53 protein-coding genes (2 of these 53 running past the window's edge) are annotated in these 55,525 nt (G+C 69.1%); 42 read left to right on the forward strand and 11 right to left on the reverse strand.

The genetic code is table 11. The annotated features are described in order from the left end of the window. From R0232_RS04830 to R0232_RS04910, 17 genes are all read left to right on the forward strand, one after another. A protein-coding gene (locus R0232_RS04830; protein WP_431511394.1) for a fumarylacetoacetate hydrolase family protein crosses the window boundary here: on the forward strand, positions 1–780 show its 3' portion. The gene continues 69 nt to the left of window position 1, outside the view; 780 of the gene's 849 nt are visible here — the last part of the coding sequence; its start codon lies off the left edge, out of view; the stop codon is at positions 778–780. A gap of 142 nt (positions 781–922) precedes the next feature. Further along, positions 923–1,705: a GntR family transcriptional regulator gene (locus tag R0232_RS04835; protein WP_093354113.1), complete on the forward strand. Its 783-nt coding sequence runs from the start codon at positions 923–925 to the stop codon at positions 1,703–1,705. Positions 1,706–1,728: 23 nt separating this feature from the next. Next, positions 1,729–2,931, forward strand: a complete 1,203-nt coding sequence (locus R0232_RS04840; RefSeq protein ID WP_261215011.1) for an ABC transporter substrate-binding protein — start codon at positions 1,729–1,731, stop codon at positions 2,929–2,931. Between the two features lie 268 nt (positions 2,932–3,199). Next, positions 3,200–4,072 (forward strand): branched-chain amino acid ABC transporter permease, encoded by an 873-nt coding sequence (locus R0232_RS04845; RefSeq protein ID WP_203204273.1) that lies wholly within the window; start codon positions 3,200–3,202, stop codon positions 4,070–4,072. Beyond that, a complete protein-coding gene (locus tag R0232_RS04850; protein WP_431511395.1) occupies positions 4,069–5,046 on the forward strand; it encodes a branched-chain amino acid ABC transporter permease in 978 nt (325 codons plus the stop codon). The genes R0232_RS04845 and R0232_RS04850 overlap by 4 nt, the downstream gene beginning before the upstream one ends. Continuing rightward, positions 5,039–5,803, forward strand: coding sequence for an ABC transporter ATP-binding protein (locus R0232_RS04855; protein ID WP_431511396.1), 765 nt, complete (start codon positions 5,039–5,041; stop codon positions 5,801–5,803). The genes R0232_RS04850 and R0232_RS04855 overlap by 8 nt, the downstream gene beginning before the upstream one ends. Further along, positions 5,800–6,510, forward strand: coding sequence for an ABC transporter ATP-binding protein (locus tag R0232_RS04860; protein ID WP_093353985.1), 711 nt, complete (start codon positions 5,800–5,802; stop codon positions 6,508–6,510). The genes R0232_RS04855 and R0232_RS04860 overlap by 4 nt, the downstream gene beginning before the upstream one ends. Positions 6,511–6,548: 38 nt before the next feature. After that, entirely contained in the window at positions 6,549–7,505 is a 957-nt protein-coding gene (locus R0232_RS04865) for a tripartite tricarboxylate transporter substrate binding protein (protein ID WP_057590950.1), read from the forward strand. Further along, a complete protein-coding gene (locus R0232_RS04870; protein WP_431511397.1) occupies positions 7,502–8,776 on the forward strand; it encodes a 3-isopropylmalate dehydratase large subunit in 1,275 nt (424 codons plus the stop codon). The genes R0232_RS04865 and R0232_RS04870 overlap by 4 nt, the downstream gene beginning before the upstream one ends. Then, positions 8,773–9,294 (forward strand): 3-isopropylmalate dehydratase, encoded by a 522-nt coding sequence (locus tag R0232_RS04875; protein ID WP_431511398.1) that lies wholly within the window; start codon positions 8,773–8,775, stop codon positions 9,292–9,294. Before R0232_RS04870 ends, R0232_RS04875 begins: the two co-directional genes overlap by 4 nt. Next, complete coding sequence (locus tag R0232_RS04880) at positions 9,284–10,609, forward strand: MmgE/PrpD family protein (protein ID WP_431511399.1); 1,326 nt, start codon at positions 9,284–9,286, stop codon at positions 10,607–10,609. The genes R0232_RS04875 and R0232_RS04880 overlap by 11 nt, the downstream gene beginning before the upstream one ends. Positions 10,610–10,646: 37 nt before the next feature. Next, the gene (locus R0232_RS04885) at positions 10,647–11,615 is read left to right on the forward strand and encodes a Bug family tripartite tricarboxylate transporter substrate binding protein (protein ID WP_431511400.1); all 969 of its coding nucleotides are present in this window, start codon (positions 10,647–10,649) and stop codon (positions 11,613–11,615) included. 120 nt (positions 11,616–11,735) lie between these two features. Next, complete coding sequence (locus tag R0232_RS04890; RefSeq protein WP_431511401.1) at positions 11,736–13,430, forward strand: hydantoinase B/oxoprolinase family protein; 1,695 nt, start codon at positions 11,736–11,738, stop codon at positions 13,428–13,430. Next, positions 13,427–15,481, forward strand: a complete 2,055-nt coding sequence (locus R0232_RS04895) for a hydantoinase/oxoprolinase family protein (protein WP_431511402.1) — start codon at positions 13,427–13,429, stop codon at positions 15,479–15,481. Before R0232_RS04890 ends, R0232_RS04895 begins: the two co-directional genes overlap by 4 nt. Beyond that, positions 15,478–16,092 (forward strand): cysteine hydrolase family protein, encoded by a 615-nt coding sequence (locus R0232_RS04900; RefSeq protein ID WP_296776886.1) that lies wholly within the window; start codon positions 15,478–15,480, stop codon positions 16,090–16,092. Before R0232_RS04895 ends, R0232_RS04900 begins: the two co-directional genes overlap by 4 nt. Next, positions 16,089–17,504, forward strand: coding sequence for an FAD-dependent oxidoreductase (locus tag R0232_RS04905; RefSeq protein ID WP_431511403.1), 1,416 nt, complete (start codon positions 16,089–16,091; stop codon positions 17,502–17,504). The genes R0232_RS04900 and R0232_RS04905 overlap by 4 nt, the downstream gene beginning before the upstream one ends. Next, positions 17,501–18,364: an isocitrate lyase/PEP mutase family protein gene (locus R0232_RS04910; protein WP_093354010.1), complete on the forward strand. Its 864-nt coding sequence runs from the start codon at positions 17,501–17,503 to the stop codon at positions 18,362–18,364. The genes R0232_RS04905 and R0232_RS04910 overlap by 4 nt, the downstream gene beginning before the upstream one ends. Positions 18,365–18,367: 3 nt before the next feature. On the opposite strand, the gene R0232_RS04915 is transcribed toward R0232_RS04910, so the two are convergent. After that, positions 18,368–19,255 carry a LysR substrate-binding domain-containing protein gene (locus R0232_RS04915; RefSeq protein WP_431511404.1) on the reverse strand — a complete coding sequence of 296 codons (888 nt, stop codon included), beginning with the start codon at positions 19,253–19,255 and terminating at the stop codon, positions 18,368–18,370. A 137-nt stretch (positions 19,256–19,392) separates the two neighbouring features. Here R0232_RS04915 and R0232_RS04920 point away from each other — a divergent pair, with 137 nt between their 5' ends. Further along, on the forward strand, positions 19,393–20,151 hold the full coding sequence (locus R0232_RS04920; protein WP_296794388.1) for an SDR family oxidoreductase: 759 nt from the start codon (positions 19,393–19,395) through the stop codon (positions 20,149–20,151). 29 nt (positions 20,152–20,180) lie between these two features. Here the strand turns inward: R0232_RS04920 and R0232_RS04925 are convergent, their stop codons facing one another. The 3 genes from R0232_RS04925 to R0232_RS04935 form a co-directional block, all read right to left on the reverse strand. Continuing rightward, positions 20,181–22,565, reverse strand: coding sequence for a TonB-dependent siderophore receptor (locus tag R0232_RS04925; RefSeq protein WP_431511405.1), 2,385 nt, complete (start codon positions 22,563–22,565; stop codon positions 20,181–20,183). A gap of 129 nt (positions 22,566–22,694) precedes the next feature. Continuing rightward, the gene (locus R0232_RS04930; RefSeq protein ID WP_431511406.1) at positions 22,695–23,708 is read right to left on the reverse strand and encodes a FecR family protein; all 1,014 of its coding nucleotides are present in this window, start codon (positions 23,706–23,708) and stop codon (positions 22,695–22,697) included. A 70-nt stretch (positions 23,709–23,778) separates the two neighbouring features. After that, on the reverse strand, positions 23,779–24,291 hold the full coding sequence (locus tag R0232_RS04935; protein ID WP_431512860.1) for a sigma-70 family RNA polymerase sigma factor: 513 nt from the start codon (positions 24,289–24,291) through the stop codon (positions 23,779–23,781). 256 nt (positions 24,292–24,547) lie between these two features. On the opposite strand from R0232_RS04935, the gene R0232_RS04940 reads away from it, so the two are divergent. From R0232_RS04940 to R0232_RS04990, 11 genes are all read left to right on the forward strand, one after another. Continuing rightward, positions 24,548–25,240: a TetR/AcrR family transcriptional regulator gene (locus tag R0232_RS04940; protein WP_431511407.1), complete on the forward strand. Its 693-nt coding sequence runs from the start codon at positions 24,548–24,550 to the stop codon at positions 25,238–25,240. Positions 25,241–25,299: 59 nt separating this feature from the next. Next, complete coding sequence (locus R0232_RS04945; RefSeq protein ID WP_431511408.1) at positions 25,300–27,096, forward strand: acyl-CoA dehydrogenase C-terminal domain-containing protein; 1,797 nt, start codon at positions 25,300–25,302, stop codon at positions 27,094–27,096. 41 nt (positions 27,097–27,137) lie between these two features. Next, positions 27,138–27,572: a DUF2147 domain-containing protein gene (locus tag R0232_RS04950; protein WP_093354021.1), complete on the forward strand. Its 435-nt coding sequence runs from the start codon at positions 27,138–27,140 to the stop codon at positions 27,570–27,572. A 37-nt stretch (positions 27,573–27,609) separates the two neighbouring features. Next, on the forward strand, positions 27,610–30,009 hold the full coding sequence (locus tag R0232_RS04955; protein ID WP_431511409.1) for a 3-hydroxyacyl-CoA dehydrogenase/enoyl-CoA hydratase family protein: 2,400 nt from the start codon (positions 27,610–27,612) through the stop codon (positions 30,007–30,009). Positions 30,010–30,069: 60 nt separating this feature from the next. Next, positions 30,070–30,486: an endonuclease domain-containing protein gene (locus tag R0232_RS04960; RefSeq protein WP_208509315.1), complete on the forward strand. Its 417-nt coding sequence runs from the start codon at positions 30,070–30,072 to the stop codon at positions 30,484–30,486. Beyond that, entirely contained in the window at positions 30,483–31,679 is a 1,197-nt protein-coding gene (locus R0232_RS04965; protein ID WP_208509314.1) for an acetyl-CoA C-acyltransferase, read from the forward strand. Before R0232_RS04960 ends, R0232_RS04965 begins: the two co-directional genes overlap by 4 nt. Positions 31,680–31,736: 57 nt before the next feature. Further along, on the forward strand, positions 31,737–32,639 hold the full coding sequence (locus R0232_RS04970; RefSeq protein WP_431511410.1) for an alpha/beta hydrolase family protein: 903 nt from the start codon (positions 31,737–31,739) through the stop codon (positions 32,637–32,639). Positions 32,640–32,666: 27 nt separating this feature from the next. Continuing rightward, entirely contained in the window at positions 32,667–33,506 is an 840-nt protein-coding gene (locus R0232_RS04975; protein ID WP_431511411.1) for an acyl-CoA thioesterase, read from the forward strand. A 65-nt stretch (positions 33,507–33,571) separates the two neighbouring features. Continuing rightward, positions 33,572–34,165: a 2-hydroxychromene-2-carboxylate isomerase gene (locus R0232_RS04980; protein ID WP_431511412.1), complete on the forward strand. Its 594-nt coding sequence runs from the start codon at positions 33,572–33,574 to the stop codon at positions 34,163–34,165. Between the two features lie 37 nt (positions 34,166–34,202). Beyond that, positions 34,203–34,973, forward strand: coding sequence for an enoyl-CoA hydratase (locus R0232_RS04985; protein ID WP_431511413.1), 771 nt, complete (start codon positions 34,203–34,205; stop codon positions 34,971–34,973). A gap of 243 nt (positions 34,974–35,216) precedes the next feature. Beyond that, the gene (locus R0232_RS04990; protein WP_398497115.1) at positions 35,217–36,323 is read left to right on the forward strand and encodes an ABC transporter substrate-binding protein; all 1,107 of its coding nucleotides are present in this window, start codon (positions 35,217–35,219) and stop codon (positions 36,321–36,323) included. 15 nt (positions 36,324–36,338) lie between these two features. Here the strand turns inward: R0232_RS04990 and R0232_RS04995 are convergent, their stop codons facing one another. Continuing rightward, entirely contained in the window at positions 36,339–36,767 is a 429-nt protein-coding gene (locus R0232_RS04995) for an acyl-CoA thioesterase (protein ID WP_057590974.1), read from the reverse strand. Between the two features lie 41 nt (positions 36,768–36,808). Here R0232_RS04995 and R0232_RS05000 point away from each other — a divergent pair, with 41 nt between their 5' ends. Then, entirely contained in the window at positions 36,809–38,653 is a 1,845-nt protein-coding gene (locus R0232_RS05000) for an ABCB family ABC transporter ATP-binding protein/permease (RefSeq protein ID WP_431511414.1), read from the forward strand. 48 nt (positions 38,654–38,701) lie between these two features. Beyond that, positions 38,702–39,640 carry a 2-hydroxyacid dehydrogenase gene (locus R0232_RS05005; RefSeq protein WP_296776848.1) on the forward strand — a complete coding sequence of 313 codons (939 nt, stop codon included), beginning with the start codon at positions 38,702–38,704 and terminating at the stop codon, positions 39,638–39,640. Positions 39,641–39,763: 123 nt separating this feature from the next. Here the strand turns inward: R0232_RS05005 and R0232_RS05010 are convergent, their stop codons facing one another. Beyond that, positions 39,764–41,206: an amidase gene (locus tag R0232_RS05010; RefSeq protein WP_431511415.1), complete on the reverse strand. Its 1,443-nt coding sequence runs from the start codon at positions 41,204–41,206 to the stop codon at positions 39,764–39,766. A 131-nt stretch (positions 41,207–41,337) separates the two neighbouring features. On the opposite strand from R0232_RS05010, the gene R0232_RS05015 reads away from it, so the two are divergent. The 6 genes from R0232_RS05015 (at position 41,338) to R0232_RS05040 (ending at position 47,373) form a co-directional block, all read left to right on the forward strand. Beyond that, positions 41,338–42,324 (forward strand): LysR substrate-binding domain-containing protein, encoded by a 987-nt coding sequence (locus R0232_RS05015; RefSeq protein ID WP_093354046.1) that lies wholly within the window; start codon positions 41,338–41,340, stop codon positions 42,322–42,324. Between the two features lie 237 nt (positions 42,325–42,561). Further along, the gene (locus R0232_RS05020) at positions 42,562–44,016 is read left to right on the forward strand and encodes an aspartate ammonia-lyase (protein WP_093354048.1); all 1,455 of its coding nucleotides are present in this window, start codon (positions 42,562–42,564) and stop codon (positions 44,014–44,016) included. A gap of 168 nt (positions 44,017–44,184) precedes the next feature. Then, a complete protein-coding gene (locus R0232_RS05025) occupies positions 44,185–45,084 on the forward strand; it encodes an amino acid ABC transporter substrate-binding protein (RefSeq protein ID WP_093354050.1) in 900 nt (299 codons plus the stop codon). A 93-nt stretch (positions 45,085–45,177) separates the two neighbouring features. Continuing rightward, the gene (locus tag R0232_RS05030) at positions 45,178–45,906 is read left to right on the forward strand and encodes an amino acid ABC transporter permease (RefSeq protein ID WP_093354052.1); all 729 of its coding nucleotides are present in this window, start codon (positions 45,178–45,180) and stop codon (positions 45,904–45,906) included. A gap of 1 nt (position 45,907) precedes the next feature. Further along, positions 45,908–46,597 (forward strand): amino acid ABC transporter permease, encoded by a 690-nt coding sequence (locus R0232_RS05035; protein ID WP_057590982.1) that lies wholly within the window; start codon positions 45,908–45,910, stop codon positions 46,595–46,597. 38 nt (positions 46,598–46,635) lie between these two features. Continuing rightward, positions 46,636–47,373: an amino acid ABC transporter ATP-binding protein gene (locus tag R0232_RS05040; protein WP_093354121.1), complete on the forward strand. Its 738-nt coding sequence runs from the start codon at positions 46,636–46,638 to the stop codon at positions 47,371–47,373. Positions 47,374–47,498: 125 nt separating this feature from the next. On the opposite strand, the gene R0232_RS05045 is transcribed toward R0232_RS05040, so the two are convergent. Both R0232_RS05045 and R0232_RS05050 read right to left on the reverse strand, forming a co-directional pair. Continuing rightward, positions 47,499–49,340 (reverse strand): HAD-IIIC family phosphatase, encoded by a 1,842-nt coding sequence (locus R0232_RS05045; RefSeq protein ID WP_431511416.1) that lies wholly within the window; start codon positions 49,338–49,340, stop codon positions 47,499–47,501. A gap of 84 nt (positions 49,341–49,424) precedes the next feature. Further along, positions 49,425–50,489 (reverse strand): alpha/beta hydrolase family protein, encoded by a 1,065-nt coding sequence (locus tag R0232_RS05050; protein WP_431511417.1) that lies wholly within the window; start codon positions 50,487–50,489, stop codon positions 49,425–49,427. A gap of 236 nt (positions 50,490–50,725) precedes the next feature. On the opposite strand from R0232_RS05050, the gene R0232_RS05055 reads away from it, so the two are divergent. Then, a complete protein-coding gene (locus R0232_RS05055) occupies positions 50,726–51,088 on the forward strand; it encodes a surface-adhesin E family protein (protein WP_431511418.1) in 363 nt (120 codons plus the stop codon). Between the two features lie 45 nt (positions 51,089–51,133). Then, a complete protein-coding gene (locus tag R0232_RS05060) occupies positions 51,134–51,469 on the forward strand; it encodes a peptidyl-tRNA hydrolase (protein WP_431511419.1) in 336 nt (111 codons plus the stop codon). Here the strand turns inward: R0232_RS05060 and gstA are convergent. After that, complete coding sequence (gstA, locus tag R0232_RS05065; protein WP_431511420.1) at positions 51,462–52,094, reverse strand: glutathione transferase GstA; 633 nt, start codon at positions 52,092–52,094, stop codon at positions 51,462–51,464. The two genes, R0232_RS05060 and gstA, sit on opposite strands and share 8 nt — an antisense overlap. Before the next feature lie 141 nt (positions 52,095–52,235). Here gstA and R0232_RS05070 point away from each other — a divergent pair, with 141 nt between their 5' ends. Genes R0232_RS05070 through R0232_RS05080 form a run of 3 tightly spaced genes read left to right on the forward strand, consistent with a single transcriptional unit; the run spans position 52,236 to position 53,716 of the window. Beyond that, positions 52,236–52,559, forward strand: a complete 324-nt coding sequence (locus R0232_RS05070) for a winged helix-turn-helix transcriptional regulator (RefSeq protein ID WP_093354062.1) — start codon at positions 52,236–52,238, stop codon at positions 52,557–52,559. Further along, positions 52,532–53,278 (forward strand): hypothetical protein, encoded by a 747-nt coding sequence (locus tag R0232_RS05075; RefSeq protein ID WP_431511421.1) that lies wholly within the window; start codon positions 52,532–52,534, stop codon positions 53,276–53,278. The genes R0232_RS05070 and R0232_RS05075 overlap by 28 nt, the downstream gene beginning before the upstream one ends. A gap of 9 nt (positions 53,279–53,287) precedes the next feature. After that, complete coding sequence (locus R0232_RS05080; RefSeq protein WP_431511422.1) at positions 53,288–53,716, forward strand: hypothetical protein; 429 nt, start codon at positions 53,288–53,290, stop codon at positions 53,714–53,716. Positions 53,717–53,747: 31 nt separating this feature from the next. Here R0232_RS05080 and R0232_RS05085 read toward each other — a convergent pair whose 3' ends face one another. Both R0232_RS05085 and R0232_RS05090 read right to left on the reverse strand, forming a co-directional pair. Beyond that, entirely contained in the window at positions 53,748–54,725 is a 978-nt protein-coding gene (locus R0232_RS05085; protein WP_431511423.1) for a nucleoside hydrolase, read from the reverse strand. 59 nt (positions 54,726–54,784) lie between these two features. Further along, positions 54,785–55,525, reverse strand: the 3' portion of a protein-coding gene (locus tag R0232_RS05090; RefSeq protein WP_431511424.1) for a dienelactone hydrolase family protein. It continues 114 nt past the right edge of the window; 741 of the gene's 855 nt are visible here — the last part of the coding sequence; its start codon lies beyond the right edge, outside the window — the gene reads right to left on this strand; its stop codon occupies positions 54,785–54,787.

Genomic DNA, 55,525 nt, shown 5'->3' on the forward strand with positions numbered 1-55,525 from the left:
CGCGACCTGAGCGCCGTCGTCAAGGACATCGGTCCCGAGCAGCTCGGCGATGCCGCCATCGCCAAGCTGCGCAAGCTCAAGACCGACAAGCTGCCGCCGGTCAAGGGCAAGCCGCGCTACGGCAGCCCCGTGGCCCGCGTCGGCAAGTTCATCGCCATCGGCCTCAACTACGCCGACCATGCGGCCGAGTCCGGCCTGCCGGTGCCCAAGGAACCCGTGGTGTTCATGAAGGCCACGAGCTGCATCCAGGGCCCGAACGATCCCGTGATGCTGCCCAAGGGCTCGGTCAAGAGCGACTGGGAGGTCGAGCTCGGCGTGGTCATCGGCACGCGTGCGCGCTACGTCTCGCAGAGGAGCGCGCTCGACCACGTGGCCGGCTACTGCGTCATCAACGACGTCAGCGAACGCGAGTTCCAGATCGAACGCGGCGGCACCTGGGACAAGGGCAAGGGCTGCGACACCTTCGGCCCCATCGGCCCCTGGCTGGTGACGCGCGACGAGGTCGAGAACCCGCAGAAGCTCGCGATGTGGCTCGACCTCAACGGCCAGCGCGTGCAGACCGGCAGCACCAAGACCATGATCTTCAGCGTGGCGAAGATCGTGAGCTACGTGAGCCAGTTCATGACGCTGGAACCCGGCGACGTGATCACCACCGGCACCCCGCCCGGCGTGGGCATGGGCATGAAGCCGCCGCTGTTCCTCAAGAAGGGCGACGTGATGGCGCTCGGCATCGAGGGCCTGGGCGAACAGCGCCAGGAAGTGGTGCCCTTCAAGCTCTGAGCCAGGCGGCCGCGGCCGCCCGGCTCCCCTTTTTCTGGATTGACGAACGGCCCCCGCGGGGGCCGTTTTTCGTTTCCGCGCGCCTTTAAATGTCCCATTGACAGAACATTGAAACTGCAAAAACATCGCCTGCATGTCGCAGATGCCCTTGCCCAAGTACCACCAGATCTACCTGGTGCTGCGGGAGCAGTTGCATGAGGGCCGCTTCGCCGCCGACGGGCTGCCGGGCGAGCTCGCGCTCATGCAGCAGTTCGGCGTGGCGCGCGTCACGGTGCGGCGCGCGCTCGAGCAGCTCGCCGCCGAAGGGCTGATCTCGCGCACGCCGGGCCGCCGCACGCGGCCCATCGGCCCGGTCGCGGGCGAGGCACCGACCGCGCCGGCCAGCGAGCGCGCCAACCTGCGCGGCCTGCTCGAGAACCTCGTCACCATGGGCCTGCACACCTCGGTCAAGGTGCTCGAGGTCGCGACCATCACGGCCTCCTCGCAGGTGGCCGAGGCGCTGCAGCTGCAGCTCGGCGACCCGGTGCAGAAGGCGGTGCGCGTGCGTTCCACGCGCGAAGGCCCGCTCTCGCACATCACCACCTACGTGCCCGACACGATCGCGCGCCGCTTCGGCCGCCGCGAGCTCTCGAAGAAGCCGATCCTGGTGCTGCTCGAGGAGTCGGGCGTGAAGGTGGGCCGGGCCCACCAGACCATCTCCGCGCGCCTGGCCGACAACGTGCTCGCGCAGCACCTCGACGTCTCGGTCGGCTCGGCCCTGCTCGCGGTGCGCCGCCTGATCTACGACGAAGCCGAGCGCCCGGTGCAGTGGCTGCACGGCTTCTACCGCCCCGACCGCTACACCTACGAGATGCAACTGTCCCGCGTCGGCAGCATCGACGCCAAGGTCTGGGTCAGCCGGGACGTGTCGGCCAAGTTCAACTGAAGACAAAGAAAAGGAAACGCCCCATGCAGACCCGTCGCCGCTTCGTTTCGCAGTCCGCCACCCTGGCCTCCGCGCTCGCCTTCCCGCTGATCGGCGGGGCCCAACCCAAGCCGCTGAAGGTGGGCGTGCTGCACCCGGTGACGGGCGCGCTCGCGTACTCGGGCCAGCAGTGCCGGCTCGGCGCGCAGCTCGCGATCGAGGACATCAATGCCGCGGGCGGCATCAAGTCGCTCGGCGGCGCGAAGCTCGAGGCCCTGCTGGGCGACGCGCAGTCGCAGCCGCAGGCGGGCGCGGCCGAGGTCGAGAAGATGAACGAGGCCGGCGTCAGCGCCATCGTCGGCGCCTACGCCTCGGCGATCTGCCTGGCCACCACGCAGGCCGCGGCCAAGTACAACCTGCCGCACGTGGTCGACGTGGGCGTGGCCGACCAGATCGTCGAGCGCGGCCTGAAGAACACCTTCCGCTTCGGCCCCGGCTACCGCAAGTCGACCGAGGTCGCGATGGCCAACCTGCTGGTGCTCAACAAGGCCGCGGGCAACCCGGCCAAGACCGTGATGGTGATCCACGAGGAGTCGCTGTTCGGCGCCGGCACCGCGCAGCTGCTGGCGCGCGAGCTGCCGGGCTACGGCTTCGAGGTCAAGGAGGTGGTGAAGCACGCCAATCCCACGCGCGACTTCAACAACATCGTGCTGCGCATGAAGTCGATCAACCCCGACATCGTGATCCCGGCCAACTACTACAACGAGTACGCGCTGCTGGTGCGCACCATGCAGCAGCAGAAGGTGGTGCCCAAGGCGATCTTCTCGGTGCTCGGCGGCGCGGCCTCGAGCTACAAGTTCGTGAAGGAGTTTCCCGACGCGGCCAACGGCATCATCGACTGCAACCACTGGTTCAATCCCAGGGACAAGCGCGCGCAGGAACTGCGCAAGCGCGTCGAGGCCAAGGGCCAGTTCTTCAGCTACGAGGTCTTCATGACCTATGCCTCGATGTGGCTGCTGGCCGATGCGCTGGAGCGCGCCAGGTCGGGCGAGCGCGCCGCGATCGTCGATGCGCTCGAGAAGAGCACCTTCTCGAACCACTTCATGCCCTATGGCCCCACCAAGTTCGTCAATGGCCAGAACGAGGGCGCGCAGCCGCTGATGACGCAGGTGGTGAAGAACGACATCAAGGTCATCATCCCGCGCGACTACCGCGAGGTGGAGCCGCTGTTCCCGCTGAAGGCATGAGCGTGAGAAAAGTGATCCCCTGGGGCTCCTGCAGCCGTCGATCAGGCGCGGAGCCCGGCATGCGGTGCGGGGCGGGCGATCCCCTCTGCGCCGCCGAGGAGCGCAGCGTTTCGCGGATCAGGGCTCGCAGCTATCTGAGCGAAGCGAGTTCTGCGAGACCCCGCGAAACGCGAGCACCGCAGGGCAGCCGCGAAGCGGCCGGCGCAGTGGGGTCGCTCGACCCGCACCGCATGCCGGGCGGTCTCCAAAACGAGAGCACGTTCCCAAAATGCTAGACCCCAGCATCCTCTTCCCCTCGGTGCTCAACGGCCTCACGACAGGCGCCGTCTACGCACTGATCGCGCTGGGCCTCACGCTGATCTACGGCGTGCTGCACATCATCAACTTCGCGCACGGCGCCTGCCTGATGGTGGCGCTGTACGCGGTGTACTTCCTCAAGGAGCGGCTGGGCATCGATCCCTACCTCGCGCTGCCCGTGGTGGTGCTGGGCATGTTCGCGCTCGGCTATGCGCTGCAGCGCGTGGTGATCAACCGCGCGGGCCACGGCAAGGACGAGAACATCCTGCTCGCCACGCTCGGCATCGCGATCGTGATGGAGAACCTCGCGCTGCTGTTCTTCAAGTCCGACACGCGCAACATCGACACCGCCTATTCGCTGAGCACCGTGGCCATCGGCCCCGCGATGATCGCCGTGCCCAAGCTGGTGGCCTTCGCGGGCGCGCTCGTGGTCTCGGGCATCCTGTTCTGGATCATGGGCCGCACCGACCTCGGCCGCGCCATCCGCGCCGTCGCCAAGGAGAAGGAGGGCGCCAAGCTCATGGGCATCGACGTCGACCATGTCTACGCCATGAGCTTCGGCATCGGCCTGGCCTGTCTCGGCGCGGCCGCCTGCTTCCTGCTGCCGGCCTACTACGTCAACCCGCAGGTGGGCGGCGGCTTCGTGCTCGTGGCCTTCACCATCGTCGTGCTCGGCGGCATGGGCAGCTTCGTCGGCGCGCTGATCGGCGGCTTCCTGGTCGGCGTGGTGGAGTCGCTCGGCGGCCTCTACCTCGGCGAATCGCTGGGACAGATCGGCATCTTCGCGATCTTCATCGGCGTGGTGCTGTTCCGGCCGCAGGGCATGTTCGGAGCCAAGGCATGAGCGCCGCAAAGCAACTCGCGGGCATCGCGCTGTTCGCGGTATTGGTGGCGTGCGTGCCGCTGGTCACGACCTCGGGCGTCACGCTCAACTTCGTGATGATGGCGCTCTACGCCACGCTGATCGCGCAGGCCTGGAACATCCTCGGTGGCTTCGGCGGCCAGTTCTCGTTCGGCCATGCGCTGTTCTTCGGCACCGGCGCCTACATCCAGGCCATCGCGCAGCTGCAGGGCGGCATCAATGCCTGGATCGCGCTGCCGCTGGCCATCGCCGGTGCCGCGCTGGTGGGCCTGTTCATTGGCGCGCTGAGCTTCCGTTACGGCCTCAAGGGCTCGTACTTCGCGCTGGTCACGCTGGCCTTCGCCGAGGTGTTCCGCATCCTCGCGCTGTCGGTCGACTTCACGGGCGGTGGCGTCGGGCTCATGGTGCCGCTGCGCGAGTCGGTCGCCAACCTGCAGTTCGCCACGCGCGCCGGCTACCTGTGGGTGGTGCTCGCGATGGTCGTGGTGGCGCTGCTCGTCACCTGCTGGCTGCGCAACGGCCGCTTCGGCGCCTACCTGCAGGCGGTGCGCGACAACGAGGACGCGGCGCGCGCCGTCGGCGTCGACCCCTTCCGAGTCAAGCTCGCGGCCATCGGTCTGTCGGCCGCCTTCATGGGCGCGGCCGGTGCCTTCTACGTGCAGGTGTTCCAGTACATCGATGCCGGCATCGCCTATGGCGCGGGCGTGTCGGTCGAGGCGCTGGTGGCGGCCATCGTCGGCGGCATGGGCACGGTGTGGGGCCCGGTGCTCGGCGCGGTGGTGCTACACCTGCTGTCGGACTTCACGCGCAACCTGTTCGGAGAGCTGCCGGGCATCAACATGGTGATCTACGGCACCGTGCTCGTGCTGATCGTGATCTTCGTGCCGCGCGGCATCGCGGGCATCGGCCAGTCGGTGCGGCAGCTCTGGAGCGCGAAGGGAGGCCGCGATGAGTGACTCTTCCCTGCTGTTGCTCGAGGGCGTCTCGCGCTCCTTCGGCGGGCTCAAGGCGGTGCAGAACGTGAGCCTCGCCGTGCGCGAGGGCAGCCTCAGCGCACTGATCGGACCGAACGGCGCGGGCAAGACCACGCTGTTCGCGCTGATGTCGGGCTTCCTCAAGCCCGACGCCGGCAGCGTGCGCTTCGCGGGCCAGGACATCACCGGCCGCGAGCCGCACCGCAATGCCGCGCTCGGCATGACCCGCACCTTCCAGATCGTGAAGCCCTTCGCCGCGCAGACCGTGCGCGAGAACATCGCGGTCGGCGCCCACCTGCACCTGCACGGCCGCACCGAGGCGCTGCGCGAGGCCGAGGCCGTGGCGCAGCGCGTGGGCCTCGCGCCGCAGCTCGACAAGCCCGCCTCCGACCTCACCGTGGCCGGCCGCAAGCGCCTCGAGCTCGCGCGCGCGCTCGCCACCCGGCCGCGCCTGCTGCTGCTCGACGAGGTGCTGGCCGGCCTCAACCCGCAGGAGATCGCCGAGATGATGCCGGTGGTGCGCGGCATCGCCGCGAGCGGCGTGACCGTGCTGATGATCGAACACGTGATGCAGGCCGTGATGAACCTCGCCGAGCATGTCTGGGTGCTGGCGCAGGGCCAACTGATCGCCGAGGGCAGCCCGGCGCAGGTGACCTCCGACGACCGGGTGGTCGAGGCCTACCTGGGCCATGGCACCGCGGCACGGCTGCGCAAGGCCGCAACGGGAGCCGCCGTATGAGCGCACTGCTGGAAATCGAAGGCCTGCGCGGCGGCTATGGCCGCGTCGAGGTGCTGCGTGGCGTCGACCTGAAGGTGAACGCCGGCGAGATGGTCGCGCTGCTCGGCAGCAACGGCGCGGGTAAGTCCACGCTCAACAAGATGGTCTGCGGCCTCTGCCCGGCCTGGGGCGGCACGGTGCGCTTCGATGGCAAGGACCTGAGCGGCGCGCACTACCGCGACGTCGTCAAGGCCGGCCTGATCCAGGTGCCCGAGGGCCGCAAGGTGTTTCCCAACCTCAGCGTGCGCGAGAACCTCGAGCTCGGCTCGTTCACGCGGGCGCGCGAGCGCCGGGCGCAGAACCTCGAGAAATCGTTCGCGCTGTTCCCGCGCCTGCGCGAGCGCATGGACCAGCATGCCGGCACCATGAGCGGCGGCGAGCAGCAGATGCTGGCCATCGCGCGCGGGCTGATGGCCGAGCCGGTGCTGCTGATCCTCGACGAGCCTTCGCTGGGCCTCTCGCCGCTGCTGGTCGAGGAGATGTTCACGCTGATCCGCGAACTGCGCGACGGCGGCCTGGCCGTGCTGCTGGTCGAGCAGAACGTCGGCCAGTCGCTCGAGATCGCCGACCGCGCCTACGTGCTCGAGAACGGCAGCGTGCGCTTCTCGGGCCTGCCCGGCGAGCTGCTCGTGAGCGACGAACTGCGGCGCGCCTACCTGGGACTTTGAGGCGCGCGTTCCCCCCACGATCTTCCGGAGAACAACACATGAAAAGACGCGACATCCTCCTCTCGTCGCTGGCCGCCGCATGGGCCGGCCACAGCCTGGCGCAGATCGGCGGCGCGCCTGTGCGCATCCTGGTCGGCGCGCCCGCGGGCGGCTCCACCGACACGCTGGCGCGCTCGCTGGCCGTGAGCATGGGCCCGGCGCTGGGCCGCAACGTCATCGTCGAGAACAAGCCCGGCGCGGGCGGCAACATCGCGGCCGATGCCGTGGCCAAGGCCGCGCCCGACGGCAACACGCTGCTGATGAGCTTCACCAGCCATGCGATCAACGCCACGCTCTATCCGAGCCTGCCCTTCGATCCGGTGAAGGACTTCACCGCGCTCACTTGCGTCGCGACCTCGCCCTCGATCCTGGTCGCCCATCCCTCGGTGCCCGCGAAGGACGTGCGCGAGCTGATCGCGCTCGCCAAGGCCAAGCCGGGCCAGCTCAACTTCGCGATCGGCGCCGTGGGCTCGTCGCTGCACATGGCGGGCGAGGCCTTCAAGATGCAGTCGGGCGTGGACATCGTGAACATCCCCTACAAGGGCACCTCGCCTGCCGTGCAGGACGTGCTCGCGGGCCAGGTGCAGCTGATGTTCGCGGCCGTGGGCAACGTCAAGGCCCACATCCAGGCCGGCAAGCTCAAGGCGCTGGGCGTGACCACGGCGAAGCGGCTGCCGGCCTTCCCCGAGGTGCCGGCCATCGCCGAGGCGTTGCCCGGCTACGAATCGAGCGCCTGGTTCGGCCTGTTCGGCCCCGCGCGCATGCCCGCCGAGCGGATCAAGCAGATCGGCGATGCCGCGCGCCATGCGCTGCAGCAGGCCGACATGCGCCAGCGCCTCGAGATCGAGGGCGCGATCCCGGTCGGCAATTCGAGCGAGCAGTTCTCGGCCTTCGTGCAGAGCGAGATCGTGCGCTGGGCCAAGGTGGTCAAGTTCTCGGGAGCCAAGCCCGAATGACCTCGACGGCTTCAGCACAGACCCTGGCGCAAAAGCTCATCGCGCGCGCCAGCGGCCGCGAGCGGGTGGCGGTGGGCGAGATCGTGACCTGCGGCGTCGATCTCGCGATGTTCCACGACTCCTCGGGACCGCGCCGCCTGCAGCCCATGCTCGAGGAGCTCGGTGCGCAGATCTGGGACCGCTCGCGCGTGGTGCTCGTGATGGACCACTACGTGCCCGAGCGCGACGACGACTCGCGCCGCATCGTGCGCATCGCGCGCGACTGGGCGCGCGATCAGAAGCTGCCGCACGTCTACGACAGCCAGGGCATCTGCCACGTGGTGGTGCCGCAGCACGGCCACATCCGCCCCGGCATGCTGTGCGTGGGCGGCGACTCGCACTCGCCCACGGGCGGTGCCTTCGGCGCCTACATGTTCGGCGTCGGCAGCACCGAGATGCTCGGCGTGGTGGTCACCGGCGAGATCTGGCTGCGCGTGCCCGAGACCCTGCGCATGTGGTGGGACGGCGCGCTGCCCGCGGGCGTGACCGCCAAGGACATGATGCTGCACATGATCGGCCGCTTCGGCATGAACGGCGGCCGCTACCAGGCCGTGGAGTTCGCGGGGCCGGCGGTGGTCGCGCTGTCGATGCAGGAGCGCATGACGCTCTCGAACATGAGCGCCGAGCTCGGCGCGCAGGCCGGGCTGATCGCGCCCGATGCCACCACGGCCGCGTGCCTGGCCGGAGCCGGCGCGCCGCCGGTCGACATGGCGCCGTGGTTCACCGACGCCGATGCGGCGCTCACGGACCACCGCTTCGATGCCGCCACGCTCGAACCCCACGTGGCCGCGCCGCACAGCCCGGCCAATGCGCATGGCGTGAGCCGCTTCGTCGGCACCCCGGTCGACGTGGCCTACATCGGCGCCTGCACCGGCGCCAAGCTCGACGACCTGCGCGCCGCCGCGCAGGTGCTGCGCGGCCACAAGGTCGCGAACGGCATCCGCCTGATCGTGGCGCCCGCGAGCCTGCGCGACCAGGAGCAGGCGCGCGAGGAGGGCGTGCTGCAGGTGCTGATGGAGGCCGGCGCCGAGCTGTTCCCCACCGCCTGCGGCGCCTGCTCGGGCTATGGCGATCCGATGGGCGACGACATCACCGTCATCTCGACCACCGCGCGCAACTTCAAGGGCCGCATGGGCTCGCCGACCGCGCAGGTCTACCTGGGCTCGCCTTACACGGTGGCCGCCGCCGCGCTGCGCGGCTGCGTGACCGATCCGCGCGAGGTGCTGGCATGAGTGGTCATGACCTGCACTGTCTGCACCGTGTCTGGCGCCTGGGCGCCGACATCGACACCGACGCGCTCGCGCCCGGCCATGCGATGAAGCATGGCATCGAGCGCATCGCGCAGCACTGCCTCGAAGCCATCCGCCCCGAGTTCGCGCGCGAGGTTCGCTCGGGCGACGTGATCGTGGCCGGCCCCAACTTCGGCATCGGATCCTCGCGCGAGCAGGCCGCGGCCGTGCTGGTGCAGCTGGGCGTGGCCGCGGTGATCGCGCCCTCGTACAGCGGGCTCTTCTTCCGCAATGCGTTCAACGTCGGCCTGCTGCTGTTGACCTGCGCCGAGGCCGAGTCGCTGCACGACGGCGAACAGATCGCGCTCGACATCGGCACGCCCGCGCTGCGCGGCGCCGACGGGCGCACGCTGGCCTGCGAGCCCGTGCCGGGCTTCCTGACCGAGATGGTCGAGGCCGGCGGCTTGCTGCCGCTGCTGCGCCGTCGCATGGCGGCGAAGAAGGAAGCCGATGCCGTCTGACATCGATCCGCAACGCGAGGTGCTGCAGGCCGTGGTGGCGCTGCATGCGGCGCGGCCGGCCGATGCCGAAGCCGCCTCGCAGGCGCGCCGGCTGCTCGTCGACACGGTCGGCTGCGCGCTCGCGGGCCGGCAGGCAGGCGAGGTGCGCCGGCTCGAGGCCGCGCTCGCCGCCTGCGAACCCGGCGGCTTCGCCTTTCCCGCCGGCCCGTCGCTGGCCGTGCAGGCGGCCGCGCAGGTCATCGCCATGGCCGCGACCTGGGACGAGGCCTGCGAAGGCCATGCGCTCGCGCACGGCCGGCCCGGCGTGCCGCTGGTGGCGGCGCTGCTGCCGCTCGCATTGCGGCGCGACGCCAGCCTCGGCGACTTCGTCGATGCCTTCGTGCTCGGCTACGAGGTCGGCGCGCGCTGCGGCGCCTGGCTGCGCATCCGCCCCGGCATGCACGTCGATGCCAACTGGCCCGCGCTCGGCGTGGCGGCGGGCGCGGCGCGGCTGCTGGGCCTGTCGCCCGAGGCCATCGTGCAGGCCATCGACATCGCGGCCTGCCAGCTCGCCACCAGCCTCTACCTGCCGGTGGCGCAGGGCCGCACCGCCCGCAACACCTACCTGGGACACAGCGCTTCGCTGGGGCTGCAGGCGGCCTTCGCGAGCGCGGCCGGCATCGACGCGCCCGAGGGGGCGCTGGCCCACTACGCGGCGAACCATGCGGCGGCCGCCGCGCAGCCCCTGCCCGATGCGTCGACGCTGCTGCTGCGCGACGCCTACCTCAAGCCCTTCGCGGCTGTGCGCCACGTGCACTACGGCGCGACCGCCGCGCGCGCCATCCGCGAACGGCTGGGCGGCGACACCACGGGCATCCGACGCATCGTGCTCACGGTCTACGAGGAAGCGATCGTCTATTGCGGCAACCGCGCGCCGCGCACGCCGATCCAGGCGCAGTTCAGCCTGAGCTTCGGCCTCGCGGCGATGCTGCGCTTCGGCGATGTCGACCCCTCGGTGTATGCCGCGCCGCGCTTCGACGACGCCGAGCTGCGCCGGCTCGAGGCGCTGGTCGAGCTCGAGGTCGACGCCGGTCTCACGGCGCGCCGCGAGCGCGGCGCCACGCTCGCGCTGACGCACGACGGCGGCACGCACGAAGAGACCGTGACCACTATCGCGGGCGACGCCCAGAACCCGCTGGACCGCGCGGCCTTGCTCGCCAAGTTCAAGCACTACGTCGCGCAGTCCGTCGCGCCGGCGCGCGCCCAGGCCTTCTGCGACGGCGTGCTCGACGCGCCCGCCGGCACCGCGCTCGGAGCGCTGTGGCAACGGCTCTGACCCGATTCCTCTTCACCACCTTCACGCCCCACCCACCATGAAACTCCTGCGCTACCTCGCCAGCACGCTGCTCGTGTGCCTGCCGCTCGTCGCCGCCGCCCAGGCCGGCGGCTTTCCCGACAAGGCGATCCGCATCGTCGTGCCCTTCCCGCCGGGCGGTGCCACCGATGCCGCGGCGCGACTGGTCGCGGTGAAGATGAGCGAGCACTGGGGCCAGCCCGTGGTGGTCGACAACCGCGCGGGCGCGGGCGGCAACGTGGGCTCTGACCTCGTGGCCAAGGCGCCGGCCGACGGCTACACGCTGGTGATGGGCGTGACCGGCTCGCATGCCATCAACACCTCGCTCTACAGCAGGATGCCCTACGACCCGGTGGCCGACTTCGTCGCCATCAGCCAGGTGGCCGTGGTGCCCAACGTGCTGGTGGTGCATCCCTCGGTGCCCGCGAAGAACCTGGCCGAGCTGGTCGCGCTCGCGAAGAAGGAGCCCGGCAAGCTCAACTACGCATCGCTGGGCAACGGCACGGCCGCGCACCTGGGCATGGAGATGCTCAAGGCCGAGGCCGGCGTCGACATCACGCACGTGCCCTACAAGGGCAGCGCGCCCGCGGTGTCCGACCTGCTGGCCGGCCAGGTGCAGATGATGGTCGACGGGCTGCCCTCGGCGCTGCCGCACGTCAAGGCCGGCAAGCTGCGCGCGATCGCGCTCACCAGCCTGCGCCGCTCGCCTTCGCTGCCCGATCTGCCGACCATCGCCGAGAGCTACCCGGGCTTCTATGCCGATGCCTGGTCGGGCCTGTTCGCGCCCAAGGGCACGCCGCAGCCGGTGGTCGACAAGCTCTCGGCCGAGGTGCAGCGCGTCCTCAAGTTGCCCGAGGTGCGCGAGAAGCTGGCCGCGCTGGGCGCCGAGCCGGTGGGTTCCACGCAGGCGGAATTCGCCGCCCACGTGAAAAAGGAAATCGACAAGTGGGCCAAGGTCGTCAAGACCAGCGGCGCAAAAGTTGACTGACCCCCAGGCTTGCCCACTTCGTGTGGCCGCCAACCCCCTTCCAGGGGGCAATACCTGCGGCCCGGCAAAGCCGGTTCCGCGGTATTTCCCGAAGAGAGCCGCATCGACATGGAGATCCGAATGAACGACACACTCGACCCCGTCACGCTCGCCGTGCTGCGCGGCCGCCTCGAGCAGGTGGCCGACGAGATGGACGCCACGCTCTACCGCAGCGCGTTCAATCCCATCATCGCCGAGGCGCACGACGCCTGCCACGGCCTGTACGACGCGACCAGCGGCGACACGCTGGTGCAGGGCAAGTCGGGCCTGCCGGTGTTCGTCGGCGCCATGGCCTTCGCCGTGCGCGCCACCGTCGCCGCGGCCGAGCCGCGCGGCGGCATGAAGGACGGCGACATCTGGATCAGCAACGATGCCTACGACGGCGGCACGCACGCCAACGACTTCAAGCTCGTCAAGCCCTTCTTCCGCCACGGCAAGCTCTACTGCCACATGGCCTCGGCCGCGCACTGGCACGACGTGGGCGGCGCGGTGCCCGGCAACTACAACCCCGCGGCCACCGAGTGCTGGCAGGAGGCGGTGCAGATCCCGCCGGTGCGCATCGTGCGCGACGGCAAGCTCGATGCCGACGTGCTCGCGATCCTGCAGGCCAACACGCGCCTGCCCGACAGCCTCTGGGGCGACCTCAACGGCCAGCTCGCGGCGCTCGAGCTCGGCGCCAAGCGGCTGAACGGCCTGCTCGACGAGTACGGCGACGACCTGGTGCTGAACGCGCTCGGCGAGCTGCGCGGCCGCGCGCTGCGGTTGATGCGCTCGCACATCGCCTCGCTGCCCGACGGCCGCTACAGCTTCGAGGACCTGCTCGACAACGACGGCATCGTGAACGAGCCGCTGACCATCGCGCTCGACATGACGGTGGCCGGCGACCGGCTGCTGCTCGACTTCTCGCGCACCTCGGCGCAATGCGCGGGGCCGGTCAACATCTCGCGCGCCACGGCCGTGGCGGCCTGCTACGTCGCGCTCAAGCATCTGTTCCCCGACGTGCCCGCCAATGCCGGCGTGCTCGACGCGGTGGATTTCCTGATTCCCGACAAGCTGGTGATCAGCGCCGAGCGGCCACGCCCGGTCGGCGGCTACACCGAGACCATCCTGCGCATGATCGACGTGATCTTCAGCGCCGCCGCGCAGGCCGATCCCACGCGCGCCGTCGCGCAGGCCTACGGCACCATCAACGCGCTGTCGATCGCGGGCCACCGCAGCGACAAGGGCCGCGAGGGCCAGCGCTGGGTGATGTTCAGCTTCTTCGGCGGCGGCCATGGCGGCCACTCGGGCGGCGACGGGCTCTCGCATGGCAATGCGCCGATCTCGACCGCGACCATTCCGCCGCTGGAGATCCTCGAGGCGGCCTACCCGGTGCGCTTCACCGAATGGTCGCTGCGCGCCGATTCGGGCGGCGACGGCCGGCACCGTGGCGGCCTCGGCGCCGTCTACGAGATCGAGCTGCTCGAGCAGGACGCCGAGGTCTTCGTGTTCGGCGAGCGCGGCACCTCGCCGCCCAAGGGCATCGCGGGCGGCGGCGCGGGCGCGGTCAACGTGTTCCGCTACGAGAACGCGGGCGAATGGCACGTGCCGCCGATGGTCTCGAAGATGCGCGGCATCCGGCTCGAGCGCGGCGAGCGCGTGCGGCTCGAGACGCCGGGCGGCGGCGGGTGGGGCGAGGCCGCCGAGCGGCCCGCGGCGCAGCGCGCGGCCGACCGCGCGATGGGCTATGTGACGACCGGCAACGACAAGAACGACAAGGACGAGGCATCCGAATGAGCTCCCCTGGCAACTCCCGCAATTCCCTGGTCGTCGGCGTCGACGTCGGCGGCACCTTCACCGACCTGTTCGTGCTCGACGAGGCGAACGGCACGGCGCGCATCGTCAAGGTGCCGTCCACGCGCGGCGAGGAAGCGCGCGGCTTCATGAACGGCGTGGCACGCGTGGCCGATTCGGCCGCGGCCATCGCCACCATCGTGCACGGCACCACCGTCGGCACCAATGCGCTGCTCGAGCGCAAGGTGGCGCGCACCGGCATCATCACCACGCGCGGCTTCCGCGACGTGCTCGAGATGCGCCGCCGCGACCGGCCCCAGACCTGGGGCCTGCGCGGCAGCTTCCTGCCCGTGGTGCCGCGCGACCTGCGCCGCGAGGTCGACGAGCGCGTGCTGGCCGACGGCACCTTGCACACGCCGGTCGATCTCGACCAGGTGCGCGCCGAGGCGCGCGCGCTGCTCGAGGCCGGCTGCGAGGCGGTCTGCGTGTTCTTCATCAACACCTACGCCAACCCGGCGAACGAGCGGCTCGCGGTCGCGGCGGTGCGCGAGCTCTGGCCGAATCCGCACGTCACCTCGGCCAGCGAGGTGCTGCCCGAGATCCGCGAGTTCGAGCGCTGCTCGACCGCCACGCTCAATGCCGCGCTGCAGCCGGTGGTGGGCAGCTACCTCGGCCGGCTCGAGTCGGACCTGCGCGCGCAGGGCTTCGCGGGCGAACTGCTGGTGGTGCAGAGCAACGGCGGCGTGATGTCGCGCCAGACCGCGAGCGACCTGCCGGTGCGCACCGCGCTGTCGGGCCCGGCGGCCGGCGTGATCGCCTGCGCGGCCATCGCGCGCGCGGCCGGCTTCCCGAACGCGATCACCGGCGACATGGGCGGCACCTCGTTCGACGTCTCGCTGGTGGCCAACGGCGAGGCCGCGCTGGCGGCGCAGACCGCGATCGAGTTCGGCATGGTGATCCGCTCGCCGATGATCCAGATCGAGACCATCGGCGCGGGCGGCGGCTCGATCGCCTCGGTGGATGCGAGCGGCATGCTGCAGGTGGGCCCCGAGTCGGCCGGCAGCGTGCCGGGCCCGGCCTGCTACGGGCGCGGCAACATGCGCCCGACCGTGACCGATGCCAACGTGCTGCTGGGCCGCATCGCGGCCGACCGGCCGCTGGGCGGCGGTTTGCTCGCGGCGCTCGACGGCGAGAAGTCGCGCCAGGCCATCGAGGAACACGTTGCGCGCCCGCTGGGCCTGGACGTGCACGCGGCCGCCGAGGCCATCCTCACGGTGGCCAATGCGCGCATGGCCGGCGCCATTCGCCTGGTGTCGATCGAGCGCGGCCACGATCCGCGCCGCTTCGCCTACATGCCCTTCGGCGGCGGCGGCGCGCTGCACGTGTGCGCGATGATGCGCGAGGTCGGCGTGGCCACCGGCATCGTGCCGCGCTATCCCGGCGTGACCTCGGCGCTGGGCTGCGTGATCGCCGACATGCGCCACGACGCGGTGCAGACGCTCAACAAGCCGCTGGCCGAACTCGACGTGGCGGAGGTCCAGCGCCGCATCGACGAGCTGTCCGCGAGCTGCCAGCAGCGCCTCGACTCCTCGGGCGTGCGCTTCGACGAGGTGCGCGAGGTGATCGCGCTCGACATGCTCTACGCGGGCCAGACCCACACGCTGCCCGTGGTGCTGGGCAGCGCGCCGCTCACGGCCGCGGCCATCCGCGCCGCCTTCGAGGCCAGCTACACGGCCGCCTTCGGCCGCGTGCTCGAGGGCATCGCGATCCGCGTGATGAACCTGCGCTATGCGCGCATCGGCGTGCGGCCCAAGTTCGACCTCAAGGTGCTCGCGCCCGAGGGGCAGGGCAGCACCGCGCCGCTGGGCACGCAGCGCGTGTTCCACGACGGCCGCTGGCACGAGGCGCAACGCTATGCGCGCCTGGAGCTACCGGTGGCCGCGCGCATCGAGGGACCCGCGATCCTCGAGCAGGCCGACACCACCGTGTGGCTCGAACCCGGCTTCCATGCCGAGGTCGATGCGCACGGCAACCTTCTCGTGAGGCTGTCATGAGCGAAGCCAGGCAACCGATCGCGGCACGCACCGCGCTGGTCATCATCGACCTGCAGAACGACTTCCTCGATGCCCGGGGCGCCTATGCGCGCGGCGGCGATACCAACCCGCCGGCGCTGCTGCTGCCGGCGCGCGTGGCCGCGGTGGCGCGCGCGCTCAAGGCCGCGGGCGGCATGGTGGTGGCGAGCCAGTTCACGCTGTGGCCCGATGCCTCGGGCGAGCCGATGGTGTCGCCGCACCTGAAGGCGCTGCGCCCGTACCTCGCCAAGGGCGACTTCGCGCCCGGCAGCTGGGGCCAGGCCAATGTCGACGCGCTGGCCGGGCTGGTCGACGTGAACGTGAGCAAGGTCGCGTACTCGGCCTTCTTCAACACCCAGCTCGACTGGGTGCTGCGCCGCGCGGGCATCGACACGGTGGCGGTCTGCGGCATCGTCACCAACGGCGGCGTCGCGAGCACGGTGCGCGATGCGCACATGCGCGACTACCGCACGCTGGTGCTGGCCGACGGCTGCGCGGCCTTCGGCGAGGAGCGCCACCAGACCTCGCTGGCCGACATGCGCAACGTGGCCGAGGTGACGGACTGCGCGGCCTTCGCCGCGTCGCTCGCATGAGTTCGAACCCGTCGCGACCAGTGCGCCGCGCGGCGTCGGTCGAGGCCGAGGTGCGCGTGCCAGTGGCGATCGTCGGCGGCGGCGCCTGCGGGCTCACGGCCGCGCTGATGCTGGCCGATGCCGGCGTGGATTGCGTGGTGCTCGAGCGCGATGCGCTGCCCAGCGGATCGACCGCGCTGTCCTCGGGCTTCATCCCCGCGCCCGGCACGCTCGCGCAACGCGCGCACGGTGTGCTCGACGACAGCGCCGAGCGCTTCGCCGCCGACATCCAGGCCAAGGCCCATGGCCGCGCGGCGCCCGCGCTGGTCGCGGCCTATGCGGGCGCCATCGGCCCGGCGCTCGATGCGCTGCAGGCGCGGCACGGGCTGCGGTGGCTGCTGCTCGATGGCTTCCTCTATCCGGGCCATGGCGTGCACCGCATGCATGCGCTCGAACAGAAGACCGGCGCCGCGCTGATGGCGGCGCTGCAGTCGGCCGCCGAGGCGGCCGGCATTCCGGTGCTGACGCAGGCGCTGGTCGACACGCTGGTGCTCGATGATGGCGACCGCGTGGTCGGCGTCGAGTACGCGCGCCCCGACGGCAGCCGCGAGACGCTGGGCTGCGATGCGCTGCTGCTGGCCTGCAACGGTTTCGGCGGCAATGCGCGGATGGTGCGCACGCTGCTGCCCGAGATGGCCGAGGCCGCGTTCGGCGGCCACGTGGGCAACGACGGCAGCGCGATCCTCTGGGGCGAGGCGCTGGGCGCGCGGCTGCGCGACCTCGGCGGCTACCAGGGCCATGGCTCCTGGGTCACGCCGCAGGGCGCGCTGATGTCCTGGGCCGTGATGATGGAAGGCGGCGTGCAGCTCAACTGCGAGGGCCGGCGCTTCCATGACGAGACCCAGGGCTACTCGGAAGCCGCGGTGCATGTGCTCGCACAGCCGGGCGGCATCGCCTGGAACGTGTTCGACGCGCCACTGCTCGCGCTGGCGCGCGGCTTTCCCGACTTCTGCGAGGCCGAGGCGGCGGGTGCCGTGCGGCGCTGCGAGTCGGTGGCCGCGCTCGCCGACTGCATCGGCTGCGAGGCCGCGGTGCTGCAGGCCACGCTCGACGCGATGCGTACCGGCACGCCCATGCCCGACGGCCGCGTGTTCGCGCGCGGACTCGACGCACCGTACTTCGCGGTCAAGGTCACGGGCGCGTTGTTCCACACCCAGGGCGGCCTCGACACCGCGCCCGACATGCGTGTGCTGCGCCACGACGGCACGCCCTTTCACAACCTGCTGGCCGCGGGCGGCGCGGCGGGCGGCGTGTCGGGCGACGCGGTCTGGGGCTATCTCTCCGGCAACGGCCTGCTGAGCGCCGTGGCCGGCGGCTACATCGCGGCGCGCACGCTCGCCGCACGCAACCCAACCAGGAACCACTCCGCATGACGAATCCTTCCTTCAAGACCCGGCTCGCGCGCAACGACATCGTGCTCGCCCCCGGCGTGTACGACGCGCTCAGCGCACTGGTGGCCGAGCAGGCCGGCTTCGAGGCCCTGTACCTCTCGGGCGCCTCCATCGCCTACACGCGGCTCGGCCGCTCCGACGTCGGCCTCACGACCTTCACCGAGGTGGCCGACACGCTGGCGCGCATCACCGAGCGCGTGCGCGTGCCGGTGATCGTCGATGCCGACACCGGCTTCGGCAACGCGCTCAACACCCAGCGTACCGTGCGCGGCTTCGAGCGCGCGGGCGCGGCCATGGTGCAGATCGAGGACCAGACCTTTCCCAAGCGCTGCGGCCACCTCGACGGCAAGGCCGTGGTGTCCGAGCGCGAGATGGTCGGCAAGCTCAAGGCCGCGCTCGATGCACGCAGCTCGAGCGAGACCCTGATCCTCGCGCGCACCGACGCGGTGGCGGTCGAGGGCATGGAGGCCGCGCTCGACCGCGCCGAGGCCTATCTCGCCTGCGGCGTGGACGCGCTTTTCATCGAGGCGCTGCGTTCACCCGAGCAGATGGACGCGGCCTGCCGGCGCTTCGGCGACCGCGTGCCGCTGCTGGCCAACATGGTCGAAGGCGGCAAGACGCCGATCGAGGATGCCGATGCATTGCAGCGGCATGGCTTTCGCATCGCGATCTTCCCGGGGGGCACGGCGCGCGCCGTGACGCACACGCTGCAGGGCTACTACGCGAGCCTGCACCGCCACCGCACCACGCAGCCGTGGCGGCCGCAGATGCTGGACTTCGATGCGCTCAACGCGGTGATCGGCACGCCCGAGCTGATGCTCGAAGGACAGAAGTACGAGTAGGTCTCAGCGCAGCGCGCGCACCAGTTCGTCGTAGACCAGCCGCACGCGCGCCGGCACCGGCGCGCGCTGCGAGCGGTAGACATGGATCGGCCAGGACTCGGGCGCCTCGGCCTCGAGCACCTCGACCAGCTCGCCCGACGCGATCAACGGCTCGGCCAGCGGCCCCGCGAGCTGGCCGAAGCCCAGGCCCGCGCGCACGGCGGTGCACTCGGCCTCCACGTCGTCGCTGATGAAGGCCGGCGCCGCCACCGGCATCTGCCGCCCCTTGCTGAAGAACCAGGACCAGGGCCGGCCCACGCTGCGGTCGAGCAGCGCGGTGAGCGGAAAGCCCGGCAGCGCCTCGATGTTCTGCGGGATGCCGGTGCGCGCGATCAGCGTCGGCGCCGCCACCACGCGCAGCTGCATGCGCCCGACCGTGCGCGCGACGAAGCGCGCATCGCGGATCGGGCCGGCGCGCACGCCGATGTCGATCTGCTCGTCGACCACGTCGGCATGTTCCTCCGACAGCCGCAGGTCGAGCACCAGCCCCGGGTGTGCCGCCAGCATCGGCGCCAGCGCCTCGGGAATCAGCCGCCGGCCGTAGACGTTGGGCGCGGTGACGCGCACCGTGCCCGCGTGCTGCGACAGCGCGCGCCGGTCGGTGCGGTGGAACAGCGCATCGACCCCGCCGACCGCGGTGCGCGCGCGCTGCGCGAGCTGGCGTCCGAAGTCGGTGAGCTGCACGCCGCGCGTGCTGCGGTGGAACAGCGGCTCGCCCAGTTCCTCCTCGAGCTCGCGCACGGCGCGCGTGACCACCTGCGGCGAGACCGCCAGGCGCACCGCGGCATCGCGGAAGTTGGCCGCATCGGCGGCGGCGCAGAACACGCGCAGGGCTTCGAGCCGGTTCGACATGGGGGGTGACGGGTGGGTTGGGTGTTCCTGAATCAGGAATTCTGAAGTCGTGAGAGTTTCATTTACGGGAACGCCCGGATTTTCCACACTGCATGCACTTCTTCAAGTTCTTCAACGCCCACCCCAAGGAAAACACCATGACTTCCGTTCAAGACAACATCCGCGGCAAGGTTGCCATCGTCACCGGCGCCAGCAGCGGCCTCGGCGAATCCACCGCCCGCCACCTGGCCGCCCGCGGCGCGAAGGTGGTGCTGGCCGCGCGCCGCACCGACCGCCTCGAGAAGGTGGTCGCCGAAATCCGCGAAGCCGGCGGCGAGGCCATCGCGGTCGCCACCGACGTGGCGAAGCGCGAGGACCTCGAGCGGCTCGCCGCCGCCACCGTCGAGGCCTTCGGCCGCATCGACGTGCTGGTCAACAACGCGGGCGTGATGCCGCTGTCGCCGCTCGAGAAGCTCAAGGTCGACGAATGGGACCGCACCATCGACGTCAACATCAAGGGCGTGCTCTACGGCATCGCCGCCGTGCTGCCGCGCATGCAGGCGCAGGGCAGCGGCCACATCGTCAACGTGGCCTCGATCGCCGGCATCAAGGTGTTCACGCCGATCGGCACCGTCTACAGCGCCACCAAGTACGCGGTGCGCGCCATCTCGGAAGGCCTGCGCGTGGAGGTCGGCAACACCGGCATCCGCGTGACCATCGTCTCGCCCGGCGCGGTCGAGTCCGAACTGAAGTTCGGCACCACCGATGCCGAGACCGCCGCCGGCGTGCAGGCCTTCTACGAGGCCAGCCAGATCCCCTCGGACTCGGTGGCGCGCGCGGTGGTGTACGCAGTGGAGCAGCCGGCGAACGTGGACATCAACGAGGTCGTGCTGCGGCCAGTGGCGCAGGACTTCTGATCCTGGCACCGGGATGGCGCGGATGCCGCTCAGAACGGCATCTGCGCCGAGAAGGCCACGCTGCGCGGCGTCCCCACGTAGTAGCTGTTGAGCCAGTAGCTCTTGTTGGCGACGTTGTTCACGTTCAGCCGCAGGGTCAGCGGCCGGCCAGAGAGCTTCATGGCGTAGCGCAGGCCGAGGTCGGCGGTGGTGAAGGCTGGCAGGCGGTCGGTGTTGGCGTCGTCGGCCCATTGCTTGCCGGTGTAGTAGATGCCGCCGGTCAGGGTCAGGCCGGGCACGGGAAGCTCGTACTCGGTGTAGAACTTGGCGATGACCTTCGCCACGTTCTGCGGCATCTTGCCGTCGAGTTCGGAGCCCTTCACCTTCGCATCGAGCGAGGTGATCCCGGCCACCACGGTCCATCTGTCCGTGATCTTGCCCGAGGCACTGAACTCGATGCCCTTGTGGTTCTGGCGGCCGTTCTGCGCGTAGACGTTGTTGCTGTCGGTGTACTCGTAGGCCTTCTCGATGTCGAACAGGGCGGTGGTCAGCAGCAGCTCGCCGACCGTGGCCTTGATGCCGATCTCCTTCTGCTTGCTGACCATCGGAGCCAGGATGGCGCGGGCGTTGGAGGCGGTGTCCGGCGCGATGCCACCCTGCTCCAGGCCCTCGATGTAGCTGGCGTAGGTGGTCAGCCAGGGAACGGGCTTGAACACCAGCGAGACCGAGGGCGAACTGCGGCTCTTGTCGTAGTCGGCTTGCGTGCGTGCGCCACTGGAGTCGAGGCTCTGGCTGCGGATGTTGCTGCGCGTGATCCCCAGCAGCAGTGACCACTGGTCGTTGAACTGGATGTTGTCGCCGATGAGATGGTTGGTGTTGCTCACGCGCCCGGCGTAGTAGCTGCCGTAGGTGTTCGGGGGAAACACCGCTTCGGGCACGTAGGTGGGCGCGAAGAAGGGATAGGGGCCCTCGTAGCCGGTGCTGGGGTAGTAATCCGAGCTCCACGACTTGTCGGAATACATGTAGTAGCCGAGGGTCAGCTTGTGCGCGATGGGGCCGGTGTTGAAACTGATGTCGGCCATGGCGGAGGCGGCTTCAAAGGCATCCTTGGAACCAGCCACGCGCTGGCGGTTCTGGGTGAAACCCTCCAGCGAGCTCACGTTGTTCAGCGTGTGGTCTTGCACCGGGCGGTCGATGTTGTCGCGCATGTAGGCGCCGCGCAGCGTGACGTTGTCGTTGACCTTGTAGGTCGCCTTGCCCATCAGCTTGGTGTTCTCGAACTCGTCGTTGACCCAGGGCTGGCCCCAGTTTCTCCGGGCCTCGGGGGCGCGGCCGTGCGGCACGCCGTTGAAGTACCAGTAGGCGGAGGAACCGGAGGTCCGGTATTTGTTGTAGACCGCGTTGAATTCCAGCAGCAGCTTGTCGGTCACGTGCCAGTCGACGGCGGCGCTGACCAGCGAACGGTTGATCTTCTGGTCGTCGACGGCCGTGCCGCCTTCCTGCTTGACCACGTTGAGCCGGTAGCCGACGCGGCCGGCTTCGTCGAAGCGGCCGCCGAAGTCGCCGTGCACGTAGGTCTGGCTGCCGCCGTAGTTGCCGACCGTGAGGCTGTTGAGGCGCTCGACGGTCGGACGCTTGTAGACGTTGTTGACCATGCCCCCGGGCTGGGCCGCGCCGAAGAGAAAGCCGGAAAGGCCGTTCAGGACTTCGATGCGCTCCTTGTCCTCGACCACCGCCGCGTGGTTGTAGAGGCGCCGCAGGCCGTCTTCCGCCGTGTTGTAGCCGTTGAAGCCGCGGATGTTGACAGAGGGCGACCAGCTCGTGATCTGCGGGACGGCGGAGCGGGTCGATGGATTGAGCTTGTAGATGTCGTCGGGCGACTGCGCCTGGATGTTCTGTATCAGCTCGCGCGGCACCACGCTGATCGAGAACGGCGTGTCCTGCAGCGCCATGCTGCCGAGCGCGCCGACCGAGGAGACGGTCTTCGCGCGGTAGCCGTCGGCGGCGCTGCCGTCCTGCTGCAGCTCCGTTGTCGCGTCGATGGCCGAAGCGTTCACCACCACCGGCGGCAGCGTCGCGCCGCCCGCGGCCGAGGGCATGGCGCGGATCACCGCCGCGTTGCCGTCGAGGCTCGCGCCCAGGCCGCTGCCCGCGAGCAGGCGCTCCAGCGCCTGGCCGGCCGTGAGGCTGCCCGACACCGCCGGCGCCTGCTTGCCGGCGACCAGGTCGGGATGAACCATCAGCTGCAGCCGGGCCTGGCGCGCGAGCTCGTTGAGCGCCGAGCCCAGCGGCTGCGCGGGCAGGGCGATCGGGTAGACCGCTGCCGCCTGCATGGCGGGCGCGGGCTGGGCGTTGGCGGGCGAGGTGCCCCAGGCGGCGAGGGCAAGGGTCGCCGCGAAAGCGGTGGCGGCGGGACGGAAACGCGGGTGCGGCATGAAGGCGGACTCCGGAAGATCGATGGGTAGATGTGGAAAGAACTACCCATGCAGACGCATCAGTTCCGGCGCAGTGGAGGTCCGTCGCGAATTTTCTTGAAGAAATCGAGGCGCGGGGCTGGCTGGGTGTCAGCGCGGCGCGATCTCGGTCGTGCCGTCGCGCGGCTGCAGCTGCACCGGCAGCACCTGCGGCAGCGCCTTGGCGAAGGCGCCGAACTGCCGCAGGTCGAAGCTGCCGTTGATCCGCATCGCTGCCACCGCGGGGTCGCGCACGGTGAGGCCGGTCGGTCCGTAGCGCTCGAACTCGGCCAGTGCCTGCGCGAGCGGCGTGTTCTCGAAGTTGGCGCGGCCTTCGCGCCAGAGCAGGGCGCCCGCGGCTGGGGCGGCGGGCGCGCTGCGCAGGCGGCCGCCCGCGTCGGCGGCGACGGCTTCGCCCGGGCCCAGCAGCCGCGACTCGGCACCGGCCGCGGGGTCGGCCGAGGCCACGCGCACGCGGCCTTCCTCCACCGTCACGCGCACGCCGCCGGCGTCGAGCCCGGTCTGCGTGTGGCGCACCGCGAAACGCGTGCCGACCACCGTGATGCGCAGCGGGCCGGCCAGCACGTCGAAGGGACGGGCGGCATCGGCCTGCACGCTGAAATGGGCCTGGCCTTCGGTCAGCCGCACCTCGCGCCGCTGGCGGTAGAGCGTCACCTCGGCGCGCGTGGCGGTGTCGAGCCGGAGCACGCTGCCGTCGGGCAGCTGCACGTCGAGCTGCTGGCCGCGCGCGGTGGCGAAGCTGTTGGCATAGACCGGCTGCTGCTGCCACAGCACCCAGCCGCCCGCCACCACGAACAGCGCGCAGGCCGCCGCGGCCAGCGGCATCCAGCGGCGCGTGCCCTGCCAGCCGCGGCGCGGCTGCGTGGCGGCCCGAGTGCGCGCGCGCAGCGCGGCCAGCTCGGCGGCGGGCAGCGTGTCGAGTCGCTGCCAGGTGCCCTCGAGCCGCTCGAGGGCGGCGCGGTGCGCGGGCGCGGCCGCGAGCCAGGCCTCGAATTCGGTCGCCTCGTCCGGCGCCAGCCCGTCCTGCCGGCGCACCAGCCAGTGCGCGGCGGCCCGTTCGGCGTCCGGCACGGGGTCGGTGGGCGGGGGCGGGGACACGGTCATGCGGGGAAATTCTCTGTTCTGGATGTAGACGCTCGAGCGGCCTCGAAGTGGAGGTCGGCGCGGCGACGCGCTATCGATTGTGGTCGCTGGTCCCGGTGCCGAAGGCGTCCTCGCAGGCCTTGCAGGCCAGCACGCCGCGGATCACGTGCTGCGCCACCATGTTCTTCGAGATGCCCATGCGCTCGGCCACTTCCTGGTGCGACAGGCCCTCGAAGCGGTTCAGCACGAAGGCCTCGCGGCAGCGCGGCGGCAGGGCCTCGATCGCCGCGAGGATGGCCTGGGCATGCTGCGCCGACGCATAGGCCTCCTCGGGCTGCGCATGCCGGGGCGCGATCGCGTGGTCGGCATCGGCCAGCGCGTCGATGTCCTCGTGGTCGCGCAACACGGCGCGGCGGTGCCGGTCGATCACCAGGTTGCGCGCCGTGCGGTAGAGCAGCGCGCGCACGTTGGAGATCGCCTCGCCCGACTGCCGTAGCGCGAGCACGCGCGCATAGCTCTCCTGCGCCAGGTCGGCCGCGGCATCGCGGTCGTTCACCGAGCGGGAAAGGAAGTTCAGCAGTTCGCGGTAGTAGCGCTCGAGCACGATCGACCCATGCCATGGAAGGAAGCGTTCCGTCGACAGGCTGGCTTGGGATGTGGCGGCGGCTGACCTTGCGCGCATCGTGGATGGGAACTCTTCTCATTATCGGCGAAGCCCCGCGCGGCGGGCCTTGGGCGCCGGTTGTCATCGGCGGGTTGCTTTTCGTTGATAACCTTTTCCGGCTCAAGGTCTTTGCCGGCGAAGAATCGAAAGCCCCTGCAAAATAGAACGACCGTTCGTTTTTGTCTGGAACCTCACGATGTCCGTCAATGCCGTTTCCGCCAAGCCGGCCCGCGCCGCCCAGAAGGGCCAGCAGACCAAGGCCGTGATCGTCGACGCCGCATTGGCGCTCGCCGCGCAGATCGGGCTCGAGGGCCTGTCGATCGGCGCCGTGGCCGAGATCACCAAGATGAGCAAGTCGGGCGTGTTCGCCCATTTCGGCTCGCGCGAGGAGCTGCAGATCTCGGTGGTGCGCGAGTATCACGCGCGCTTCGAGCAGGAAGTGTTCTTCCCCGCCATCGAGGCCGATCGCGGCCTGCCGCGGTTGCGCGCGATGTTCGCCAACTGGATGAAGCGCACCTCGACCGAGATCGACTCGGGCTGCATCTACATCAGCGGCGCCTCCGAATTCGACGACCGCCCGGGCCCGGTGCGCGACGCGCTGGTGGAGTCGGTCTCGATCTGGCAGGCCGCCGTGCTGCGCGCGATCGTGCAGTCGAAGGAGGAGGGCCACCTCGACGCCGACGCCGACGAGCGCCAGGTCGCGTTCGAGATCCACGGCCTGATCCTCGCGCTGCACTACGAGGCCCGCTTCCTGCGCGTGCCCGGTTCCATCGCCCGCGCCAACACCGGCTTCGACAACATCCTCGGCCGCTATGCGGCGGCCGGCACGCCTTCCCCGGCGGCACCCGCGGCGCCCTCGCGCGTGCGCCGCCTCAAGACCGTGCGCTGAGCGCGCGGCACCTTTTTCCTTTTCCCTTTCATCTTTCAGTTCGACCAGGAGAGTTCCGGATGCCCAGCTACAACCCACCCGTGCGCGACATGCAGTTCGTGCTGCACGAAGTGCTCAACGTCGCCGAGGAACTCAAGGCGCTGCCCGCGCACGCCGAGACCGACGCCGACACCATCAACGCGGTGATCGAGGAGGCCGGCAAGTTCGCGGCCGAAGTCACCTTCCCGCTCAACATCAGCGGCGACGAGGAAGGCTGCGTGCTCGACAAGGCCACGCACGAAGTGAAGACGCCCAAGGGCTTCAAGGAGGCCTATGCCAAGTACGTCGAGGGCGGCTGGCCCGCGCTGTCGTGCGACCCGGCCTTCGGCGGCCAGGGCCTGCCCTTCGTGGTCAACCAGTGCCTGTTCGAGATGCTCAACAGCGCGAACCAGGCCTGGACCATGTACCCGGGCCTCTCGCACGGCGCCTACGAGGCCCTGGTGGCGCACGGCACCGACGAGCAGAAGAAGACCTACCTGCCCAAGCTGGTGAGCGGCGAATGGACCGGCACCATGTGCCTGACCGAACCTCATTGCGGCACCGACCTCGGCCTGCTGCGCACCAAGGCCGAACCGCAGGCCGACGGCAGCTACCGCATCACCGGCAACAAGATCTTCATCTCGGCCGGCGAGCACGACATGGCCGGCAACATCATCCACCTGGTGCTGGCCCGCCTGCCCGACGCGCCCAAGGGCAGCAAGGGCATCAGCCTGTTCGTGGTGCCGAAGTTCAAGGTCAAGGCCGACGGTTCGCTCGGCGAGCGCAACCCGATCTTCTGCTCCGGCCTCGAGCACAAGATGGGCATCCACGGCAACGCCACCGCGCAGATCGTGATCGAGGGCGCCACCGGTTCGCTGGTGGGCGAGCCCAACAAGGGCCTGGCCGCGATGTTCGTGATGATGAACGCTGCGCGCCTGGGCGTGGGCAACCAGTCGCTGGGCCTGACCGAGGTGGCGTTCCAGAACGCGCTGGCCTATGCCAAGGACCGCCTGCAGATGCGCTCACTGTCGGGCGTGAAGGCCAAGGACAAGGAAGCCGACCCGATCATCGTGCACCCCGACGTGCGCAAGATGCTGCTGACCGCCAAGGCCTATGCCGAGGGCGGCCGCGCGCTGCAGGTGTTCTGCACCCTGCTGCTCGACAAGGAGCACCACCATCCCGACGAGAAGGTGCGCAAGGACAGCGGCGAACTGGTCGCGCTGCTCACGCCGATCGTGAAGGCCTTCATCACCGACAACGGCCACATCGCGACCAATGCCTGCATGCAGGTCTTCGGCGGCCATGGCTTCATCAAGGAATGGGGCATGGAGCAGTACGTGCGCGACAACCGCATCAACATGATCTACGAAGGCACGAACACCGTGCAGTCGCTCGACCTGCTGGGCCGCAAGGTGCTGGGCAACAACGGCGCCTCGCTGAAGAAGTTCGGCAAGCTGGTCGCGAAGCTGGTGGAAGAAGAGGGCGTGAACGAGAAGATGGCCGAGTTCATCAATCCGATCGCGGGCCTCGGCGACCAGCTCACCAAGTTCACGACCGAGATCGGCTTCAAGGGCTTCCAGAACCCCGACGAAGTGGGCGCCGCCGCGGTGGACTACCTGCGCGTGACCGGCCACTTCGTGTTCGGCTACCTGTTCGCCCGCATGGCGCAGGTCGCGCTGCGCGAGATCGCGGCCGGCAACACCGATCCGTTCTACGTCGCCAAGCTGCAGACCGCGCGCTTCTATTTCGCCAAGCTGTTCCCCGAGACCGCGACGCTGATGCGCACGGCCCGTGCCGGCAGCAAGGTGCTGATGGACACCGACGCCGCGCTGGCCTGAGTCCGCGTCTTCCCCTCTTCGACCACTTCCCGGAGCCGACCATGAAAGCAACGCTTGCAGCCCTCGTCCTCGTCGCGACCTCGGTCACGGCCCTGGCCCAGACCACCCCGGTGGGCCTGTGGCGCAACGTCGACGACAAGACCGGCGAGGCCAAGGCCGAGATCCGCATCGGCGAGGCCGGCGGCGCGCTGCTGGGCCGCATCGAGAAGTCGTTGAAGAAGGACGGCAAGCCCGATGCGGTCTGCGACGAATGCTCGGACGACCGCAAGGGCCAGCCGATCGCGGGCCTGGAGATCATCCGCGGCGGCAAGAAGGCCGACGGCAAGGACGTCTGGGAGGGCGGGAAGATCCTCGACCCCGAGAACGGCAAGGAATACCGCGCCAGCTTCACGCCGATCGACGGCGGCAAGAAGCTCGAAGTGCGCGGCTACCTGGGTCCTTTCTGGCGCACCCAAACCTGGAACCGCGTGCAGTAAGCAAGCCTGCGCGCAACCTATCCAAGAAATACCAAACATGTCCCGATTTCAAGTGAAGAAGGTCGCCGTGCTCGGCGCCGGCGTGATGGGCGCGCAGATCGCGGCCCACCTCGTCAACGTGCGCGTGCCGGTGGTGTTGTTCGACCTGGCGGCCAAGGAAGGCCCGAAGAACGGCATCGTCACGCGCGCCATCGACAACCTCAAGAAGCTCAAGCCCGCGCCGCTGGGCGACGTGGCCGATGCGGGCCTGATCGAACAGGCCAACTACGACGACAACCTCGACCTGCTCGGCGAGTGCGACCTGGTGATCGAGGCGATCGCCGAGCGCATGGACTGGAAGCTCGATCTCTACAAGAAGATCGCGCCGCACGTCGCCAAGCACGCGATCCTGGCCTCGAACACCTCGGGCCTGTCGATCACCAAGCTCAGCGAGGCATTGCCCGAAGCACTGAAGCCGCGCTTCTGCGGCATCCACTTCTTCAATCCGCCGCGCTACATGTTCCTGGTGGAGCTGATCAACACGCCCACCACGCAGCCGCAGGTGCTCGACGACCTCGAGGCCTTCGTCACCAGCACGCTCGGCAAGGGCGTGGTGCGCGCGCACGACACGCCCAACTTCATCGCCAACCGCGTCGGCATCGCCGGCATGCTGGCCACGCTCAAGGAAGTCGAGAAGTTCGGCCTCACGCCCGACGTGGTGGACGACCTCACCGGCAAGAAGCTGGGCCGCGCGAGCTCGGGCACCTTCCGCACCGCCGACGTGGTGGGCCTGGACACCATGGCCCACGTGGTGAAGACGCTGCAGGACAACCTGAACGCCGAGACCGATCCCTTCTACGCCAACTTCGCGACGCCGCCGGTGCTCGCCAAGCTGCTGGAACTGAAGAACCTGGGCCAGAAGACCAAGGCCGGCTTCTTCAAGAAGGTGGGCCGCGACATCCTGCGCTTCGACCTCCAGAGCGGCGACTACGTGCCTGCCGGCGCGAAGGCCGACGAGGTCTACGGCCGCATGCTCAAGAAGCCCGCGGGCGAGCGCCTGAAGCTGCTGCGCGAGAGCGAAGGACCGCAGGGCCAGTTCCTCTGGGCGATCCTGCGCGACGGCTTCCACTACGCGGCCGTGCACCTGGGCGACATCGCCGAGAGCGCGCGCGACATCGACTTCGCGATGCGCTGGGGCTTCGGCATGAAGCAGGGCCCGTTCGAGCTCTGGCAGGAAGCCGGCTGGGCGCAGGTCGCGAAGTGGGTGCAGGACGACATCGACGCCGGCAAGGCGCTGAGCAGCGCGCCGCTGCCCAAGTGGGTGTTCGAAGGCCCGGTGGCCGAGGCCGGCGGCGTGCACACGCCCGAAGGCTCGTGGAGCGCCTCGCAGAACAAGTTCGTGCCGCAGCGCAAGCTGCCGGTGCATGCGCGCCAGCTGTTCCCCGAGAGCGTGCTCGGCGCGAACGCGGTCGATGCCAGCACGGCCGGCACCACGATCAGCGATGAAGGCGACGTGCGCGTGTGGACGCTCGACGGCGAGGTGCTGATCGCGAGCATCCATTCGAAGATGCACGCCATCAGCCCCGACGTGGCCGAGGCGCTCGGCGCCGCGGTCGAGCTCGCCGAGGCCGAATACAAGGGCCTGGTGATCTGGTCGCCCGACGAGATGTTCTCGGTCGGCGCCGACCTGCAGGCGATGCTGCCGGCCTTCGTGGTCGCGGGCATCGGCGCGGTCGAGGGCGCGGAGGAAGAGCTCCAGAACGTGATGCTCAAGATCCGCTATGCCAACGTGCCGGTGGTCTCGGCCGTGCGCGGCCTGGCGCTGGGCGGCGGCTGCGAGCTGGCCGTGTACTCGTCGAAGCGCGTGGCGGCGATGGAAAGCTACATCGGCCTGGTCGAGGTCGGCGTGGGCCTGATCCCCGGCGCCGGCGGCCTGACCTACATCGCGCGCCGCGCGGCCGAGAACGCCTCGGCCTCGACCGGCACCGACCTGCTGCCCTTCCTCACCGAGGGCTTCACGGCCGCGGCGATGGCCAAGGTGGGCACCGGCGCGCTCGATTCGAGGAAGCTCGGCTACCTGCTCGACAGCGACGTGATCGTGCCGAACAAGGACGAGCTGCTCTACGTGGCGCTGCAGCAGGCCAAGGCCATGGCCGACGCCGGCTACCGCCCGCCACTGCGCCGCAGCTTCCGCGTGGCGGGCCGCAGCGGCGCCGCGACGATCAAGGGCCAGCTCGTGAACATGCGCGACGGGGGCTTCATCAGCGCGCACGACTTCCACATCGCGAGCCTGATCGCGAACGTGGTCACCGGCGGCGACGTGGACGCGGGCTCGCTCGTGACCGAGGAATACCTGATGGCGTTGGAACGCAAGGCGTTCTGCTCGCTCATCGTGCACCCCAAGACGCAGGAGCGGATCATGGGGATGCTCAGCACGGGGAAGCCGGTGCGGAACTGATGCGGACCCCTCTTCCTCCTTCCCCCTCTGGGGGAAGGCCGGGATGGGGGCAAGCAGCCCATGCAGAACCAATCCTCTCCCAATGCACAGCGGAACGCCCGCGCCTTGCGGCGCGAGATGACCGACTCGGAGCGCAAGCTCTGGAGCGGCCTGCGTGGCGAGCAATTGGGAGTGAAGTTCCGCCGGCAGCATCCGCTGGGCAACTACATCGCCGACTTCGCATGCCTCCATCCGAAGCTGATCGTCGAACTCGATGGATCGCAGCATCAGGCGCAAGCAGACTACGACGCTCGGCGCGACGCCTTCCTGCGTGCCCAGGGATTCGATGTGCTGCGTTTCGGATCGAACGATCCATTCGTCAATCTTGAAGGGGTGCTGCAGGCGATCGTCAACCGACTCGCCGAATTGACGGCCGCGTGCCCCCATCCCGACCTTCCCCCAGAGGGGGAAGGAGCCAAATCCAGGAGCCTTCCATGAAACAAGTACAAGACGCCTACATCGTCGCGGCCACCCGCACCCCCATCGGCAAGTCGCACCGCGGCTACTTCCGCAACCACCGTCCCGACGACCTGCTCGCGACCACGCTGAAGGCCGCGCTGGCGGCGGTGCCCGGTCTCGATCCGAAGGCCATCGAGGACATCATCTGCGGCTGCGCGATCCCCGAGGCGCAGCAGGGCCTGAACGTCGCGCGCATCGGCGCGGTGCTCGCGGGCCTGCCGACCAGCGTCGGCGGCATCACGGTCAACCGCTTCTGCGCCTCGGGCCTGTCGGCGGTGCAGATGGCGGCCGACCGCATCCGCGTCGGCGAGGCCGACGTGATGATCGCGGCCGGCGTCGAGAGCATGAGCATGGTGCCGATGATGGGCAACTCGCCCTCGCTGTCGCCGTCCATCTTCGAGCGCGACGGCGACGTGGGCATCGCCTACGGCATGGGCCTGACGGCCGAGAAGGTCGCGCAGCAGTGGAAGGTGAGCCGCCAGGCCCAGGACGAATTCGCGCTGGCCTCGCACCAGAAGGCGCTGGCCGCGCAGAAGGCCGGCAAGTTCGCGGACGAGATCACGCCGATCGAGGTGACCGACCGCGCGCCCGACCTCGAGAGCGGCGAAGCGATCGCGACCACGCGCACCGTGAACCTCGACGAAGGCGCGCGCCCCGACACCTCGATCGAAGGCCTCGCCAAGCTGCGCACCGTGTTCGCCGCGCGCGGCACGGTCACGGCCGGCAACAGCTCGCAGACCTCCGACGGCGCGGGCGCGCTGATCCTGGCGAGCGAGAAGGCGGTCAAGCAGTTCGGCCTGACGCCGCTGGCGCGCTTCGTGAGCTTCGCGAGCAAGGGCGTGCCGCCGCACATCATGGGCATCGGCCCGATCGAGGCGATCCCCGCGGCGCTGCGCTATGCCGGCCTGAGCCAGCAGGACATCGACTGGATCGAGCTCAACGAAGCCTTCGCGGCCCAGTCGCTCGCGGTCATCAACACCCTGGGGCTCGACCCGTCGAAGGTCAACCCGATGGGCGGCGCGATCGCGCTGGGCCATCCGCTGGGCGCCACTGGCGCGATCCGCTCGGCCACCGTGGTGCACGCACTGCAGCGCGAGAAGCTCAAGTACGGCATGGTCACGATGTGCGTGGGCATGGGGCAGGGCGCCGCCGGCATCTTCGAGCGCGTCTGATCGATAACGCACCAGGCAACGCGACGAGTGCCGGTGCAACCAGGAGACAGGACAGTGATGGAACAGACGCAGCAGCAGCTTCCGGTCGACGGTGGCGCGCAGCAGTTGGCGGTGCGCCGCTACGAACCCGCGGGCGCGTCGCGCGCCAGCATCGTGATCGGTGGCGCCATGGGCGTGCGCCAGTCCTTCTACGAAGCCTTCGCATGCTGGCTCGCGGGCCAGGGGCTGCGCGTCTGGACCTTCGACTACCGCGGCTCGGGCGACTCGCGCGGCGCCGCCTCGCTGCGCGGCTTCGAGGCCGACCTGTTCGACTGGGCGCGCGACTACGAGGCGGTCATCGACGCCGCCAAGGCCGCGCTGCCCGCGCAGCCGCTCTACCTGCTGGGCCACAGCCTCGGCGCGCAGCTGCCGGGCTTCCTGCAGCGCCCCGAGCAGGTCGACGGCCTGGTGAGCATCGCAGCCGGCAGCGGCTACTGGCGCGAGAACGCGCCGCGGCTCAAGCGCAGCATCCTCTACTTCTGGTTCGTGCTGGTGCCGCTGGTCACGCGGCTGTGCGGCTACTTCCCGGGCCGCAAGCTCAGGAAGGTCGGTGACCTGCCGCGCGGCGTGATCCTGCAATGGCGGCGCTGGTGCCTGAACCCGCGCTACAGCGTGGGCGCCGAGGGCGAGCTGGCGCGGAAGAGCTACAGCCGCGTGCGCTTCCCGGTGCTCGCGCTGTCGATGACCGACGACGAGCTGATGACGCTGGCCGGCACGCACAGCCTGGTGAGCTTCTACGACCAGGCGCCGCGCGCCATCGAACGCATCGCGCCGGCCGACGTGCAGGCGCGGCGCATCGGCCACTTCGGCTTCTTCCGCGAGCAGTTCAGCCAGAGCCTGTGGCCCGCCACGGTCGACAAGCTGCATCGCCTGGGCGCGCTGACATCGCCGGCCGCGGGCGTCCCGCACACGACTGCCTGAGGCCGCGCGCCGGAGCACACTGCGGCCATGAGCACGAGCACTCCCCATCCCTTCGACAAGGCCATCGCGCTGCAGCACAGCGACCTGCGCGCGGGCCATTTCACGGGCACCACCAGCCCCGACTACTGGAACATGGTCGGTCCCTTCGGCGGCACCACCGCGGCGGTCGCGCTGCAGTCGGTGCTGCAGCATCCGGACCTGTTGGGCACGCCGATCGCGCTGACCGTGAACTACGCGGCCGCGCTCGAGGCCGGTGCCTTCGACGTGCAGGCGACCGCGGTGCGCACCAACCGTTCGACCCAGCACTGGACCGTGCAGATCACGCAACCCGGCGCGGGTGGCGCGCCGAACATGACGACCACCGCCACCGTGGTGACGGCCGCGCGGCGCGAGACCTGGAGCCAGAGCGACCTCGCCATGCCCGAGGTGCCGAAGCCCGAGGCCGTCGAACCGATCCGCATCGGCCCGGCCGGCGTGGCCTGGGTGCAGCAGTACGAGATGCGCCCGTTCAGCGGCGGCATTCCCGCGCAGTGGGACGGCAGCCTGCAGCACAGCGAGACCCGCATCTGGGTGCGCGACGCGCAGGCGCGGCCGCTCGACCTGCCCTCGCTCGCGGCGATGAGCGACGTGTTCTATCCGCGCATCTGGCTGCGCCGCGCCAAGCACGTGCCGGCCGGCACCGTGTCGATCACCACCTACTTCCACGCCGACGCGGCGCAACTGGCCGAGGTCGGCACCGGCTTCCTGCTCGGGCAGGCGACGGGGCAGCAGTTCTTCAACGGCTTCTTCGACCAGACCGCGCAGCTGTGGAGCGAGGCCGGCGTGCTGCTCGCGACCTCGAACCAGATCGTCTACTACAAGGAATAGCCTCCGGTTTCGCAAGGCCCGCGGCCGCCCGGAGAGAATCCAGCCCACCCAGGAGACAACGCCGCATGACGAAGACCGTCGAGTTCTATTTCGATTTCGGCAGCCCCGCCGCCTACCTCGCCGCGACCCAGCTGCCCCACGTGTGCGCCGACACCGGCGCCGAGCTGGTCTGGAAACCGCTGCTGCTGGGCGGTGTGTTCCAGGCCACGGGCAACCACTCGCCGGCCGAGATCGCGCCCAAGGGGTCGTACATGACGACCGACCTGCAGCGCTTCGCCAAGCGCTACGGCGTGCCCTTCGTGCACAACCCGCACTTCCCGATCAACACGCTGCTGCTGATGCGCGGCGCCACCGCGATCCAGCTGCAGCAGCCGGCGCGCTTCGATGCCTACGTCGACGCGATCTACCACGCGATGTGGGTCGAGCCGCGCAACCTCAACGAGCCGGCCGAGGTGGGCGCGGTGCTGCAGGCGGCGGGCTTCGATCCCGCGGCGCTGCTCGCGGCCGCGGGCCAGCAGGAGGTCAAGGACCGCCTGAAGGCCGTTACGCAGGAGGCCGTGGCGCGCGGCGTGTTCGGCGCGCCCACCATGTTCGTGGGCGACGACATGTTCTGGGGCCAGGACCGGCTCGACTTCGTGCGCGAGGCGCTGGCCGCCTGATCCCTTCCCTCTTTCTTCTTTCCACAGGACACAAGCCATGAGCGACATCCTCGTCCACGCCGAAGCCGGCGTGATGACCATCACCTTCAACCGCGTCGACAAGAAGAACTCGATCACCAGCGCCATGTACGCCGAGCTGGCCGATGCGCTGGCCAAGGCCAAGGCCGAGGGCGACGCGGCCGTGCGCTGCGTGCTGATCCAGGGCGACCCGACCATCTTCAGCGCCGGCAACGACATCGGCGACTTCCTCAATGCGCCGCCCGCGGGCAAGGACTCGCCGGTGTTCCGCTTCCTGCGCGGCATCGCGACCTTCCCGAAGCCGATCGTCGCGGCGGTCTGCGGCCCGGCGGTGGGCATCGGCACCACGATGCTGTTCCATTGCGACCTGGTCTACGCGGGCGACAACGCGGCCTTCTCGATGCCCTTCGTCAACCTCGGCCTGTGCCCCGAGGCGGCCTCCAGCCTGCTGGTGCCGCAGATGCTCGGCTACCACCGCGCGGCCGAGGCGCTGCTGCTGGGCGAGCCCTTCATGGCCGAGGCCGCGCTCGAGGTCGGTCTGGTCAACCGCGTGGTGCCGCCGACCGAGGCCAACGCCATCGCCCAGACCCAGGCGCGCAAGCTCGCGGCCAAGCCGCTGAGCGCGCTGGTCGAGACCAAGCGGCTGCTCAAGAAGGCGCAACTGCCCGCGGTCATCGAGCGCATGGACGAGGAGGGCGCGAGCTTCGGCCGCATGCTGCGCGAGCCCGCGGCGCGCGAGGCCTTCGGCGCCTTCATGGAGAAGCGCAAGCCGGATTTCTCGAAGCTCTGAGCACGGCGCGGGTCCGTACCTACAACCTGCGTTCTACGGGCTTTCCACAAGCCGCCGAGGCCCCTTCGGCGGGGTCGCACGCGTACACTGGTCCGCGTGCCAGTCCTCCAGTTACACACGCCAGCAGCCCGCACCCAGCGGTCGTTCGATGCTACTGAAAAGGTAGCAATCCGGCCGACGCGCAGGCAGGCGCTGGGCCTGCTCGGCGCCACACTGGCGGCGCCTTCGGTGGTGCTCGCGCGCGTGCGGCCGCTGCGCATCGGCGTGCTCGGTCCCTGGTCGGGTGCCTACGTGGGCGGCGGGCGGCAGTTCGATGCCGGCATGGCGGTCTGGCTGGCCGCGCACAACCAGCAGATCGCGGGCCGCCCGGTCGAGCTGCTGCGGCGCGACGTGCCCGTGAGCGCGCCCGACATGGCGCGCCGGCTCGCGCTCGACCTGGTGGAGAACGAGCGCGTCGACCTGCTGACCGGCCTGCACTTCAGCTCCAACGCCTATGCCGTGGCGGCCGTCGCCACGCAGGCCAAGGTGCCCACGGTGATCATGAACGCGGCCTCCTCGGGCATCACCGCGCGCTCGCCCTACACGGTGCGCGTGTCCTTCACCATCGCGCAGGTCACGCTGCCGCTGGCGCGCTGGGCGCTCAAGGAAGGGCTGCGCGAGGTCTGCACCGTGACGGCCGACTACGCCTCGGGCGTCGATGCCGAGACCGCCTTCGTCTCGGGCATCACGGCCGGCGGCGGCAATGTCGGCGCGATGCTGCGCGTGCCGCTGGCCACGCAGGACTACACGGCCTACATGCTGCGGCTGCGCGAGCTCAAGCCGCAGGCGGTGTTCTTCTTCCTGCCCTCGGGCCAGATGCCGGCGGGCTTCCTGCGCGCCTGGCGCGACCGCGGCATGGCCGACACCGGCATCCGGCTGCTGTCGACCGGCGAGGCCACCGACGACCACTACCTGCAGAACATCGGCGAGCTGGCCGAGGGGCTGGTCACCAGCCACCACTACTCGTACGCACACGAGTCGCCCGAGAACCGCCGCTTCGCCGCGGCCTTCGAGACCGAGTACGGCTCGCACCTGCGGCCCGGCTATTTCGCGGTGGCCGCGCACGATGCCTTCGCGGCGCTCGACCTCGCGATGGCCTCGCCGCTGATGCGCGGCGGCGGCAGCCCCGAGAAACTGATCGACGCCTTCCGCGGCCTCAAGCTCGAGAGCCCGCGCGGCCCGATCGAGATCGACGCCTACACGCGCGACATCGTGCAGACGGTCTACATCCGCCGCACCGAGCGCCGCGACGGGCGCTGGATCAACCGGGAGTTCGAGCGCTTCGAGAAGGTGCGCGATCCGGCGCTGTGAGGCTGCCCGGGCCGATCAGGCCGCCGGCTGCTCGATCGCCCGCGGCCGCCCGCTGTCGTCGATCGCCACGTAGGTGAAGGTGGCCTGCGTCACCTTGATGTACTCGCCCTGGGCCCGGAAGCGCTCGGCGAAGACCTCCACGGTCACGGTGATCGAGGTGCGGCCGATGCGCACCAGCTTCGAATAGAAGGACAGGATGTCGCCGATGCGCACCGGCTGCTTGAAGATGAATTCGTTGACCGCCACCGTGGCTTGGCGCCCCTTGGCGTAGCGCGCCGGGATCACCGAGCCGGCCAGGTCGCACTGCGCCATGACCCAGCCGCCGAAGATGTCGCCGTTGGCATTGCAGTCCGCCGGCATCGGGATCACCTTGAGCACCAGCTCCATGTCGGTGGGCAGGCTCTTCAGGGTGGCGGCGGCGTCGGCACTGGGGGAATCGGACATGGGCAACAATCAGGGCAGAAAAACGACCACGATTGTCCCTCATGCGCCGCGCCGGCGAAGCTGTTTCCACCCCCACCTCCTCCCCACCGCATGCCGGCGGCCACGCACCCGCGCGCGCCGACCGCTCCGACTGGGCCACGCTGCGGCGCCTCTTTCCCTACCTCTGGGACTACAAATGGCGCGTGCTGTTCGCGCTGGGCTTCATGGTGGCGGCCAAGGTGGCCAACGTCGGCGTGCCGCTGCTGCTGAAGAACCTGGTCGACACCATGACGCCCAAGCCCGACATGGCGCAGGCGCTGCTGGTGGTGCCGATCGCGCTGCTGGTGGCCTACGGGCTGCTGCGCTTCAGCACCTCGCTGTTCAACGAGTTGCGCGAGCTGATCTTCGCCAAGGCCACCGAGGGCGCGGCGCGCCGCATCGCGCTCGAGGTGTTCGGCCACCTGCATTCGCTGAGCCTGCGCTTCCACCTCGAGCGCCAGACCGGCGGCATGACGCGCGACATCGAGCGCGGCACGCGCGGCGTGCATTCGCTGATCTCGATGTCGCTCTACAGCATCGTGCCGACCATCATCGAGCTGGTGCTGGTGCTCGCCATCCTCGGCGTGAAGTTCGATGCGCTGTTCGTCTGGATCACGCTGGCGGCGCTGGTGCTCTACATCGGCTTCACGGTCACCGTGACCGAGTGGCGCACCCAGTTCCGCAAGACCATGAACGAGCTCGACTCGCTGGCGCAGAGCCGCGCGGTCGATTCGCTGTTGAACTACGAGACCGTCAAGTACTTCAACAACGAGGCCTTCGAGGCGAAGCGCTACGACGCCAGCCTCGACCGCTACCGCAAGGCCGCGATCACCAGCCAGCGCACGCTGAGCATGCTCAACGCGGGCCAGCAGGCGCTGATCGCGGTCAGCCTGGTGCTGATGCTGTGGCGCGCCACCTCGGGCGTGGTCGAGGGCCGCATGACCCTGGGCGACCTGGTGATGGTCAACGCCTTCATGATCCAGCTCTACATCCCGCTCAACTTCCTGGGCGTGATCTACCGCGAGATCAAGCAGAGCCTGACCGACCTCGACAAGATGTTCGTGCTGATGGAGAAGGAGCGCGAGGTGCGCGACGCGCCCGACGCGAAGCCGCTGGCCGGTGCCGACGCCACGGTGCGCTTCGAGGACGTGAGCTTCGCCTACGAGGCCGCGCGGCCGATCCTCAGGCACGTGAGCTTCGAGATCCCCGCGGGCAAGACGGTGGCGGTGGTCGGGCCTTCGGGCTCGGGCAAGTCGACCCTGGCGCGGCTGCTCTACCGCTTCTACGACGTGCAGCAGGGCCGCATCACCATCGGCGGCGAGGACATCCGCGCGGTGCAGCAGGCCAGCGTGCGCCGCGCGATCGGCATCGTGCCGCAGGACACGGTGCTGTTCAACGACACGGTCGAATACAACATCGCCTACGGCCGCCCGGGCGCCACGCGCGAGGAGGTCGAGGAGGCGGCCCGCGCGGCGCGCATCCACGACTTCATCGCCGCCACGCCCCAGGGCTACGCCACCACGGTGGGCGAGCGCGGCCTGAAGCTGTCGGGTGGCGAGAAGCAGCGCGTGGCGATCGCGCGCACGCTGCTGAAGAACCCGCCGATCGTGATCTTCGACGAGGCCACCTCGGCGCTCGACTCGGCCAACGAGCGCGCGATCCAGGCCGAGCTCAAGAGCGCGGCGCAGGACAAGACCACGCTGGTGATCGCGCACCGCTTGTCGACCGTGGTCGACGCGCACGAGATCCTGGTGCTCGAGGCCGGCGTGATCGTCGAGCGCGGCACCCATGGCGAGCTGCTCGCGAAGCAGGGTCGCTATGCACAGATGTGGGCTTTGCAGAAGAGCGAGGCGGCGCCGCTGCTCTAGCCCGATCATTGCTTTTTTGTTTTTTCCGAAGACTCCAGGAGTTCAGACGTGTCGACCAAGATTCCCCTGCTGGTGCTCAACAGCCTCTCGAGCGCCCACCAGGCCCAGATTGCCGAGGTCTACGACGTGGCCTATGCGCCGGGCGACGAAGCGCGCGCGGCCGCGATCGCCGCGCGCGGCCATGAATTCCGCGCGGTGCTGACCATCGGCGTGATCGGCATCACGCCGGCCGAGATCGAGGCCATGCCCAAGGTGGAGCTCATCTGCTGCCTGGGCGCGGGCTTCGAGGGCGTGCCGCTCGAGGTGACCCGCGCGCGTGGCATCGTCACCGCCAACGGCGCCGGCACCAACGACGACTGCGTGGCCGACCATGCCTTCGGCCTGCTGATCGCCATCGTGCGCGGCTTCCGCACCCTCGACCGCCAGTGCCGCGAAGGCGTGTGGCGCGAGGCGATCCCGCAGCCGCCCAACGTGTCGGGCAAGAAGCTCGGCATCCTCGGCCTGGGCACCATCGGCCAGAAGATCGCCAAGCGCGCGGCGGGCTTCGACATGGAGATCGGCTATCACAACCGCTCGCCGCGCGAGGGCTCGCCGCACCGCTACTTCGGCGACCTGAAGTCGCTGGCCGCCTGGGCCGACGTGCTGATGCTGGCCGCGCCCGGCGGCGCCGCCACGCGCCACCTGGTGAATGCCGAGGTGCTCGACGCGATCGGCCCCCGGGGCTACCTGGTGAACATCGGCCGCGGCAGCGTGGTCGACACCGAGGCGCTGGCCGCGGCGCTGCGCGAGAACCGCATCGCAGGCGCGGCGCTCGACGTCTACGAGAGCGAGCCGAAGCCCCCGCAACAGCTGATCGGCCTCGACAACGTGCTGCTGACGCCGCACCTGGCGGGCTGGTCGCCCGAGGCGACGCAGAAGTCGGTGGACCATTTCATCGCGAATGCCGAGGGGCACTTCGCGGGACGTGGGGTTCTCACGCCGGTCTGACAGGCTGTTCCTCCTTCCCCCTCTGGGGGAAGGCCGGGATGGGGGCACCGGGCGGTGGATGAGCCTGCAGCGGTCGATGCGCCGCGTGCCCCCACCCCGCCCCTCCCCCAGCGGGGGAGGGAGTCAAGCCAGCACCGGCGGGCGGCGCGCACCCCACCCGCAGGCCTCGTCGTACGCATGCCCGAGCCGCAGCACCTCGAGGTCCGCATGGATCGGCCCCGCGAGCTGCAGCCCCATCGGCAGGCCCGCCTCGCCGAAGCCCGCGCGCACGTTGAGCGTGGGCAGTCCCGCCAGCGTGAACGGCGTGACGATCTCCATCCAGCGGTGGTAGGTGTCGCTCGGCACGCCGGCCACCTGCGCGGGCCAGTGCAGCTCGGCGTCGAAGGGGAAGACCTGCGCGGTCGGCGCCAGCACGAAGTCGAAGCGCTCGAACAGCGACAGGAAGGCGCGGTAGACGTTCGAGCGCCATACCGAGGCCTGGAACAGCGAGGCGGCATCGAGGTGCCGGCTCTGCTCGATCTCCCAGCGCGCCTCGGGCTTGAGCTGCTCGACCAGCGCGGGCGTGTTCATGTAGGCACCGAGCTTGCCGCCCACCAGCAACTGGCGCAGCCGCAGCCAGGCGCTCCAGTTGTGGGCGCGCGGCACGTCGAGGGTGCAGGGCTCGACCTCGCAGCCCAGCGCGCGGAAGGTGGCGAGCGCGCTCTCGCCGAGCGCGAGCACGCCGGGCTCGAGCGGCAGGTCGCTCCAGATGCTGCCGAGCCAGCCGATGCGCAGGCCGCGCACCTCGCCCTCGATCCGCAAGTCGTCGGGCGCGGGCAGGGCATGCGGCGACGACAGCGGCACCCGGCCGTCGAAGCCGGCCTGCACCGAGAGCAGCCGCGCGGTGTCCTCCACCGTGCGCGCCATCGGGCCTTCGCAACCGAGTTGCTGGAAGAACAGCTCCTCGTCGGGATCGCCGGGCACGCGCCCGCGCGAGGGCCGCATGCCGATCACGTTGTTGAAGGCCGCCGGGTTGCGCAGCGAACCCATCATGTCGCTGCCGTCGGCCACCGGCAGCATGCCGAGCGCCAGCGCCACGGCCGCGCCGCCGCTGCTGCCGCCCGCGCTGCGCTCGGGCGCGTAGGCGTTGCGCGTGGTGCCGAACACCGTGTTGTAGGTGTGGGAGCCGAGGCCGAACTCGGGCGTGTTGGTCTTGCCGATGACGATCGCGCCGGCCGCGCGCATGCGCGCCACGTGCAGGCTGTCGGTGCGCGCGGGCGTGCGCGGCGGCAAGGGCGAGCCCTTCGAGGTCGGCAGGCCGGCCGCGTGGCTCAGGTCCTTCACCGCGAGCGGGAAGCCGTGCATCCAGCCGCGACGCTCGCCGCGCGCCAGCTCGGCGTCGCGCTGGTCGGCCTCGGCCAGCAGCGCGCCGGGGTCCCGCAGCGAGACGATGGCGTTGAAGCGCGGGTTCAGGGCCTCGATGCGCGCGAGCGTGGCCTGCATCAGCTCGCGGCACGAGAGGCTGCGTTCGGCGAGGCGGCGCGACAGGGCGGTGGCGCTGAGGGCGAGGAGGTCGTCGGTGGGCATGGCGTGGGGTCGGAGAAGGACGAGGCGCCAGTATGTGGCAGCGCGGCGCCGCCCGGGGCCGGACCGGGGGCGGGTTGTCCCCGAGCACCGGCCGGCGCGGCCCCGCGCGCGGCGGCACATAATCGCCCGCCATGGAAACCAAGTGGCTCGAAGACTTCATCAGCCTGGCCGAGACGCGCAGCTTCAGCCGCTCCGCCCAGTTGCGGCACGTGACCCAGCCGGCGTTCTCGCGCCGCATCCAGGCGCTGGAGGGTTGGGCCGGCACCGACCTCGTCGACCGCAGCTCCTATCCCACGCGGCTCACGCCCGCGGGCCAGACGCTCTACAGCCAGGCCATCGAGATGCTGCAGGCGCTGCAGAGCACGCGCGCCATGCTGCGCGGCCATTCGGCCGCCGGGCAGGACGTGATCGAGTTCGCGATACCGCACACGCTGGCCTTCACCTTCTTCCCCTCGTGGGTCACCAGCCTGCGCGAGCACTTCGGCCCGATCAAGAGCCGGCTGATCGCGCTCAACGTGCACGACGCCGTGCTGCGGCTGGTCGAGGGCAGCTGCGACCTGCTGATCGCCTACCACCACCCCTCGCAGCCGCTGCAGCTCGACGCCAACAAGTACGAGATGGTGAGCCTGGGCGAGGAGACCGTGGCGCCCTGGGTCAAGGCCGACGCCGAGGGCGCGCCGCGCTACCGGCTGCCGGGCCGCGCCGGCCAGCCGCTGCCCTACCTGGGCTATGCGCCGGGCGCCTACCTGGGGCGCGTGGTCGACCAGCTGCTCAAGGAATCGGGCACCGCGATCCACCTCGACCGGGTCTACGAGACCGACATGGCCGAGGGCCTGAAGGTGATGGCGCTCGAAGGCCACGGCATCGCCTTCCTGCCGCAGAGCGCGGTGCGCAAGGAGGTGCGCATGCGCAAGCTGGTGAGCGCGCTGCCGCCCGAGATCGACCGGCTCGAGGCCACGATGGAGATCCGCGCCTACCGCGAGCGCCCGCAGGCGCCGCTGCAGACGCGCGCGGGCGGCCGCGCCGCCGCCAAGGCCGCCGGACTCGAGTCGCTGCAGCCCAAGAGCTCGGCCGACGCGCTCTGGTCGTACCTCGTCGGCACCCAGCCGCCGCGCTGATTCCGGGGCCTCGTAGGGAGAGCGCCGCTGGTCGGGCCGGGCGTTTGGGTATAGCCTTTGGGGCCGGGTTTGTGCACTGCACAATCTATAAAAGTCAGGCATAAGTGTTCCCGTAAACAGCATTGGCGTCCGCGCCATGACGCCCCTACAGTCCGGGCAGTTTTTCGGCCGCGGGTCGAACGACCGCAACTCCATGGCACGCGTTCTCGCGTGCTTTTTTTCAGCCGAGAGGTGGGTATGGGCTCCAACTTCAGAACCGAACACGACTTCCTCGGCGAGAAGCAGATTCCCGCCGTCGCCTATTGGGGCGTGCACACGGCCCGCGCGGTCGAGAACTTCGCGATCTCCGGCACCCGCGTGTCGGCCATGCCCGACCTGGTGCGCGCGCTGGCCTTCGTGAAGAAGGCGGCCACGCGCGCCAATGCCGACCTCGGCGCGATCGACCGCGACCGCGCGGCCGCGATCATCCTGGCCTGCGACGACCTGATCGAGGGCAAGCTGCTCGACGAGTTCGTGGTCGACGTGATCCAGGGCGGCGCCGGCACCTCGACCAACATGAACGCCAACGAGGTCATCTGCAACCTCGCGCTCGAGAAGCTGGGCCACGAGAAGGGCCGCTACGACGTGCTGCATCCCAACGACCACGTCAACGCCTCGCAGAGCACCAACGACGTCTACCCGACGGCCGTGCGGCTGGCGCTGTGGTTCGCGATCGGCAAGCTGCTCGAGGCCATGGCGGCGCTGCGCCGCAGCTTCGAGGCCAAGGCGCTCGAGTTCAAGGACGTGCTCAAGATCGGCCGCACCCAGCTGCAGGACGCGGTGCCGATGACCCTGGGCCAGGAGTTCCTGACCTACGCCATCATGATCGGCGAGGACGAGGCCCGCCTCGGCGAGGCGCGCGCGCTGATCGAGGAGATCAATCTCGGCGCCACCGCCATCGGCACCGGCATCAACGCGCCGCACGGCTATGCCAACCTGGCCTGCCAGTACCTGGCCGAGCAGACCGGCGTGCCGCTCAAGCAGGCCGCCAACCTGATCGAGGCCACGCAGGACACCGGTGCCTTCGTGCAGCTGTCGGGCGTGCTCAAGCGCGTGGCCACCAAGCTCAGCAAGACCTGCAACGACCTGCGGCTGCTCTCGAGCGGCCCGCAGGCCGGCTTCGGCGAGATCCGGCTGCCCGCGCGGCAGGCCGGCTCGTCGATCATGCCCGGCAAGGTCAACCCGGTGATCCCGGAGGTGATGAACCAGGTGGCCTTCGAGGTGATCGGCAACGACATCACCGTGACCATGGCGTCCGAAGCCGGCCAACTGCAGCTCAACGCCTTCGAGCCGATCATGGGCTGGAGCCTGTTCAAGAGCATCAAGCACCTGGGCAACGCCTGCAACACCCTGCAGCTGAACTGCGTCGATGGCATCGAGGCCAATCGCGAGTTCCTCGCCAAGCGGGTGCGCGAGTCGGTCACGCTGGTCACCGCGCTCAATCCGCTGATCGGCTACGAGAAGGCCGCGCTGATCGCCAAGACCGCGCTGGCCACGGGCGGGCCGATCGACCTGGTGGCCGAATCGCTGGGCATCATGACGCGCGCCGAGATGGACGCGCTGCTGGTTCCGGAGAACCTGACCCAGCCCGTGCGGCTGTCCGTGCCGGTGCCGCCGGCCGCGGAACCGTCGGGCACAAAGGCTGCTTTGTGAAAGCCGGACAATGCCAAATCCTGTGTCCGCACCAGCCAGGCGCCTTATGCGCCCGGCCGGTGCGCGGCTCGGGGAAAATGCACCGGGTTGGTCCGGGTATTCCCCCGAGACATCATGTCTAGAATTTCGTTGTATCTCTCATTTCCGTCACCCTCAGGAGTTTTCCGTATGAAAAAGCAAGTACTGGCATTGGCAATCGCGGCGCTGGCCGCCGGCGGCGCGATGGCGCAGGCCAATGACACGCTGGCCAAGATCAAGGCATCGGGCGTCATCACCGAAGGTGTGCGTGAATCCTCGGGTCTGTCGTACACGCTGGGCAACGGCCAATACACCGGCTTCCACTACGACGTCTGCGCCAACATCATCAAGGACCTCGAGAAGGCCGCCGGCAAGAAGCTCGAAGTCAAGTACCAGCCCGTGACCTCGCAGAACCGCATCCCGCTGGTGCAGAACGGCACCGTCGACATCGAGTGCGGCTCCACCACCAACAACGCCACGCGCCAGAAGGACGTGGCCTTCGGCGTGACCACCTACGTCGAGGAAACCAAGATCGTCGTGAAGGCGAACTCGGGCATCAACTCGCTGGCCGACCTGAAGGACAAGACCGTCGCCACCACCACCGGCACCACGCCGCTGCAGACCGTGCGCAAGCAGAAGCGCGCCGAGAACCTGACCTTCAAGGAGGTCTACGGCAAGGACCACTCCGACAGCTTCCTGCTGCTCGAGACCGGCCGTGCCGACGCCTTCGTGATGGACGGCTCGATCCTGGCCGCGCTGGCCGCCAAGTCGAAGTCGCCGAAGGACTACAAGATCCTGAACGACGTGCTGGCCGTCGAGCCCATCGCCATCATGATCCGCAAGGACGACCCCGCCTTCAAGAAGGCCGTGGACGACAGCATCAAGGCCCAGGCCAAGTCGGGCGAGCTCGCCAAGCTCTACGACAAGTGGTTCCTGAAGCCGATCCCCCCGGCAAACGTCACCATCAACCTGCCGCTGGGCGAAGCCACCAAGAACGCATGGGCCAACCCGAACGACAAGCCCGCTGAAGAGTACGTGACCAAGGAATAAGCGTCGCGTCGCTGCGTGAATGACGCCCACCTTTCGCGGTGGGCGTTTCTTTTCAGGGACTGATTTTCGGAAGAAGGCGAAGGAGTAAGAAAAATGGGCAACTGGGATTGGCAGGTCTTCCTGCAGGACCCCGGGGGGGAATATCCGACCTATCTGCAATGGATGCTGTCGGCCTGGGGCTGGACGGTGTCCGTGGCACTGTTGGCGTTGATCGTCGCGTTGGTGCTGGGCTCGCTGGTGGGGATCATCCGCACCCTGCCCGACAGCCCGTGGCTGGTGAGGCTGGGCAATGCCTGGGTCGAGCTGTTCCGCAACATTCCGCTGCTGGTGCAGATCTTTCTCTGGTACCACGTCATTCCGGCGCTGGTCCCGGTCATGAAGGGCGTGCCGAGCTTCATCCTGGTGGTGCTGGCGCTGGGCTTCTTCACTTCGGCGCGTATCGCCGAGCAGGTGCGCTCGGGTATCCAGGCGCTGCCCAAGGGCCAGCGCTACGCGGGCATGGCGGTGGGCTTCACCACGGCGCAGTACTACCGCTACGTGATCCTGCCGATGGCTTACCGCATCATCATCCCGCCGCTCACGAGCGAGACGATGAACATCTTCAAGAATTCGTCGGTCGCGTTCGCCGTGTCGGTCACCGAACTCACCATGTTCGCCATGCAGGCGCAGGAAGAAACCTCGCGCGGCATCGAGGTCTACCTCGCGGTGACGGCGTGCTACGTGGTGTCGGCCCTGGCCATCAACCGGCTCATGGCCTTCATCGAGAAGAAGACCCGCGTGCCGGGCTTCATCGTCTCGGCCAGCGGCGGCGGAGGACACTGACATGATGAATCTCGACCTGTCCTTCTACAACTGGGACGTCATCAGCAACTTCGTCATCAAGGGCTTCTACTTCAGCATCATGCTGACGGTGGTGGCCACGATCGGCGGCGTGATCTTCGGCACGATCCTCGCGCTCATGCGCCTGTCGGGCAAGAAGTGGCTCGATGCGCCCGCGGCGCTCTACGTCAACGGCATGCGCAGCATCCCGCTGGTGATGGTGATCCTGTGGTTCTTCCTGCTGGTGCCGGCGTCGTTCTATTCGCTGTTCGGCTCGGTGGGTTCCAACTACCGCTCCGAGATCTCGGCCGTGATCACCTTCGTCGCGTTCGAGGCCGCCTACTTCAGCGAGATCATGCGCGCGGGCATCCAGTCGATCCCGCGCGGCCAGGTGAACGCGGGCCAGGCGGTGGGCATGACCTACGGCCAGAACATGCGCCTCGTGGTGCTGCCGCAGGCCTTCCGCAACATGCTGCCGGTGCTGCTCACGCAAACCATCATCCTGTTCCAGGACACCTCGCTGGTCTACGCCATCGGCGCCTACGACATGCTCAAGGGCTTCGAGACCGCGGGCAAGAACTTCGGCCGCCCGATCGAGGCCTACCTGCTCGCCGCCGTCGTGTACTTCGTGATGTGCTATGCGCTGTCGTACCTGGTGAAGCGCCTGCACAAGAAAATCGCCATCATCCGCTGACAGAGCACTGAACCGGAGAGAAAGAAATGTCCGAAAAAATGATCGAAATCAAGAACGTCTCCAAGTGGTACGGCCCCGTGCAGGTGCTCAACGACTGCTCCGTCAGCATCGCCAAGGGCGACGTGGTCGTGGTCTGCGGTCCCTCGGGCTCGGGCAAGTCCACGCTCATCAAGACCGTGAACGCGCTCGAACCCTTCCAGAAGGGCGAGATCACCGTCAACGGCATCCCGCTGCACGACCCCAAGACCAACCTGCCGAAGCTGCGCTCCAAGGTCGGCATGGTGTTCCAGCACTTCGAGCTGTTCCCGCACCTGTCGGTGACCGAGAACCTCACGATCGCGCAGATCAAGGTGCTGGGCCGCACGCCCGACGAGGCCAAGACCCGTGGCCTCAAGATGCTCGACCGCGTGGGCCTGATGGCGCACAAGGACAAGTTCCCGGGCCAGCTCTCGGGCGGCCAGCAGCAACGCGTGGCGATCGCCCGCGCGCTGAGCATGGACCCGATCGTGATGCTGTTCGACGAACCCACCTCGGCGCTCGACCCCGAGATGGTCGGCGAAGTGCTCGACGTGATGGTGAGCCTGGCCAAGGAAGGCATGACCATGATGGTGGTCACGCACGAAATGGGCTTCGCACGCAAGGTCGCGAGCCGCGTGATCTTCATCGACGTCGGCGGCCGCATCCTCGAGGACTGCTCGAAGGACGAGTTCTTCGGCCAGCCCGAGAACCGCCAGCCGCGCACCAAGGACTTCCTCAACAAGATCCTGCAGCACTGAACGCTGCGCGTTGCGACAAACGATAAGGGCCATGCCGGCGACGGCATGGCCCTTTTTCATCGCCGGGCCGCCCCAAGATGAAAACGCCCCCTTGGGGGCATTTTTCGTGGCGAGGCGAACGCCCGCTAGGCGACGGCGGCTTGCGAGGCGTCGGTGATCCACGCCGGCCATGCCGGTGGGCTCGACGCCACCCAGGCGCCGTGGCCGTCCGCGGCAAAGCCGTGGTCGGGATAGAAGCTGGCGCAGGCCTTGTTCTTGCCGGTCTCGGCGTACAGCGCGGCGAGGCCGGCGGCGCCGGACGGCACGTGCTCGAACAGCGTGCACAGCAAGGAGGTCTCGATGCCCATGCCGAACACGCGGCACGACATCACGGCCTGCTCGATGGTCGCGCCGCGCAGCAGCGCGACGGCGATCAGGCCGTTGTCGCCGAAGCGGTCGGCGGCGTTCACCGTGACGACGCGCCCCTCGCTCGCGAACAGGGCCTCCATCTCGGCATGGGTCCAGCGCTTGCCGGTGGTGTTGAACTGGTTGGTCTTGTTGACCAGCTCCAGCGCGCGCGCGAACTTCGGATGCGATGCCGATGCGATGACGTCGAAGCGGGTGCGGATCTCGAGCGACGCGAGATAGTCGTCGCGGCTCATGGCCGTGGCCAGGCCGTCGCGCTTCTGCTTGGCCTGGATCAGCTCGGTGCGTGCCGCCGATTCGGAGGAGATCCGGGCCACCTGCGTGTGGGGCGAGAACAGGATGGCGTTGCGCCATTCGGCCTGGTCGCCCGAGAGCGTCCGGAGTTCGGGAATCGCCCGCGTGACCTCCTCGATCTCGCGCGGGTTGTCGTCGACGAAGAGAACATTGCCGGGCAGCAGGTTGGTCTCCGCCAGGATCTCGCGGATGTTCTTCGACTTCGGTTCCCAGTTGATCTTGAGCGAGCAGAAGTCGTCCACGCTCAGGCGATTGGAGTAGACGCGGCGGATGCGCTCGACCGTTTCGGCATGGTCGTTCTTGCTCGAGATCGCCAGCAGGCCGCCGCGGCGCTTGAACTCCAACAGCGCCTCGACATAGCCCAGCGGCCAGCCTTCGGTGTGCTCGTGCGGAACGATGTCGTCGAACTCGGCGAGCACGCCTTTCCAGAGCGTGTTGTCGAGATCCGTGACGATGAGCTTGATCGGCGATTCGTTGCGCAGGACGGTGAGCGCATCGCTCACGCGCGTCATCACCGAACGGATCGCCTCGCCGTGGAAGAAGGCGTGGCTGAAGTGATTGCTGTAGATGTCGGAGACCGCCGCCAGGCCGTGGTAGCCCAGCAGGTCGTTCACTTCGATGTAGCGACTGCTGCCGCGCGTCTCGAGCAGGGCCGCCAGCTCGTCGTTGAGCGTGCGGACCATGTGATGCAGCGACTTCCTGCGGCCGTTCAGCAGGATGCCCTGGTAGGTGGACGGTGGCTCGACGAAGGCGAAATAAAAGGTCGGCACGACCCCGCCGACCGCCGCCTCGATCTTCTCGACCACGTTGCGCAGGTGCGCACAGGCGGCTGCGAGGGCGTTGCCGTATTCCTCGTCCGTCAGCGCGCAGGTGTGGATCAGATCGGGGCGCGCGCTGGCCGCTTCCCACAGCACCTGCCGCAGCGTCAGATGCACCACCACGCAGTCGTAGCTTTGCCACGCGACGGCCGGCGGCTCGTCCCCCGGCCTGGACTGCATCAGGAAATGGTCGGCCTTGTGGCCCATGGAATCGGCCTGCGTCGCGATCGCTTCCGCGATGCAGGTGCCGAGCAGCGCCATGTTCATCGCGCGGGGCGTGCCCGTGCGCAAGGCCTCGGGCTGCAATGCGATGCCCGACCCCGCCTGGGTTGGCGGGGCCTCCTCGGGCGCCGCGCGCTCCGGCGCTTCCGGTGAAGCCACCGGCCCGGTCGCGCGGTGGTCGCGCGACCGCAGGTTCAGGCGACGAAGAATCCTCTGAAAGCCGCTCATCTCTTTGATGGATTGAAGTTTGAGAAGTGACGGCGAGATGGTAAGCGACAGGGCGAAGGCGATCCGCGGCCGCCCTCCGGCACTTCACTTCGGCGCCGGCGCCTCGGACAACACCGCGTCGAAGAAGGCCGGAATCTCCCGCCCCAGGCGTGCCAGCAGCGCCTGCCGGTCGAAGCCCGGCGGATCGGCGGCGATGTCGCCGTCGGGCGTCTGGATGGGCATGGACGGTGTGTCCATGAACGCGAAGTGCCAGGCATTCGGGATGCGCTGCAGCTCGGCGGCCGGCATGTTGCGCGCGATCCATTCGGCATGGAAGCGCGGCACCAGGAAGCGGTCCTGCTCGGCTTCGTAGATGCGCGTGGGCACCCGCACCTGGGCCAGCGAAGCCGCCGTGAAGGGCACGCCGGCCGGGGCCATGGCCACGACGGCGTGCACGCGCGGGTCGCGCAGCGAAGGCAGCAGCGATGCGGCCGGGGCGGAGGAGACGGCGGGCGCCGCGGACGTCCCGCCATCGCGGCCCACGCCGCAGAAGATCGGATCGGCAGCGCGCTCGCTCGCGCAATGCGCGGCGATGCGCGACAGGTCGGCCTGCGCGCCCGCGAGCGCGAGCACCGTGTAGCCGCCGGCCGAGTGGCCCACGGCGCCGATGCGCGGGCCGTGCTCGTCCCGCGCGATACGGTCCTTCCATTGCGGGTCCTGCAGCAGCGCGTCGATCACGTGCGAAGCCTGCCGCGGCCGTTCGCCGAAGTAGGCGGCTCCGCCCTGTTTCAGCAGCGAGCCGTCCTGCCAGTTGTCGCCCGGATGGCGCAGCGCCGCCACCAGGTAGCCCGCGCGCGCGAGCGCCTCGGCCGTGCTGTTGTGTCCCAGCTCGGTGCCGGCGAGGCCGTGGCTCAGCAGGATCAATCCCTTGAACTTCTCGTCGGGCGGCGCCTGGATCGCGGCGCGCACGGTGAACGGCCCCATGGCCGTCGTGCGGGGCGCGGCCTGCGTCGGGTAGTAGAGCGCGACCACGGTCGGCGCGGCATCGGGCGTGGCGCCCGGAATGCGGAGCTGTCGCCAGCCGGCCTCGGCGGCCAGCAACTGGCAGGACAGCAGCAGGCCCGTGGCGAGCAGCAGGGCGTGGCGAGAGAGGAGGGCAGTGGCGCGCATCGGGGTCTCCATGGCGGGGTCGGTGGAGTGCGCATGGTTGCCGCGGGAAGGCGCGGCGGCCAGGCGAATGCGATGAAGTGCGCGAAAGGCGGCGCCAAGCGGCGGGAGCGGTCGCGGTCTTCGCGCCGCGGGTTTCGTGCGACCATCTCCCGCTGTCGTATTGGCACGGGGGTGAAAAAATGGGCTTCCATCCATCCAGGTATTGCGCGGCGGCGGTCTGCACGGCGGCGGCACTGATGACGCTGATGCCGGCGCAAGCCGACGAGGACTGGACCGAGATCGCGTCCACCGCGCGCAAGAAGGTGCTGCTGCAGCGCGATTCGATCCGTCCGCACGGCGATGCCGTCGAGGCCTGGACGCTCTACCGCTACGACGAACTGCAGACCGATGTCGGCAAGACCCCGTACCGCGCTTCGCGCTACCTCTACGACTACGACTGCAAGGGCGCGCGCGAGAAGATGCGCCGCGTCGTGAGCCACAACGGGCCGCTGGAAGCGCACGACATCGACCTGAGCCGGCGCAGCGAGTGGAAGGCGGTGGGCGGGCCGACGACGGTGAGCGGGATCGTGTTCAAGAACGTGTGTGCCGGAGCGCGTTGATCGGTGCCAACCGAGGAAGGACACGCCCGTGGCGTGCGCAATCGCATGAAGATGTACATCCTGGTTCGAGACGACATTCCGTTGGGCTTTGCGATGGTCGCGGTCGCCCATGCCTCGCTGGCCGGCTATCTCAAGTTTCAGGACGAGCCCGAAACGCGGCAATGGCTGGCCGGTCCTTTCTTCAAGGCGGTCTGCAAGGCAAATGCCAAGGAGTTCGAGAATGCGAAACAGGTCGCGGACCATCTGGTCTTGACCGAATCCGCCTTGGAGAACCGGGAGGTGGCGATCGTCTTCAAGCCTCGGGAAGAGTGGCCGAAGATGTTCAAGTTTCTTCGGCTCTACAAAGAGGCATCGCCCGCCGCGCTGGAGTCGTCTACTTGAGCCCTTCGGTATCGAGCGCCTTGCGAACCGCGGGCCGTGCCCGCACGCGTTGATACCAGGCTCGCAGGTTGTCCAAGCCATCGAAATGGATGTCGGCTCTGTAGACGGACGCGAGCCACGCGGCCTGGCCCCATTGGGTCAGCGCACAGAGGTAGGCGTCGGCGGCCGTGAAGCCATCGCCCATCAGGTAGTCGCGGCCGGCAAGCTGCTCGTCGATCCAGGCATAGCGCTGCTCGAGCTTGGGCTTCGCGGTCTCGACGCCGTACTTTCCGGCGAGCACGGCATAGAGCAGGGGAATGAAGCCCTTGTGGATTTCCGAGGTCAGGAAGCTCAGCCACTCCTGCAGGCGATAGCGCTCGAGGCTGCCGTTCTCCGGCGCCAGGCGCGACGTCGGCTTCAGGTCGGCCAGGTACTGAATGATGGCAGGGCCTTCGCGCAGCAACGTGCCGTCGTCGAGCTCGAGCAGCGGGACATAGCCGAAGGGGCTGAGTTCGCGGAAGTCGCGGCCGTCCTGCGTCCTGTGCGTCTTGTGGTCGACCTTGACGAGGTCGAAGTCGAGGCCCAGTTCGTTCAGCACGATGTGGGGCGAGAGCGAGCAGGCGCCGGGGATGTAGTAGAGCTTCATGGGTTCTTCGATGGTCGAGGGGCATGGCGCTGGAGAGCGCCTCGGGCCATGTTAGGAACCGGTCATGGATTTGGAAGAAGGCACATAAACTGCCTCTAGGTTAAAAAAATATACCTGCGGCCCTCTTCTCACTCGCGTGCTATGAAATCGAACGTCTCGGGTTGCTCCGTCGAGGAAGCCATGCGCCTCTTGGGCGGCCGCTGGCGACTGCTTCTGGTGTCCTATCTGGTCGACGGACCCAAGCGCTTCAACGAATTGCGCCGCGACGTGCCCGGCATTTCCCAGCGCTCGCTGACCCTGGACCTGCGCGCGCTGGAGGAGGCCGGGCTCGTGCAGCGAACCGTCCATGCCACGGTTCCGGTCAAGGTCGTGTACCAGCTCACGCCGGACGGCGAGCGCCTGAAGCCTGTCGTCAGCGTGATGATGGAGTTCGGGTTGTGGCTGAAGGCCAGGGCCGCGGGCTGAGGCGTTCGCTCGACCGGGTTGCCTTCATTCTCTCCATGCACCTTCGTGGCTCAACCAAAAAGCACCCAACAATGATCACGAATCGCATCGTTCTCTCTTTGCTGATCGCCCTTGCCGCGGGTTGCTCGAGCCCGCCGAATGCCCCGCAAGCGAAGCCACCGGGATTTGGCAGCCTGGCGGACTACCCTGTTCCGGTTGGTTCCGGGGGCGGGCCGGAGTTGGAGTATTGCTTTCACTACTCGAAGCGCTTGTGGGAACTGACCAGTCTTCTGCGAGAGAACCAGATCACGCCTCAGAAGGCGCGGGACGTCACGAAGGCTTCTCTTGGCAGCCAGGCGATAGAGGAAGACCTGCTGGACTTGGACCAGTTCTCTCGCGAGTCGATCACGCCGGAGGCACTGGCCGGCGAACGCTTCATGCGATGCGCCAAGGTACTCCACCTTCCCGTTGAAGCCAGACACCACGCGATTTCTCAGTCCTGCTTTGGAGTGCTGAAGGTGCCGCGCTATGTCTACGGGCTCAAGGAGCAAGGGAAGACGATCGATCAAGCCAGGGCGACATTGCTCGCGGCGAATTCCCCATCCACCGGCAGGATTCTGGGCTCGATCATTGACGACGTCTACGCAAGCTCGGGCGTCGATCAGTTCAATGGATTGAGCCGCAGGATGTTTCTTTCCTGCGTTGCGGCGGGCGGTGGTCCGAACGTTACCCAGCAATAGCGATCGGCAATGAATACCTGGACCGTCCAGTTCGTCGCGTCTCCTCCGTTCGAGCGGCCGAATCAGGTGGGTGTTGCCGTCTGGGTCGAGATCGATGAGATCGCCCCGGACACCTGCATCACCCGCTGTTGGAAAACGGAGTTCGTGGGCATGGATTGGATGCAGGACCTGCCGATCCAGGAGAGCCGACAGGGGCTTCCATTTCAATTGCAGCAGGGCTTGGCGGCGGATCTGCTGAACTCGATCCGAACGGCAAGAGTCGGTGTCGCAGCCCTGGGAGACTTGGCCTACATCCATCCCACGACGTACCGGTTGATCATTCGATCGGGGTTCAATGGCTGCAGCCTCGAGTGGGTTCACGAGTTGCCTCTGGAATGGACGGAGCTGCGGAAAGCCGTCGAGGTGCTCGAGTCCATTGGACGCTCTCGAGAGAAATGACGAAACAGCGCCGTCATTCAAGCAGTGCAACTCAAGGCAAGCGCCCGATCCCCTGCGTCAGCAAATCGAAGAACCCCTGCGCTTCCCCCTCCGCGATCCAGCGCACGTTCGCCGGCTTCTTCAGCCCCCCATACCAGTCCACCACCGTCTGCCCGAACCCCAGCCCTTCGCGGCTGTCGATCGCCACGTTGACCCATCGGCCGCCGAACCGCGAGGGCTGCAGCAGGTAGCCGATCACGGTCGCGTCGTGCACCGGCCCGCCAGGCAGGCCGTAGTACTGCATGTCGTGCCGCACATAGGCATCGAGGATGTCGGCCACGATCCGGCCGGCCTGGTTGCCGAGGCCGCGCAGCCGCGCGATGCGCTCGGGCGTGGCCAGCACCTTGTGCGTGAGGTCCAGCGGCAGCATGGTGATCGGCACGCCGCTTCCGAGCACGATCTCGGCCGCATGCGGATCGGCGAAGACGTTGAACTCGGCCGTCGGCGTGATGTTGCCGCCGTTGAAATGCGCGCCGGCCATGAGCACCAGCTCGCGCAGGCCGCGCACGATGTCGGGCGCCTGTGCGAGCGCCAGCGCGAGGTTGGTCTGCGGGCCGAGCATCGCGAGCGTCACGCTCTGCGCGGGCGCGGCGCGCAGGGTGTCGATGAGGTAGTCGACCGCATGCCCTTCGGCCAGCGGCTGCGCGGGCTCGTGCACCTGCACGCCGGTGATGCCCTCGCTGCCGTGGATGTCGGCCGCGTAGATCGGCGTGCGCAGCAAGGGACGCTGCGCGCCGCCGTGGACCGGAATGTCGGGACGCTGCCCCCACTCGCGCGCCAGCCGCGCGTTGCGCGAGGTCTTGGCGAGCGGCACGTTGCCGGCCACCGTCGTCAGCGCCTGGATCTTCAGGCGCTCGGGCGAGGCCATGGCGAGCAGCAGCGCGATCACGTCGTCGGCACCGGGGTCGGTGTCGATGATCAGCGTGTGGACGGTGGTGTCGTCGGAAAGCGGGGGCGTGTTCGTCGGCATGCGGGCTCCATGCAGGCGCGACGGAGCGCGCGCCTTCGGGCAGCCAGTCTGCCAGAGCTTCAGCCCACGAGCCGCCTGGCGAAGAAGGCCAGGATCTCGTCGCGCGCCGCGATGGTCGGCTGCCCGGCCTCGTCGATCAGGTGCGCGGTGACCACGCTGTGCGGGCTCGCGACCACCTGGGCGAAGAAGGGCGGCGTGTCGGGATTGGCCGCGCTGTCGGGCAGCACGCGCGCCACGAAGCGGTCGCCGAGCGCCTGCGAGAAAGCGGCGAAGCGCTCGGCCTTGCAGAACCTGTCGCCGTCGAAGCGATAGGCCATCACCGTCAGGTCCTCGCGTTCCAGCCGCTCGCGCACGGCGGCCAGCTCGTCGGCCGCCACGTTGGTGCCGGCCGCGTCGTCGAGCGGCAGCGAGGGCTGGCACACCACGGGCGCGAGCACGGCGCGCTCGAGCATCATCGACAGCGCGAAGTTGCCGGTGAAGCACATGCCGATCGCGCCCACGCCGGGGCCGCCGCATTCGGCGTGCGCGAGCCGCGCGAGCGCGCGCAGCCACTGCGTGACGGGGCTCGAGGCGTTCGACGCGAAGGCGCGGAACTCGGCGCTCACGCAGGCGCGGAACTCGGCGCTCACGCAGGCGCGCTTGAACACCGCCGCGCCTTCCTCGGCCTGCGGCACGGCCCCGTCGCGGCCGAACAGCGAGGGCATGTAGACGGTGAAGCCCGCATCGCGCACCCAGCGCGCGAAGCGCGCCACCTGCGGGCTGATGCCGGGCATCTCGGTCATCACGATCACGGCGGGGCC

Origin of the sequence: Variovorax sp. DAIF25, from assembly GCF_050711835.1 — a bacterium.
Taxonomy (GTDB): Bacteria; Pseudomonadota; Gammaproteobacteria; order Burkholderiales; family Burkholderiaceae_C; genus Variovorax.

What these genes read in the sequence shown, in the direction of transcription:
- R0232_RS04835 (WP_093354113.1), top strand. Translation starts at nt 923, where the DNA reads ATGCCCTTGCCCAAGTACCACCAGATCTACCTGGTGCTGCGGGAGCAG.
- R0232_RS04840 (WP_261215011.1), top strand. Translation starts at nt 1,729, where the DNA reads ATGCAGACCCGTCGCCGCTTCGTTTCGCAGTCCGCCACCCTGGCCTCC.
- R0232_RS04845 (WP_203204273.1), top strand. Translation starts at nt 3,200, where the DNA reads ATGCTAGACCCCAGCATCCTCTTCCCCTCGGTGCTCAACGGCCTCACG.
- R0232_RS04850 (WP_431511395.1), top strand. Translation starts at nt 4,069, where the DNA reads ATGAGCGCCGCAAAGCAACTCGCGGGCATCGCGCTGTTCGCGGTATTG.
- R0232_RS04855 (WP_431511396.1), top strand. Translation starts at nt 5,039, where the DNA reads ATGAGTGACTCTTCCCTGCTGTTGCTCGAGGGCGTCTCGCGCTCCTTC.
- R0232_RS04860 (WP_093353985.1), top strand. Translation starts at nt 5,800, where the DNA reads ATGAGCGCACTGCTGGAAATCGAAGGCCTGCGCGGCGGCTATGGCCGC.
- R0232_RS04865 (WP_057590950.1), top strand. Translation starts at nt 6,549, where the DNA reads ATGAAAAGACGCGACATCCTCCTCTCGTCGCTGGCCGCCGCATGGGCC.
- R0232_RS04870 (WP_431511397.1), top strand. Translation starts at nt 7,502, where the DNA reads ATGACCTCGACGGCTTCAGCACAGACCCTGGCGCAAAAGCTCATCGCG.
- R0232_RS04875 (WP_431511398.1), top strand. Translation starts at nt 8,773, where the DNA reads ATGAGTGGTCATGACCTGCACTGTCTGCACCGTGTCTGGCGCCTGGGC.
- R0232_RS04880 (WP_431511399.1), top strand. Translation starts at nt 9,284, where the DNA reads ATGCCGTCTGACATCGATCCGCAACGCGAGGTGCTGCAGGCCGTGGTG.
- R0232_RS04885 (WP_431511400.1), top strand. Translation starts at nt 10,647, where the DNA reads ATGAAACTCCTGCGCTACCTCGCCAGCACGCTGCTCGTGTGCCTGCCG.
- R0232_RS04890 (WP_431511401.1), top strand. Translation starts at nt 11,736, where the DNA reads ATGAACGACACACTCGACCCCGTCACGCTCGCCGTGCTGCGCGGCCGC.
- R0232_RS04895 (WP_431511402.1), top strand. Translation starts at nt 13,427, where the DNA reads ATGAGCTCCCCTGGCAACTCCCGCAATTCCCTGGTCGTCGGCGTCGAC.
- R0232_RS04900 (WP_296776886.1), top strand. Translation starts at nt 15,478, where the DNA reads ATGAGCGAAGCCAGGCAACCGATCGCGGCACGCACCGCGCTGGTCATC.
- R0232_RS04905 (WP_431511403.1), top strand. Translation starts at nt 16,089, where the DNA reads ATGAGTTCGAACCCGTCGCGACCAGTGCGCCGCGCGGCGTCGGTCGAG.
- R0232_RS04910 (WP_093354010.1), top strand. Translation starts at nt 17,501, where the DNA reads ATGACGAATCCTTCCTTCAAGACCCGGCTCGCGCGCAACGACATCGTG.
- R0232_RS04915 (WP_431511404.1), bottom strand. Translation starts at nt 19,255, where the DNA reads ATGTCGAACCGGCTCGAAGCCCTGCGCGTGTTCTGCGCCGCCGCCGAT.
- R0232_RS04920 (WP_296794388.1), top strand. Translation starts at nt 19,393, where the DNA reads ATGACTTCCGTTCAAGACAACATCCGCGGCAAGGTTGCCATCGTCACC.
- R0232_RS04925 (WP_431511405.1), bottom strand. Translation starts at nt 22,565, where the DNA reads ATGCCGCACCCGCGTTTCCGTCCCGCCGCCACCGCTTTCGCGGCGACC.
- R0232_RS04930 (WP_431511406.1), bottom strand. Translation starts at nt 23,708, where the DNA reads ATGACCGTGTCCCCGCCCCCGCCCACCGACCCCGTGCCGGACGCCGAA.
- R0232_RS04940 (WP_431511407.1), top strand. Translation starts at nt 24,548, where the DNA reads ATGTCCGTCAATGCCGTTTCCGCCAAGCCGGCCCGCGCCGCCCAGAAG.
- R0232_RS04945 (WP_431511408.1), top strand. Translation starts at nt 25,300, where the DNA reads ATGCCCAGCTACAACCCACCCGTGCGCGACATGCAGTTCGTGCTGCAC.
- R0232_RS04950 (WP_093354021.1), top strand. Translation starts at nt 27,138, where the DNA reads ATGAAAGCAACGCTTGCAGCCCTCGTCCTCGTCGCGACCTCGGTCACG.
- R0232_RS04955 (WP_431511409.1), top strand. Translation starts at nt 27,610, where the DNA reads ATGTCCCGATTTCAAGTGAAGAAGGTCGCCGTGCTCGGCGCCGGCGTG.
- R0232_RS04960 (WP_208509315.1), top strand. Translation starts at nt 30,070, where the DNA reads ATGCAGAACCAATCCTCTCCCAATGCACAGCGGAACGCCCGCGCCTTG.
- R0232_RS04965 (WP_208509314.1), top strand. Translation starts at nt 30,483, where the DNA reads ATGAAACAAGTACAAGACGCCTACATCGTCGCGGCCACCCGCACCCCC.
- R0232_RS04970 (WP_431511410.1), top strand. Translation starts at nt 31,737, where the DNA reads ATGGAACAGACGCAGCAGCAGCTTCCGGTCGACGGTGGCGCGCAGCAG.
- R0232_RS04975 (WP_431511411.1), top strand. Translation starts at nt 32,667, where the DNA reads ATGAGCACGAGCACTCCCCATCCCTTCGACAAGGCCATCGCGCTGCAG.
- R0232_RS04980 (WP_431511412.1), top strand. Translation starts at nt 33,572, where the DNA reads ATGACGAAGACCGTCGAGTTCTATTTCGATTTCGGCAGCCCCGCCGCC.
- R0232_RS04985 (WP_431511413.1), top strand. Translation starts at nt 34,203, where the DNA reads ATGAGCGACATCCTCGTCCACGCCGAAGCCGGCGTGATGACCATCACC.
- R0232_RS04995 (WP_057590974.1), bottom strand. Translation starts at nt 36,767, where the DNA reads ATGTCCGATTCCCCCAGTGCCGACGCCGCCGCCACCCTGAAGAGCCTG.
- R0232_RS05000 (WP_431511414.1), top strand. Translation starts at nt 36,809, where the DNA reads ATGCGCCGCGCCGGCGAAGCTGTTTCCACCCCCACCTCCTCCCCACCG.
- R0232_RS05010 (WP_431511415.1), bottom strand. Translation starts at nt 41,206, where the DNA reads ATGCCCACCGACGACCTCCTCGCCCTCAGCGCCACCGCCCTGTCGCGC.
- R0232_RS05015 (WP_093354046.1), top strand. Translation starts at nt 41,338, where the DNA reads ATGGAAACCAAGTGGCTCGAAGACTTCATCAGCCTGGCCGAGACGCGC.
- R0232_RS05020 (WP_093354048.1), top strand. Translation starts at nt 42,562, where the DNA reads ATGGGCTCCAACTTCAGAACCGAACACGACTTCCTCGGCGAGAAGCAG.
- R0232_RS05025 (WP_093354050.1), top strand. Translation starts at nt 44,185, where the DNA reads ATGAAAAAGCAAGTACTGGCATTGGCAATCGCGGCGCTGGCCGCCGGC.
- R0232_RS05030 (WP_093354052.1), top strand. Translation starts at nt 45,178, where the DNA reads ATGGGCAACTGGGATTGGCAGGTCTTCCTGCAGGACCCCGGGGGGGAA.
- R0232_RS05035 (WP_057590982.1), top strand. Translation starts at nt 45,908, where the DNA reads ATGATGAATCTCGACCTGTCCTTCTACAACTGGGACGTCATCAGCAAC.
- R0232_RS05040 (WP_093354121.1), top strand. Translation starts at nt 46,636, where the DNA reads ATGATCGAAATCAAGAACGTCTCCAAGTGGTACGGCCCCGTGCAGGTG.
- R0232_RS05045 (WP_431511416.1), bottom strand. Translation starts at nt 49,340, where the DNA reads ATGAGCGGCTTTCAGAGGATTCTTCGTCGCCTGAACCTGCGGTCGCGC.
- R0232_RS05050 (WP_431511417.1), bottom strand. Translation starts at nt 50,489, where the DNA reads ATGCGCGCCACTGCCCTCCTCTCTCGCCACGCCCTGCTGCTCGCCACG.
- R0232_RS05055 (WP_431511418.1), top strand. Translation starts at nt 50,726, where the DNA reads ATGACGCTGATGCCGGCGCAAGCCGACGAGGACTGGACCGAGATCGCG.
- R0232_RS05060 (WP_431511419.1), top strand. Translation starts at nt 51,134, where the DNA reads ATGAAGATGTACATCCTGGTTCGAGACGACATTCCGTTGGGCTTTGCG.
- gstA (WP_431511420.1), bottom strand. Translation starts at nt 52,094, where the DNA reads ATGAAGCTCTACTACATCCCCGGCGCCTGCTCGCTCTCGCCCCACATC.
- R0232_RS05070 (WP_093354062.1), top strand. Translation starts at nt 52,236, where the DNA reads ATGAAATCGAACGTCTCGGGTTGCTCCGTCGAGGAAGCCATGCGCCTC.
- R0232_RS05080 (WP_431511422.1), top strand. Translation starts at nt 53,288, where the DNA reads ATGAATACCTGGACCGTCCAGTTCGTCGCGTCTCCTCCGTTCGAGCGG.
- R0232_RS05085 (WP_431511423.1), bottom strand. Translation starts at nt 54,725, where the DNA reads ATGCCGACGAACACGCCCCCGCTTTCCGACGACACCACCGTCCACACG.